The sequence below is a fragment of the Mesorhizobium sp. WSM4828 genome (assembly GCF_055811175.1).
Genome location: NZ_JBVVQK010000005.1, coordinates 57,423 through 103,134, shown reverse-complemented (window position 1 = coordinate 103,134; position 45,712 = coordinate 57,423). Strand labels below are relative to the sequence as shown.

42 protein-coding genes are annotated in these 45,712 nt (G+C 62.4%); 26 read left to right on the top strand and 16 right to left on the bottom strand.

All coding sequences use genetic code 11. The features are described 5' to 3' along the window. The first annotated feature begins 186 nt into the window (after positions 1-186). Together AC0L2X_RS08175 and AC0L2X_RS08170 are read left to right on the top strand one after the other, a co-directional pair. Positions 187-1,014 (top strand): helix-turn-helix domain-containing protein, encoded by an 828-nt coding sequence (locus AC0L2X_RS08175; protein ID WP_473556695.1) that lies wholly within the window; start codon positions 187-189, stop codon positions 1,012-1,014. 72 nt (positions 1,015-1,086) lie between these two features. Continuing rightward, complete coding sequence (locus tag AC0L2X_RS08170) at positions 1,087-1,509, top strand: VOC family protein (RefSeq protein ID WP_473556697.1); 423 nt, start codon at positions 1,087-1,089, stop codon at positions 1,507-1,509. Here the strand turns inward: AC0L2X_RS08170 and AC0L2X_RS08165 are convergent. Together AC0L2X_RS08165 and AC0L2X_RS08160 are read right to left on the bottom strand one after the other, a co-directional pair. Further along, a complete protein-coding gene (locus AC0L2X_RS08165; protein WP_473556699.1) occupies positions 1,506-2,975 on the bottom strand; it encodes a cobyric acid synthase in 1,470 nt (489 codons plus the stop codon). The genes AC0L2X_RS08170 and AC0L2X_RS08165 overlap by 4 nt on opposite strands. Position 2,976: 1 nt before the next feature. Further along, positions 2,977-3,591, bottom strand: a complete 615-nt coding sequence (locus tag AC0L2X_RS08160; RefSeq protein WP_473556701.1) for a dimethylsulfonioproprionate lyase family protein — start codon at positions 3,589-3,591, stop codon at positions 2,977-2,979. A gap of 151 nt (positions 3,592-3,742) precedes the next feature. Between AC0L2X_RS08160 and AC0L2X_RS08155 the strand changes: the two genes are divergently transcribed. From AC0L2X_RS08155 to mmsB, 3 genes are read left to right on the top strand one after another with little or no spacing between them, the layout of a single operon-like run. After that, the gene (locus AC0L2X_RS08155; RefSeq protein WP_473556703.1) at positions 3,743-4,909 is read left to right on the top strand and encodes an isobutyryl-CoA dehydrogenase; all 1,167 of its coding nucleotides are present in this window, start codon (positions 3,743-3,745) and stop codon (positions 4,907-4,909) included. A 23-nt stretch (positions 4,910-4,932) separates the two neighbouring features. Next, positions 4,933-5,301, top strand: coding sequence for a four helix bundle protein (locus AC0L2X_RS08150; protein WP_473556705.1), 369 nt, complete (start codon positions 4,933-4,935; stop codon positions 5,299-5,301). 49 nt (positions 5,302-5,350) lie between these two features. Next, positions 5,351-6,235, top strand: a complete 885-nt coding sequence (gene mmsB / locus AC0L2X_RS08145; RefSeq protein WP_473556707.1) for a 3-hydroxyisobutyrate dehydrogenase — start codon at positions 5,351-5,353, stop codon at positions 6,233-6,235. 359 nt (positions 6,236-6,594) lie between these two features. Here the strand turns inward: mmsB and AC0L2X_RS08140 are convergent, their stop codons facing one another. The 3 genes from AC0L2X_RS08140 to AC0L2X_RS08130 form a co-directional block, all read right to left on the bottom strand. Then, positions 6,595-7,419 (bottom strand): methyltransferase domain-containing protein, encoded by an 825-nt coding sequence (locus AC0L2X_RS08140; protein WP_473556709.1) that lies wholly within the window; start codon positions 7,417-7,419, stop codon positions 6,595-6,597. Positions 7,420-8,003: 584 nt separating this feature from the next. Continuing rightward, complete coding sequence (locus AC0L2X_RS08135; RefSeq protein ID WP_473556711.1) at positions 8,004-9,383, bottom strand: aspartate aminotransferase family protein; 1,380 nt, start codon at positions 9,381-9,383, stop codon at positions 8,004-8,006. Positions 9,384-9,623: 240 nt separating this feature from the next. After that, positions 9,624-11,699 (bottom strand): prolyl oligopeptidase family serine peptidase, encoded by a 2,076-nt coding sequence (locus AC0L2X_RS08130; protein ID WP_473556713.1) that lies wholly within the window; start codon positions 11,697-11,699, stop codon positions 9,624-9,626. Positions 11,700-11,798: 99 nt separating this feature from the next. Between AC0L2X_RS08130 and AC0L2X_RS08125 the strand changes: the two genes are divergently transcribed. Next, positions 11,799-12,371 (top strand): hypothetical protein, encoded by a 573-nt coding sequence (locus AC0L2X_RS08125; protein ID WP_473556714.1) that lies wholly within the window; start codon positions 11,799-11,801, stop codon positions 12,369-12,371. A gap of 24 nt (positions 12,372-12,395) precedes the next feature. Here the strand turns inward: AC0L2X_RS08125 and AC0L2X_RS08120 are convergent, their stop codons facing one another. Further along, positions 12,396-13,556: an MFS transporter gene (locus AC0L2X_RS08120; protein WP_473556717.1), complete on the bottom strand. Its 1,161-nt coding sequence runs from the start codon at positions 13,554-13,556 to the stop codon at positions 12,396-12,398. 210 nt (positions 13,557-13,766) lie between these two features. Here AC0L2X_RS08120 and AC0L2X_RS08115 point away from each other — a divergent pair, with 210 nt between their 5' ends. The 4 genes from AC0L2X_RS08115 (at position 13,767) to AC0L2X_RS08100 (ending at position 21,071) form a co-directional block, all read left to right on the top strand. Beyond that, positions 13,767-15,344, top strand: coding sequence for a trimethylamine methyltransferase family protein (locus tag AC0L2X_RS08115; RefSeq protein ID WP_473556718.1), 1,578 nt, complete (start codon positions 13,767-13,769; stop codon positions 15,342-15,344). Positions 15,345-15,480: 136 nt separating this feature from the next. Continuing rightward, on the top strand, positions 15,481-18,066 hold the full coding sequence (locus AC0L2X_RS08110; protein WP_473556721.1) for a GcvT family protein: 2,586 nt from the start codon (positions 15,481-15,483) through the stop codon (positions 18,064-18,066). An 88-nt stretch (positions 18,067-18,154) separates the two neighbouring features. Beyond that, positions 18,155-19,732 carry a glycosyltransferase family 39 protein gene (locus AC0L2X_RS08105; protein ID WP_473556723.1) on the top strand — a complete coding sequence of 526 codons (1,578 nt, stop codon included), beginning with the start codon at positions 18,155-18,157 and terminating at the stop codon, positions 19,730-19,732. A 25-nt stretch (positions 19,733-19,757) separates the two neighbouring features. Next, complete coding sequence (locus AC0L2X_RS08100; protein WP_473556816.1) at positions 19,758-21,071, top strand: M24 family metallopeptidase; 1,314 nt, start codon at positions 19,758-19,760, stop codon at positions 21,069-21,071. Between the two features lie 107 nt (positions 21,072-21,178). Here the strand turns inward: AC0L2X_RS08100 and AC0L2X_RS08095 are convergent, their stop codons facing one another. Together AC0L2X_RS08095 and AC0L2X_RS08090 are read right to left on the bottom strand one after the other, a co-directional pair. Continuing rightward, on the bottom strand, positions 21,179-21,979 hold the full coding sequence (locus AC0L2X_RS08095) for a phosphate/phosphite/phosphonate ABC transporter substrate-binding protein (RefSeq protein ID WP_473556726.1): 801 nt from the start codon (positions 21,977-21,979) through the stop codon (positions 21,179-21,181). Between the two features lie 83 nt (positions 21,980-22,062). Next, the gene (locus AC0L2X_RS08090; protein ID WP_473556729.1) at positions 22,063-23,073 is read right to left on the bottom strand and encodes a fatty acid desaturase; all 1,011 of its coding nucleotides are present in this window, start codon (positions 23,071-23,073) and stop codon (positions 22,063-22,065) included. Between the two features lie 228 nt (positions 23,074-23,301). Between AC0L2X_RS08090 and AC0L2X_RS08085 the strand changes: the two genes are divergently transcribed. Both AC0L2X_RS08085 and bmt read left to right on the top strand, forming a co-directional pair. Further along, positions 23,302-24,144, top strand: coding sequence for a helix-turn-helix domain-containing protein (locus AC0L2X_RS08085; RefSeq protein ID WP_473556731.1), 843 nt, complete (start codon positions 23,302-23,304; stop codon positions 24,142-24,144). An 89-nt stretch (positions 24,145-24,233) separates the two neighbouring features. Then, the gene (bmt, locus tag AC0L2X_RS08080; protein ID WP_473556733.1) at positions 24,234-25,250 is read left to right on the top strand and encodes a betaine--homocysteine S-methyltransferase; all 1,017 of its coding nucleotides are present in this window, start codon (positions 24,234-24,236) and stop codon (positions 25,248-25,250) included. A gap of 150 nt (positions 25,251-25,400) precedes the next feature. On the opposite strand, the gene AC0L2X_RS08075 is transcribed toward bmt, so the two are convergent. From AC0L2X_RS08075 to AC0L2X_RS08055, 5 genes are all read right to left on the bottom strand, one after another. After that, positions 25,401-27,521 (bottom strand): vWA domain-containing protein, encoded by a 2,121-nt coding sequence (locus AC0L2X_RS08075; RefSeq protein ID WP_473556736.1) that lies wholly within the window; start codon positions 27,519-27,521, stop codon positions 25,401-25,403. Between the two features lie 2 nt (positions 27,522-27,523). Next, complete coding sequence (locus AC0L2X_RS08070) at positions 27,524-28,084, bottom strand: RNA polymerase sigma factor (protein WP_473556738.1); 561 nt, start codon at positions 28,082-28,084, stop codon at positions 27,524-27,526. A gap of 68 nt (positions 28,085-28,152) precedes the next feature. Further along, positions 28,153-28,908 (bottom strand): dienelactone hydrolase family protein, encoded by a 756-nt coding sequence (locus AC0L2X_RS08065; protein WP_473556741.1) that lies wholly within the window; start codon positions 28,906-28,908, stop codon positions 28,153-28,155. Between the two features lie 104 nt (positions 28,909-29,012). Beyond that, entirely contained in the window at positions 29,013-29,702 is a 690-nt protein-coding gene (locus tag AC0L2X_RS08060; protein ID WP_473556743.1) for a hypothetical protein, read from the bottom strand. Positions 29,703-29,791: 89 nt separating this feature from the next. Further along, positions 29,792-31,366, bottom strand: coding sequence for a trimethylamine methyltransferase family protein (locus tag AC0L2X_RS08055; RefSeq protein ID WP_473556745.1), 1,575 nt, complete (start codon positions 31,364-31,366; stop codon positions 29,792-29,794). Between the two features lie 308 nt (positions 31,367-31,674). Here AC0L2X_RS08055 and AC0L2X_RS08050 point away from each other — a divergent pair, with 308 nt between their 5' ends. Further along, entirely contained in the window at positions 31,675-32,373 is a 699-nt protein-coding gene (locus AC0L2X_RS08050) for a corrinoid protein (protein WP_023676506.1), read from the top strand. Positions 32,374-32,454: 81 nt separating this feature from the next. Here the strand turns inward: AC0L2X_RS08050 and AC0L2X_RS08045 are convergent, their stop codons facing one another. Beyond that, positions 32,455-32,595, bottom strand: coding sequence for an EncA/B family entericidin (locus tag AC0L2X_RS08045; protein ID WP_292654758.1), 141 nt, complete (start codon positions 32,593-32,595; stop codon positions 32,455-32,457). Between the two features lie 64 nt (positions 32,596-32,659). Between AC0L2X_RS08045 and AC0L2X_RS08040 the strand changes: the two genes are divergently transcribed. After that, on the top strand, positions 32,660-33,289 hold the full coding sequence (locus AC0L2X_RS08040; RefSeq protein WP_473556748.1) for a DUF1638 domain-containing protein: 630 nt from the start codon (positions 32,660-32,662) through the stop codon (positions 33,287-33,289). Positions 33,290-33,293: 4 nt separating this feature from the next. Here the strand turns inward: AC0L2X_RS08040 and AC0L2X_RS08035 are convergent, their stop codons facing one another. Then, a complete protein-coding gene (locus AC0L2X_RS08035) occupies positions 33,294-34,217 on the bottom strand; it encodes an NAD-dependent epimerase/dehydratase family protein (RefSeq protein ID WP_473556750.1) in 924 nt (307 codons plus the stop codon). 121 nt (positions 34,218-34,338) lie between these two features. On the opposite strand from AC0L2X_RS08035, the gene AC0L2X_RS08030 reads away from it, so the two are divergent. The 10 genes from AC0L2X_RS08030 to AC0L2X_RS07985 all read left to right on the top strand — a co-directional run bounded on the left by AC0L2X_RS08030 (position 34,339) and on the right by AC0L2X_RS07985 (position 43,766). Then, positions 34,339-34,914, top strand: a complete 576-nt coding sequence (locus AC0L2X_RS08030) for a DUF4893 domain-containing protein (protein ID WP_473556752.1) — start codon at positions 34,339-34,341, stop codon at positions 34,912-34,914. 78 nt (positions 34,915-34,992) lie between these two features. Further along, entirely contained in the window at positions 34,993-35,775 is a 783-nt protein-coding gene (locus AC0L2X_RS08025; protein WP_473599560.1) for a formyl transferase, read from the top strand. Positions 35,776-35,818: 43 nt separating this feature from the next. Continuing rightward, positions 35,819-36,730, top strand: coding sequence for a fatty acid desaturase (locus AC0L2X_RS08020; RefSeq protein ID WP_473556756.1), 912 nt, complete (start codon positions 35,819-35,821; stop codon positions 36,728-36,730). A 236-nt stretch (positions 36,731-36,966) separates the two neighbouring features. Further along, a complete protein-coding gene (locus AC0L2X_RS08015) occupies positions 36,967-37,269 on the top strand; it encodes a virulence factor (protein ID WP_352490721.1) in 303 nt (100 codons plus the stop codon). After that, a complete protein-coding gene (locus tag AC0L2X_RS08010; RefSeq protein WP_352490722.1) occupies positions 37,262-37,885 on the top strand; it encodes a methylenetetrahydrofolate reductase C-terminal domain-containing protein in 624 nt (207 codons plus the stop codon). Before AC0L2X_RS08015 ends, AC0L2X_RS08010 begins: the two co-directional genes overlap by 8 nt. Then, positions 37,882-38,973: a methylenetetrahydrofolate reductase gene (locus AC0L2X_RS08005; RefSeq protein WP_352490723.1), complete on the top strand. Its 1,092-nt coding sequence runs from the start codon at positions 37,882-37,884 to the stop codon at positions 38,971-38,973. The genes AC0L2X_RS08010 and AC0L2X_RS08005 overlap by 4 nt, the downstream gene beginning before the upstream one ends. 80 nt (positions 38,974-39,053) lie before the next feature. Further along, positions 39,054-40,028 (top strand): methyltetrahydrofolate cobalamin methyltransferase, encoded by a 975-nt coding sequence (locus AC0L2X_RS08000; RefSeq protein WP_023676516.1) that lies wholly within the window; start codon positions 39,054-39,056, stop codon positions 40,026-40,028. A gap of 112 nt (positions 40,029-40,140) precedes the next feature. Next, positions 40,141-42,210 (top strand): ASKHA domain-containing protein, encoded by a 2,070-nt coding sequence (locus AC0L2X_RS07995; RefSeq protein ID WP_473556760.1) that lies wholly within the window; start codon positions 40,141-40,143, stop codon positions 42,208-42,210. Between the two features lie 186 nt (positions 42,211-42,396). Continuing rightward, positions 42,397-42,561, top strand: a complete 165-nt coding sequence (locus tag AC0L2X_RS07990; RefSeq protein WP_352865282.1) for a hypothetical protein — start codon at positions 42,397-42,399, stop codon at positions 42,559-42,561. A gap of 221 nt (positions 42,562-42,782) precedes the next feature. Beyond that, positions 42,783-43,766, top strand: coding sequence for an alpha/beta hydrolase (locus AC0L2X_RS07985; protein ID WP_473556762.1), 984 nt, complete (start codon positions 42,783-42,785; stop codon positions 43,764-43,766). Positions 43,767-43,772: 6 nt separating this feature from the next. Here AC0L2X_RS07985 and AC0L2X_RS07980 read toward each other — a convergent pair whose 3' ends face one another. Continuing rightward, positions 43,773-44,672 carry a LysR substrate-binding domain-containing protein gene (locus AC0L2X_RS07980; RefSeq protein ID WP_023676521.1) on the bottom strand — a complete coding sequence of 300 codons (900 nt, stop codon included), beginning with the start codon at positions 44,670-44,672 and terminating at the stop codon, positions 43,773-43,775. Positions 44,673-44,902: 230 nt separating this feature from the next. Between AC0L2X_RS07980 and AC0L2X_RS07975 the strand changes: the two genes are divergently transcribed. Next, complete coding sequence (locus tag AC0L2X_RS07975) at positions 44,903-45,088, top strand: hypothetical protein (protein ID WP_352452109.1); 186 nt, start codon at positions 44,903-44,905, stop codon at positions 45,086-45,088. Positions 45,089-45,423: 335 nt separating this feature from the next. Then, the gene (locus tag AC0L2X_RS07970) at positions 45,424-45,558 is read left to right on the top strand and encodes a hypothetical protein (protein ID WP_013894968.1); all 135 of its coding nucleotides are present in this window, start codon (positions 45,424-45,426) and stop codon (positions 45,556-45,558) included. Positions 45,559-45,712 lie beyond the last annotated feature (154 nt).

The following is a 45,712-nucleotide window of genomic DNA, read 5'->3' as shown; positions in this document are numbered from 1 at the left end:
TTTTAAGGCCGGGTGTTTGGCGGACCTCCCCAACTCGGGGCGGCCCGCGGGGGGCTTTCGGCGGGGCTAAAAAAAAACCCGCCCACACATTCAACACCCCCCGCCACCTCGGCGCCCCCGCAAAAACGCGGGCCGCTTTTGATTCTGCAGGATGGTCTGTTAGAATTCCTGGACGAGGGAAAGCACATGCCCGCCAGCGAAGACGGCAGCCGCCACGACGGCCCAGGGCTCGATCGGTTCGAGATGGTGCGGCGCGCGCCCGGTCATAGGCTTCAGGGCGCCGTCACTGACATATGCGGCTTTCGCGAAACCATGCCAGGCCATTTCCGCGCCGTCGAATATGCCTCGCTGACCGTGCCGCTGGTCATCAGCTTTGCCGAACCCTTTGCCATCGGGCTCGGCAAGGACCCGAGCGACAATGACCGCTTCGCCAGTTTTGCCGCCGGCCTTTATGCCGGCCCGGTGGTGATCGAATCCTTCGGCGGCGCCTGCTGTGTGCAGATCAATTTCACCCCGCTCGGCGCCCGTCGCTTCTTCGGCCGGCCGATGAGCGAACTGACCGACCGCATGGTCGGCCTGGATGACGTGCTCGGCGTCGAAGGCATCGCGCTTCGCGAAAGGCTTGGCAATGCGCCGGATTGGAGCTCACGCTTCGCCATCGCCGAGGTCTTCGTCGCCGATCGGTTGGCAACCGCAGGCCGCACTCAAGCCGAAATGGTCTGGGCCTATGAGACGATCGTCTCGACGCGTGGGCGGATCCGCATCTCGACGCTGGCCGAAAAGCTTGGCTGGAGCCGCAAGCATCTTAACGGAAAATTTTCGGACGCGGTCGGAACCGGCCCAAAAACGCTGTCGCGAATTGTCCGCTTCAACCATGCGCTTGGCCTGTCGAGACGGGCCAACAGCGATTGGGCCGACATTGCCGCCGACTGCGGCTATGCCGATCAGGCGCATCTGGTGCGCGAGTTTCGCGACCTCGCAGGCGTCACGCCGACGACTGTCGCCGCGAGGTAACATTTCTTCAAGACGCGCAACCGGCCTTCGCCCAGACTGGGTTGATCGACCAACACAGCGAAGGAGATTGCCATGCCGAACACCACCGAAGCACCGCGGCTTTACCCGGCGCTGCGCTACCGAAATGCCGGCAAGATGATCGACTGGCTGTGCGAGGCTTTCGGCTTCAGCGTCCACGCCCGCTACGGCGAAGGCGACGTGGTGCACCATGCCGAACTCGCATTCGGCTCCTCGATCATCATGCTCGGCACGGCCCGCGACGATGCCTATGGCAAGATGGTCGGCGCGCCCGGCTCGGGCGGCGGCAAGTCGATCTATGTCGCGGTCGCTGACGCCGACGCGGCATACGCGCGGGCAAAAACCGCCGGCGCCGAGATTCTGGAAGAGCTCACCGACCGCGACTATGGCAGCCGCGAATTCATCTGCCGCGATCCGGAAGGCAACGTCTGGTCGTTCGGCACCTACTGGCCGAAGGCTGACGAGCCCGCCAGCTAACGCGCCAGCCCGAAAATCGCGTCGCAGTCGAGGTGGGTTTCCAGCTCGGCTGCGATCTCGTCCAGTGCCCGTTCGACCTCGGCGCGGTAGTCGATGCCGCCGCCCTTGACGCCGAGGCTTTCGAGGAATTTCGCCCGGAAGGCATCGGCGGAAAACAGCCCGTGCATATAGGTGCCCAGCACCTTGCCGTCGGCCGAGATAGCGCCGTCATCGATGCCGTTGATAACGGCGGACGGCCGCAGCGTGTCTGGACCGGTGGTGCGGCCGAGATGGATCTCGTAGCCCTCGAGCGGCAGATCGAATTGCACCGAGCGCGCGCTGACGTTGCGCACCGTCTTTTCCGGGTCCATCACCGTTTCGACGTCGAGCAGCCCGAGGCCTTGCGTCTCGGTAACGCTGCCCTCGATGCCGTCGGGATCGCGCACGACATGGCCGAGCATCTGGAAGCCGCCGCAAATGCCGACGATATGGCCACCGCGCTTCCTGTGCGCGGCAAGGTCGCGGTCCCAGCCGTTCTCGCGGAATTTCAGGAGATCGCCGATCGTCGACTTCGAGCCGGGAATGATCACCAGACCCGCATCTTCGGGCAAGTGCTCACCAGGCGGCACGAACACCACCTCGACCTGCGGTTCGGCCTTGAGCGGGTCGAGATCGTCGAAATTGGCGATGCGCGAGAGCACCGGCACGGCGACCTTCAGCGCGCGCTTCTCGCCTGACGCCAGCCGTTCGAGCACAACGGAATCTTCAGATGGCAGCCGCGCCGCCGCCTTCAGCCACGGCACGACACCAAAACAGCGCCAGCCGGTGAACTTTTCGATCGCCTCGATGCCGTCGTCGAATAGCGAGACATCGCCGCGGAACTTGTTGATGAGATAACCGACGATCATGCGCCGGTCCTCGTCCGGCAGGATCAGATGGGTGCCCGCGACCGAGGCGATGACGCCGCCGCGATCGATATCGCCGACCAGGATCACCGGCACGCCGGCGCGCGTCGCGAAGCCCATATTGGCAATGTCGCGGCTCCTGAGATTGATCTCGGCCGGCGATCCCGCGCCCTCGACGATGACCAGATCGGCGCCCTCGCCGACCTTTGCCCAGGAGTCCAGCACGGCATCCATAAGCCGGCCCTTCAGCGCCTGGTAGTCGCGCGCCCGCGCCTCGCCGAACACCTTGCCCTGCACGACGACTTGAGCGCCGATATCGGTTTGCGGCTTGAGCAGCACCGGGTTCATGTGGATGGTCGGCGGCACGCCGCAGGCGATCGCCTGCAGCCATTGGGCGCGGCCGATCTCACCGCCGCCTGAAACGCCTGGAATATCGGCGACGGCCGCGTTGTTCGACATGTTCTGCGGCTTGAACGGCCGCACTTTCAGCCCACGGTTCCTAGCCGCGCGGCACAGCCCGGCGACGAGCACCGTCTTGCCGACATCCGAACCCGTGCCCTGCAGCATGATCGCCTTGGCCATGTCAGCCCCTGCCCTGCGCAACGGTTGCGGTGATCGTCGACTTGGCTGCCAACGGGCCGCCGCGCCAGAGATAGAGCGCCAGCAGCGGCTCCTTGCCGGTGCGCATGGCGTGGCTGACGTCAGAGGCATGGTGGATCACCTCGCCCGCCGCTCGAAGGCGAAAACCGCCATCGCCCATGCGCCATTCGGTGCCGCCGGTCAGCGGGATGTAGATCTCCTCCGCGACGTGGTGGTGATCGGGGTAGACGATGTCGGGTCCAAGGATCAGCAGACCGCCCGCGACCTCTTCATTGACGAAATGGCCGCGTGTGCCGAACACCTCCAGCCAGCCATAATTCTCCATGAAAATCCTGCCGAAATCCGCCTCGCCATAGGTCTGGCCCCAGTGCAGATCGCCACGACGCTCCGCAACCAGCCGCGCCAACGGCTTGGCGGCAGCGGGAACGAGTTCGACGATGCGGTCGAGCTGGTGCAGGCAAGCGATCGGATGCGGCTCGAGCCGACGCGCCGGCATGGCCCAGCCGATCCGGGCCACGGCATCGCGCACCAGCGCATCGTCGAACGTCTGGAGATAGGCCTGGAAGCGTCCAAGCAGTTCGTCGAAATTTGTCGTCACACTTTGCTCCAAAGCGCATTCGCGCACAGCGGCTGCGCAGATAGTTAGATCGAGACGGTCGGGTTGCGCGGCGGCATCATTGGTCTAGATTGGACGGCGCGCAAAGCCAAAAACGACAGGCCAGCAGGCCGGAAACATCAGGGAGCACGCCATGGATGCCGCTGTCGATGCGGGCACCAGCCAGTTCGAACTCAACGAGGACCAGCGCGCCATCCAGGAGATGGCCGAGGCCTTCGCCGCCGACCGTGTGGCGCCGAACGCACTCGACTGGGATCGCAACAAATATTTCCCCGCCGATGTGATCCGCGAGACAGGCCCGCTCGGCCTTGGCGGCATCTATGTCCGCGACGATGTCGGCGGCTCAGGGCTCGGCCGGCTCGACGCCGTGTTGATATTCGAGGCGCTTTCGCGTGCCGATCCGGCGTTTTCCGCCTTCATCTCGATCCACAACATGGCGGCATCGATGATCGACCGCTTCGGCAGCGACGAGCAGCGCCGCCGCTTCCTGCCGAAGCTGACCTCGATGGAATGGCTGGCCAGCTACTGCCTGACCGAGCCGGGCTCGGGCTCGGATGCGGCGGCGCTGAAGACGCGCGCGGTCAAAAGCGGCAGTGACTATGTGCTAAATGGCGCCAAACAGTTCATCTCGGGTGCTGGCGACAGCGACATCTACATCGTCATGGCGCGCACCGGCGCCGACGGACCGAAGGGCATTTCCACCTTCGTCGTGCCGAAGGACGCGCCCGGCCTGTCCTTCGGCGCCAACGAGCACAAGATGGGCTGGCACATGCAGTCGACCCGCCAGGTCGTCTTCGAGGATTGCAAGGTGCCGGCCGAAAATCTTTTGTCGGCTGAAGGCGCCGGTTTCGGCATCGCCATGGCCGGGCTCGACGGCGGCCGGCTGAACATCGCCGCCTGCTCGCTCGGCGGCGCGCAATCGGCGCTCGACAAGGCGCTCACCTACACCGCCGAGCGCAAGGCTTTCGGCTCGAAGATCAACGAGTTCCAGGCGCTGCAGTTCAAACTCGCCGACATGGAGACCGAACTGCAGGCAGCGCGCATCTTCCTCTACACCGCCGCCTCGAAGCTCGACTGCAAGGCGCCGGATGCCTCGAAATGGTCGGCAATGGCCAAGCGCTTCGTCACCGATACCGGCTTCAACGTCGCCAACGACGCCCTGCAACTGCATGGCGGCTACGGCTATCTGCACGATTACGGCATCGAGAAGCTGGTTCGCGACCTGCGCGTCCACCAAATCCTCGAAGGCACCAACGAAATCATGCGCGTCATCATCGCACGCGCGCTGATCGGACGTTAAGGCAGTAGGCAGTAGGCAGAAAGATGACCGGCAAGATCAATTCGTATAAGGATCTTATCGTATGGCAGCAGGCGATGGATCTGGCCGTCACAACCTACTCCCTGACCAAGGCATGGCCAAAAGAGGAATTGTATGGGTTGACCAGCCAAATCCGCAGCTCGGCAACCTCTATTCCTGCAAACATCGCGGAAGGTTATGGCCGAGACAACAGAGGCTCCTATCAGCAATTTCTCAGGATAGCGCAGGGGTCGCTGAAGGAGTTCGAGACGCACCTCCAGATCGGTGAACGCATTGGCCTTGCTACGCATGATCAAGCTTATCACGTGCTTTTAGCAACCGAGGGCATCGGAAAAATGCTTCGCCAACTTATTAGCAAACTTGCGCCCGAATAGGTCGCCTACTGCCTACTGCCTACTGCCTACTAAACCACGGAGCGCCATTATGACCACCATCGCCTTCATCGGCCTCGGCAATATGGGCAATCCGATGGCCGCCAATCTGGTCAAGGCCGGGTATGCCGTGCACGGCTTCGACCTGGTGCCGGAAAACCTCGTCATCGCCAGAGAACACGGCGTCGTCATCATGGCCAATGCCGTTGCAGCGGTGAAGGATGCCGATGCGGTCATCACCATGCTGCCGGCGGGCAAGCATGTCCTGTCGGTTTACGCAGACATCGCGGCCAAGGCGAAAAAAGGCGCGCTGTTCATCGATTCCTCCACCATCGACGTCGAGTCGGCCCGAAAGGCCCATGCCATCGCCGCCAAGCACGGGTTGCTGACGATCGACGCGCCGGTTTCCGGCGGCACCGGCGGTGCGGCGGCCGGCACGCTGACCTTCATGGCCGGCGGTTCGAAGGACGCCTTCGCCAAGGCCGAACCAATCCTCAAGCCGATGGCCGGCCGCATCGTTCATTGCGGCGACGACGGCGCCGGACAGGCGGCGAAGATCTGCAACAACATGATTTTGGGCATTTCGATGATCGGTGTTGCCGAGGCCTTCGTGCTGGCGGAAAAGCTTGGCCTGTCGCACCAGGCGCTGTTCGACGTCGCCTCGACCTCGTCCGGCCAGTGCTGGTCGCTGACCACCTACTGCCCGGTGCCCGGCCCGGTGCCGACATCGCCCGCCAACAATGGCTATAAGCCTGGGTTCGCAGCGGCGCTGATGCTGAAGGATTTGAAACTGTCGCAGGAGGCCGCACAGAGCGTCGGTGCGGCAACGCCGCTCGGCGCCGAGGCAGCCCAGCTCTATGCGTTGTTCAACGCACAGGGAAATGCCGGCGCCGACTTTTCCGGCATCATCAATTTCCTGCGCGGTGACCCGGCGTAAGCTCCAATTTCGTAGTTTTCGATCTGCCCAAAGCGGAAAGTCGGCAAATTTAGGTTTGCTTAAGCTCTTGCTAACCCTGCAGTAACGATGTGCGTTTAAAACGGATTGCGAGGCGGACATCCGCCCGGCGCTCCGGATCAGGTCTCGCGTACCGGAGCCCGTAAGTTTCGCCGTAAGTTTCGCAAGTGTATTGTTGGCGAAGCGCCATGCGTATCTGGCAAAGCCGCGTTCCGATGGAGCGCGGTTTTTGCGTTTCGCATTCTTCAAGGACAAGGCGATCGCCCTGGCGCGACTCCAGATGATCGTCGGCCTCGTGGCGGCGGTCCTGACCTACGTTGACGACCGACGCGTCAGCTGCGCTACTTGCGTGCGAGTAAGACGTGAGCCTCTTGGGGGAATATCAGCTCCCCTCCAGTTGAATAGATTGCCAGCGAAGAACTGAGATCAGCCGTGATCGCTGCGATGACGGCGTCCCGATGTCCGGCCTCCATTCCGCTGACCAGCCCAGCCTGCGGAGTCGCTGCCAGCTGTAATCGCACATATTGCTTTGACGAGGGGAACCGGATGTTCTGTGTCGTCGTGTGGATGGTCACCTGACGAAATCCCGCCCCGGCCACCAATCGGTAAAGCTCGTCCGCATCGGCGAGTGAATGCTCGGACCGTTTCGTTGCCGAAGCGCCCGGACCGAGGTGTCGATCCAAGGCATCCGCCAACGCCTTTGCCGCGGGAGTGTGCTCGATAGCGCTGAAAACGTTTAAGACCAGTCGGCCGTCAGGCACCAGAACCCGGAACATCTCACGTAGCGCACTCGATCGGTCCGGAAAAAACTGCAGTCCGAGCTGGCAAAGAACCAAATCAAAGGTGGAGTCAGGAAACGGCATTTCGAGCGCGCTTCCCTCGTGCCAGTCGATACGCGGTCCAGCACCTCTCGGGAGCGAGCGAGCAACGGCAAGCATGCCCGTGTTGATGTCGAGGCCGACGACCTGCCCATTTCCCATACGCTCGGCCGCCGAGCGTGCCACCACGCCGGTGCCGCAAGCTACGTCCAGAATCCGCTCACCAGATTGAGGCGCAGCACGATCCAAAAGGTCGGCAGCCCACTGGGCTGTGATTGCCGGGACCAGATAGCGCTCGTAGAGTTCCGCAGCGCTGCCTTCCAGCTGCCACTGCTCTTGCTGGGCCATTGCGCCCTCCCGGACCAGCCGTTCGGGCAACGGGCCGATCGGCGCTTCAAGCAGCCATCTTAAAGCACGTGTCTGTCGACTAGCAACCGGACCGGGAAACATGGATACAGAGCAGATCGCTAGGACGATCCGCCCGCCACCCTAACGAGACCTTTACTGCTGCTCGTTTCCATCGACGAGACGAATGGCAACATTCCGTCCACAGCCGAATCCAAACCGAGGAACCATCGGCCTTTCGGATCACTTGTTGAAGTCGACAGAACACGTCTCTGGTCGATAGCGTGGACAACGCGTTTGAGGAATTCTTGGCCGCCGGCGGTGAGACTGTGCAACCGCCATTCGAGATCGCGGTCGGACGGTGCGCCCGTGTCCGCGATCCTTTCGGCAACATAGTTGTGATCTTGGACCAATCGAAAGGGAGGTTGGTCACTGACGCGAAGGGGCACGTCATCGGTGTCAAGGCGGGCCAGTGATCACGCGTGGTCGTCGATACCGCCAACAGCCTCGCCTGGCGAACTCTTCGCCATAAAGCGGCATTCAAACTCCGGGCGCCCGATTACCGGACGCCCGGCGATCGTTCCATCTTACCGCTTGCGCAAATCTGCTTCGGCCAGGTCGAGCGCCCTCGCGATGCGGTCGCAGGCCATGTCGATCGTCTCGCGCGTCCAGATCAGCGGCGGTGACAGGATCATCGTGTCGCCGGTGGCGCGCAGCATCATCCCTTGCGCAACCGCGTGGTCGCGAACCATCACCGCCGCGCTGCCGGCCGGCAGGAAGCGCTCCTTGGTTGCCTTGTCCTTGACGATCTCGATCGCTCCCATCAGCCCGAACGAGCGCACCTCGCCGACCAGGTCGTGCCCGCCGAGACGTTCCTGCAAAGCCCTGGCGAAGTAAGGCCCGGTGTCGTTCCTGACGCGCTCGACCAGACCCTCGCGCTCGATGATCTCGAGGTTCTTCAGCGCCACCGCGCAGGCCACCGGGTGCCCGGCATAGGTGTAGCCGTGATAGAATTCGCCGCCCTTTTCGACCAGCGTCGCCGCGATGCGGTCGCCGACCAGCAGCGCCGACAGTGGCTGATAGCCGGAGGTCAGCGCCTTGGCCGTGGTGATGGTGTCGGGCTCGACATCGAAGGCTTGTGCCGCGAACCACTCGCCGGTGCGGCCATAGCCGGTGATGACCTCGTCCAGCATCAGCAGGACATCGTATTTGCGGCAGATGCGCTGCACCTCCGGCCAATAGCTCATCGGCGGGATCTTCACCCCGCCCGCCCCCATCACCGGCTCGCCGATAAAGGCGGCCACTTTGTCGGCGCCGGCTTCGAGTATGGCGTCCTCGACGGCCTTTGCCGCGCGCAGGCCGAAATCATGGTCGCTTTCGCCGGGCAGTGCCAGCTCATAGGCATAGGGCATCATTACATGGACGATGTTGGGCACGGCGCCGCCGAGCTGCTTGTGCATCAAATCCATGCCGCCGAGCGAGGCGCCGGCGATGGTCGAGCCGTGGTAGCCCATCTTGCGCGAGATGATGCGGTTCTTCTCGGGCCTGCCTTCCAGCACCCAATAGTGACGGACCAGACGCAGCGCCGTGTCGTTGGCCTCCGAACCGGACGAGCCGTAGAACACCTGGTTGATGTGCCTTGGCGCGATCTCCGCCAGCTTTTTCGACAGCAGAACCGGCGTCGGCGTCGAGCATTTGAAGAAGGAGTTGTAGTAGGGCAATTCCTTCATCTGGGCGTAGGCGGCGTCGGCCAGCTCGTCGCGGCCATAGCCGACATTGACGCACCACAGCCCGGCCATGCCGTCGAGGATTTCCGTCCCTTCGGCATCGTAGATGAACGGCCCGTTGGCGTGGGTGATGATCCGCGAGCCGGTCTCGCGCATCTCTTTGTGGTCGGTGAACGGATGAAGGTGATGCGCGGCATCGATCTGCTGAAGCTGCTTCAGCGAATAATTCTGGTAGGTCATATCTGGTCTTTCCTCTTGAACCAATCCGGCTGCTTTCGCGCCGGGGCGGATTCGTCAGAGGACAGCGGGCGGCGAATAGCCGATGCGGGCGCACAGCCGCAACAGCTCGGCGCGAAGCGTGCGCGACGACGGCGTCACCGCGACCCCAAATGCGCAACCCGATTTCGCCAGCCGAGCCATGCATGCACCTTAGGCTGCCTCGAGCCCTCAGTTCAAGCCGTGCCGGTCAAGCGACGCCGGTCAATTGGTGCCAGTCAGGGCCCGTTGCAGGAAGACGTACTTCATCGCCGCCTGTGTGGCCTGCGGCCGCCGATCGCCGCGTCCACCATGGCCGCCCTCGGTCTCCTCGAAGAACAGCGTCTTGCCGTGGCCGGCCGCCTGCAGCCGTGCCGCCATCTTGCGGGCATGCCCGGGATGGACACGATCGTCGGCGGTCGAGGTCGTCAGCAACACCGGCGGATAGGCTGCATCCGTGTCTACATGCTGGTAGGGCGAATAGGCGGCGAGCCAGGAAGCCTCTTCCGGTTTCGCCGGATCGCCATACTCGGCCATCCATGACGCGCCGGGCGGCAGTTCGGTGTAGCGCAGCATATCGAGCAGCGGCACGTCGATGATCACCGCGCCGAACAATTCCGGGTGCTGGGTCAGCGAGACGCCGGTCAGCAAGCCACCATTCGATCCGCCCTGGATGCCCAGCGTGGCCGGTGTGGCGATGCCGCGTTTGACCAGATCTTGCGCCACGGCGGCGAAATCGTCGAAGGCATTCTGGCGATTGGCCTTGAGCGCCGCCTGATGCCAGTTCGGGCCGAACTCGCCACCGCCGCGGATGTTGGCCTGCACATAGGCATTGCCCTTCTCCAGCCACAGCCTGCCGCGCACGCCGGCATAGCCGGGCAGCAGCGGCACTTCGAAGCCGCCGTAGCCGTAAAGCAATGTCGGCACGGGTCCATGCAAGTCGCGCCGCCTGACGACGAAATAAGGGATCATCGTGCCATCCTTCGAGCGTGCCTCGAACTGTTCGGAGACCAGGGACGACGCATCGAAGCGCGCCGGCTGCGATTTCACCGCTGCCAGCGTCGCCGCATTGTCGTCCGACCAGATGATCGAGCTCGGCGTCAGGAAATCGGTGAAGGAAAAGGAGACGCTGGAACCGAAATGCTCGGCATGGCTGATGCCGACATTGCCGTTTTCGGGCAACGCCACGGGCTTGAACTCCCAGCCGCTGTCGCTGCGCGCGCCGGCAACGACCTTGCCGCGCACATTGTCCATCAAATTGATGAACAGCCGGTCCTGCGTGCGGGCAATACCGGCGATCGAGACACGGTGCGCCGGCTCGAGCACGGTATCGAGGGATCCGAATAGCCCGGTTTCGATCCAGCGCTCGAAATCGAGTGAATAGAGCCCGTCGGGCTTGCACAGCGTGCCGTCCGGCGCCGTCCATGGGGTACGCACGCCGAAGACGAACTGGCCCTTGAACAGCGCTGTATCGGTGGCGTCGTCCGGCAACGGGATCCGCCTGTTTTCGCCGGAAGGCAGCCGCAGGAAACTGTGCGAGGCGAAGAAGTCGATGGTCCGGACGAGGAAGACATGACGCTTGTCGCCGTCGAATTCGACGGACCCGCCGGCGGCAAGATCCTGCTTCAGCGCCTCGAAGATCGGCATCGCCGCTTCCAGTGGCGCGCCGCGCCGCCAAAGCTTGACCACGCGCGGATAACCGGACTGGGTCTTGTCGTCCTCCTCGAAGGCGGCGGAAACGATGACTGTATCCTCGTCCAGCCAGCTAAAGCTCGATTTCGAGGCAGGAGCGCGAAAGCCGCCATCGACGAACGATCTGCTTTCGATATCGAATTCGCGCATCTCGCTGGCATCGCCGCCATCCGGCGACAGGCTGAGCAGGCAGCGGCTGAAGTCGGGGTAAAGTCGGCTGGCGCCGCTGAACACCCATTTCACCCCCTCTTTCGCCGCCAGACTGTCGAAGTCGATGATCGTCTGCCATTCCGGCTTGTCGGTCTTGTAGGAGGCGACCGTGGTGCGCCGCCAGAGGCCGAGTACGTTCGTCCGGTCCTGCCAGAAATTATAGACATAGCCGTTGATAGCGGCCCCGACGGCGATGTTATCCTCGGCCGTCATCAGGTCGAGCGCCGTCTCGAACGACGTCCGATAGGACGGATCACCCTGCAGCTCCCCGACCGTGATCGCATTTTGGCGATGCACCCAGTCGAGGGCCTGCTTGCCTCGTCTGTCCTCCAGCCAGAGAAAGGGGTCTTTTGTCTCGCCGGCTGAACCTGGCTGCTTTTGAGTGATCGGCTTGGTCATGCGGTCTCCAAAAATTCGTCAGGCTCGGTGCCACAAACATCGGCATGGCGCTACCGACATTCAACCGGAACACGTAAATACGAATGGTCGGAGATTGCCATGACAAGGCTCTCTGCATGGACTGCGAGGAACCTCATGCAACGTCTGTACATTGCGACTGAGAAGTTTGATCCATCCCATGGCACGGGATGGGACAAATACATGGAGTGGTCGGGCCTCACCCAATTGACAGAGGTCGTCTCTCTCGACGGCATGCTGTGCCCGACCGCACTTGGGGAGATAAAGGATAGCTACTGGCCCTACATCGTGAACGAAGATTTCATGCTGGATTTCTTCGTGGATCTGGAGTTTTTGCGTTCGCAATTGACCGATACGAGCAACCTTAACATCCTTGGCGTAATCCGAAGTCCTTCGGCGGATCTGCGCTCATTCGCTTGGGACGAGTTCACCTTCATCGGCTATGATCTGCTCGACAAGAACGTCGACATCAGCGCATTGACCAATTGCGGTGGTTTCCCCGACGTCTTCGCCAACGAAGAGCTATCCTGCGTTGGGCTGATAGACGACTTTGATCGCGCCGTTGAGATTCAGGAATTGCTGCACAAGACGCATCCCGAAGAACGCCACGCCGACTGTGACCTCTGGGCGGTCTTCAGGCGGCAAGACAATTGAGGATCTCAGCATCCGGTCGGAATCTCACACCATCCGCCGCCGCATGACGGTTGTAGTCGCCAGCGCCAGGCAAATGGCACCGAGCGTCATTGGCAGGCCGCCGGCGCCAACAACATCCATGGCGCTGCCCGCCAGCGGCGGCACGGCGATGCCGCCGACGCCCCACATCAGCGAGAAGGCGGCGTTGCCGGCGACCAGTGCCGAGCCGGTGAACCGCTCGCCGAGTTCGATGATCGACATCGTGTAAATGCCGTAGGAAACCGCGCCCCAGATGAAGACGCACGGCCATATCAGCGGCGTCTCGATGAGAACCGGCAGCAGCACGCATCCGAGCACCGTCACCGAAACACAGATGAACCGCACCAGCCGCGCCGTCAGCCGCTCCGCCAGCAAGCCGAGCGGCACCTGCATAGCGATATTGCCGGCGATCATCACTGAAAGCAGCGCCGACATGCGCGCTTCGGCGATGCCGTAATGCGTTCCATAGACCGGCAGCAAGGCGAGCACCGCCTGTTCAAAACCGGCGGCCACGATCACCGCCGATAACAACAGCCAAGCCTGCGGCACGAACCCCAGCACCGAAACCCGGTGTCCGCTCTCGTCGACCCTCGGCAGCCGTGCCAGCACAGAGGCCAGGCAGGCGCCGCAAAACAGGAATGCGCCGATGCCGACCAGAAACGGCGGCCATCCCTCGGTGCCGACGGCAAGCAGGCACAGCGGCCCCGCCGCAAAGCCCGCCGAAATGATCGTCGAATAGATGCCCATGACGCGGCCGCGGCGTGCCGGCGGCGCCAGTGCGATCACCCAGACTTCGCTCAGCACGTAGAGCGGGTTGGTGACGGCGCCGATCAAAAAGCGCAGCGGAAACCACAGATAGACATTTTGCGTCCAGCCGATCAGCGCCAGCACCAGCGCGGAAAGTGCCGCGCAAGTAAGCGCGGTGCGCCCTGCCCCGAAACGCCGCGCCAGCGCCGGAACCAGCGGCGAAGAGACGATGAAGCCGATCGGCGTCATTGCCGCCGACAGGCCGATCATCGCCGGCGAGACGCCCTGGCGCTGCAGGATGAAGCTCAACAGCGGATAGCTCAGCCCTTGCGCGATGGCGAACACCGAGACGGTGGCGATCACGCCGGTGATCGCCGCCCATTGCCCTATTTCGCCGCTGCTTTGTTCCGCCCGGTCCATGATGGAGGATTAGCGTTTCGGTTCCGTCGCGGTAAGCACCGGCAACGAAAACCGCTTGCGCCAGCCGGAACGCGATCAAGAGGCTGGCGATCCCGCCGGCTGCCCCCAGGGCATGTCGCTTCCCTCGTCCTAGTGGTCGCCGCCTCCGCAATGGCCGGACGGCCGACAGTCCATTATGCCGCCGCATTGCCGCAGCGTACGAGGACTATCATGACCGCCGCCCTTCAGCCCGCCGAACCGGCACTGGCAAACGACCGCGTCCGTCGCGGCGGCCGCGCGGGGAAGCGTGCCGGCGGATCGGCGGCGTTCGAGCAGCCGCCGTTTCGGCAGTTGAAGAACCCGCTGGCACCGACCCGGCTGGTTTCCGACGACGAGCTGGAATCCATCCATCTCGCCTCTCTGCGCGTGCTCAGGGAAATCGGCGTCGACGTGCTGCATGACGAAGCCCGGCGCATCATGAAGGCGCATGGCGCCGATGTCCGCGAAGGCAGCGAGCGGGTGCGCTTCGACAGCGACATGATCCTGGAACTGGTTGCCCATTGCCCGCCGGAATTCACCATCCACGCCCGCAATCCGGCGCACAATGTACGCTTCGGCGGCGATAATCTGATCATCTCGATGATGGCGTCGGCACCCAATTGCTCAGACGTCGACCGCGGCCGCCGGCCAGGCAACCAGCAGGACTACCGCAACTTCCTCAAGCTTGCGCAGATGCACAACATATTGAACTGCACGGGCGGCTATCCGGTCGAGCCGATCGACATCCATCCGTCCGTACGCCACCTCGAATGCATCCGTGACCTCGCCACGCTGACCGACAAGATGTTCCACATCTATTCGCTCGGCAAGGAACGCAACGTCGACGGCATCGAGATCACCAGGATCGCGCGCGGCATCAGCCATGAGCAGTTGCTCGCAGAGCCGTCGGTATTCACCATCATCAACACCAATTCACCGCTCAAGCTCGACCTGCCGATGATGGAAGGCATTATCCAGATGTCGAGCAAGGGTCAGGTGGTCATCGTGACGCCGTTCACCCTGTCCGGCGCCATGGCGCCGGTGACGATTGCCGGCGCGCTGGTGCAACAAAATGCCGAGGCGCTGTCCGGCATCGCCTTTGCGCAGATGGTGCGCAAGGGCGCGCCTGTCGGCTACGGCGGCTTCACCTCGAATGTCGACATGAAGTCCGGCGCGCCGGCCTTCGGCACGCCGGAATATATGAAGGCGCAGCTGGTCGGCGGCCAGCTCGCCCGCCGCTACAACATCCCCTACCGCACCTCAAACACCTGCGCCGCTAACACGGTCGATGCGCAAGCCGCCTATGAAAGCGTGTTTTCGCTGTGGGGCGCCATCCAGGGTGGCGGCAATCTGATGATGCATGCGGCCGGCTGGCTCGAAGGCGGCCTGCGCTGCTCCTACGAAAAGACCATCCTCGATATAGACCTGTTGCAGATGGTCGCCGAGTTCCTGACGCCGCTCGATCTTTCCGAGGAAGCGCTCGGTTTCGACGCCATCCAGTCGGTCGGCCCCGGCGGCCATTTCTTCGGCACCCAGCACACGCAGGACCGCTACAAAACCGCGTTTTACGCGCCAATCATTTCCGACTGGCGCAATTTCGAGAGTTGGGCGGAGGCCGGATCGCCGACCGCGCTCGAAAAGGCCAATCGCATCTGGAAGGAACGGCTGGCGTCCTATGAAGAGCCTTACATGGATCAGGCAATCCGCGAGGAGCTCAACGCCTTCGTCGACAAGCGCCGGGCTGAAGGCGGCGCGCCGACCGATTTTTGATCATTGGTTTGATGAACAGTCGACCCCCACTTCGTCTTGATGGCAGGCTGGCCGGAAACATCGCCGTATCCGATCTTCGCTTTGTTTTCGCGCCCCGCTCACTCGATTCAATCTCTTCAAAAACGGAACTATCTTCATGAAATCTCATGCAAAAGCGGTTGTCATCGGCGGCGGGGTCGTTGGCTGCTCGGTGCTCTATCATCTTGCCAAGGCTGGCTGGACCGACATCATGCTGATCGAGCGTTCGGAGCTCACCTCCGGCTCGTCCTGGCATGCAGCGGGCGGCTTCCATACGCTGAACGGAGATCCCAACGTCGCCAAGCTGCAGGCCTATACGGTGCAGCTTTACAAGGAGATCGAGGAGATTTCCGGCCAATCCTGCTCGCTGCACCTGACCGGCGGCGTGATGATGGCCGACACGCCCGAGCGCATGGACTTCCTGCGGCTCGCCCACGCCAAGGGCCGCTATCTCGGAATGGACACCGAACTGATCACGCCGTCCGAAGCCAAGGCGATGTTCCCGCTGATGGACGAGACGAATTTCGTCGGCGCCATGTGGGATCCAGTCGAGGGCCATCTCGATCCTTCCGGCACCACACACGCCTATGCCAAGGCGGCCAGGAGGCTGGGCGCCGAGATCGTGCTGCGCAACCGCGTCGTCGAACTGACGCAGGAGGTCGATGGCACCTGGAACGTCGTCACCGAGCAAGGCACGGTCAAAGCCGAGCATGTCGTCAACTGCGGCGGCCTGTGGGCGCGCGAGATCGGCCGCATGGTCGGCGTCGAATTGCCGGTGCTGGCCATGGAGCACATGTATCTCCTGACCGAGCCGATGCCGGAGGTCGAGGAATTCAACAAGTCGACTGGCCGCGAAATGATCGGCGTGCTGGACTTCAAGGGCGAGATCTATACCCGCCAGGAGCGCAACGGCATCCTGCTCGGCACCTATGAAAAAGCCTGCAAGCCGTGGTCGCCGGTCAACACGCCGTGGGATTTCGGCCACGAACTGCTGCAGCCCGACATCGACCGCATCGCGCCGTCGCTCGAGATCGGCTTCAAGCATTTCCCCGGCATCGAAAAGGCCGGCATCAAGCAGATCATCAACGGCCCCTTCACCTTCGCGCTCGACGGGAACCCGCTGGTTGGCCCGGTGCAGGGCCTGACCAATTTCTGGTGCGCCTGCGCCGTCATGGCCGGCTTCAGCCAGGGCGGCGGCGTCGGCCTGGCGCTGTCGAACTGGATGGTCCATGGCGACCCCGGCTTCGACGTCTGGGGCATGGACGTTGCGCGCTTCGGCGAATGGGCAACGCTGCGCTATACGAACGCAAAGGTGCGCGAAAATTATTCACGCCGGTTCTCGATCCGCTTTCCCAACGAGGAATTGCCGGCGGCAAGACCAGCGCAGACGACCCCGCTTTACGACACGATGATCGCCAACAATGCCGTCATGGGCGATAGCTGGGGTCTCGAAACCCCGCTCTGGTTCGCGCCGAAAGGTTCGGAGCCGAAGGACGTCGTGTCCTTCCACCGTTCCAACGATTTTGGCCCGATCGGTGAGGAAGTGCGGGCCACCCGGGAGAGTGTCGGCGTCACAGAGATCGCAAACTTCGCCAAATACGAAGTCTCCGGACCAGGGGCTGAGGACTTTCTCAACCGGCTGATGACCAATCGCATGCCGAAGACCGGCCGCATCGTGCTGACGCCGATGCTGAACGAGTTCGGCAGACTGATCGGCGACTTCACCATCGCCAAGGCGGACCCAAGGGCTGGGGAAGAACGCTTCATGATCTGGGGTTCTTCGGCAGCGCAAAAATACCACATGCGCTGGTTCGAGAAGCATCTGCCAAAGGATGGAAGCATCCGCATCCACCGCTTCGACCAGACGCTGGTCGGTCTCTCGATCGCCGGGCCGAAATCGCGCGACCTGCTGCAGAAACTGGTCGATGTCGACATCTCGACCAAGGCCTTCCGTTTCATGGATTTCCGCGAGATGGCGGTCGGCGGCGCGCCTTGCATGGTCAACCGGATCACCTACACCGGCGACCTCGGCTATGAGATCTGGATGGCGCCTGCCTACCAGCGTCTGGTCTACAAGGCGATCAAGGAGGCTGGCGAAGAGTTTGGCCTGATCGATTTCGGCATGCGGGCTTTGCTCTCTATGCGCCTTGAGAAGAACTTCCCGACCTGGTTCCGCGAGCTACGTCCGATCTACGGACCGTTCGAGGGCTCGATGGACCGCTTTATCAAGCTGGAGAAGAACGATTTCATCGGCCGTGAGGCAGCAGCCAGGGAACAGGCGGCGGGGCCGAAGCTGCGCCGCGTTTCCTTTGTCGTCGATGCAGCGGATGCGGACGTCATGGGCGACGAGCCGATCTGGGCCAAGGTCGGCGGCAAGGATTACGGCACCGTGGAAAAGCCGCATGGCTATGGCGCGCCACGCTTCGACGCGGGCGGTAACGAAGTGCGCGGCTCGAACGCCGCCGAAGGCGCGTCTGCCGTGCGCGGCATTGTCGACGGCGACTGGCGCGTGGTCGGCTGGGTCACCTCCGGCGGCTATGCGCATTATGTCGAGAAGTCGATGGCGCAAGGCTATGTACCGGCAGCGCTTGCCGAGAACGAGAGCGCCGGGCTGTTCGAAGTCGAAATTCTTGGACACCGGCGGCCGGCACGCATCAATGTCGAGCCGCCCTTCGACCCGAGCGGCGAAAAGATGAGGACGTAGGCGCAGCCAGCCGGTCGCATTGTGCGAAGCATACTCTTCATGCTAGCGCAGCCGGCAACACTCTGCTGGCAAGGGCGATGAGATTTCATTGAAGTACAATCTGAGATGGGCCGAGTGGCTGGCCGAGGGACGGATCGGCCCGTTCCCGGCGGCGATCGTCATGGTCGCGGCATACTTCGCCTTGCAGACCATCATACTGTCCCTGCTGAGCTCCTGGGCGGGAACCGGCGTCGGCATCGATGATGCGGAGCAGCTGATCTACGTTCCGTATCTCTGGGCTGGATATGGCGGCTCTCAACCACCCCTCTACACCTGGATCAATTGGCTGGCCGCGCATGTTTTCGGCACCAGTATCTTCACGCTGAAGCTCGTCAAATACTCCGTGCTGTTCCTCGCCGCCTGCAGCGTGTTCGCCGCCATGCGGCGGTTCGGCTACACCAAAGCGACGGCGGCGGCGGCCATGTTCGCCCTGTTTACGATCCCGCAGATCGTCTGGGAATCGCAGCGCGCCTTGTCGCATTCCGTCGCCGTCGTCGGCTTCTGCTCGCTGCTCCTGCTCGCCATGGCCTATCTTCTCGAGCGCCGAAGCATGATCGCCTATGCGGCGTTTGGCCTAGCCACGGCGGCGGCAATTCTTGCCAAGTATAATGATGTCTTCCTGGTGGTCGCCCTTGTTGCGGCGGTGCTGTCGCTGCGCGAATGGCGCAGCGCGATCCTTGATCCGAAGTTCGCCATCAGCATAGCGGTCGCGATATTGGTGCTGGCACCAACCACCTATTGGAGCCTCATGCATCCCGCGGATTTATTGTCGAGAGGCGAGAAGTTCGGAATAGATGCACAACAGGGGCGCATGGCGGCGGCCTTTGTCGGCGCCGGCAAATTTGTCATGGGCACCTTCAATTTCGCGGTCTTGCCGGTGCTCGTTTCCGCGCTGGCTTTCGGGCTGGCGAAATTCCGTTTCTCCGAGCGGCATCCGAAAGGTCCGGCCCGGGAAATTCTGTTGTGGCGTACCTTGGCGCTCGGCTTGGCCATGCTGGCAATACTTGTGCTGGCCACCGGCGTGACGGTGGTCAAGGACCGCTGGCTGCTGCCCGTCCTGTTCCTGTTGCCGCCGGCCATCGTCGCCACTATGGAACGGCTGGCGCCGCGGGGCAGGAATGCGCAGCTCCTGGTGATCGCGGCTGGAGCGATCATCGCAGTGCTGCTCGCGCCCGCCACCTGGTACGTCCAGATAAACGGGACCAGTGGCCTGTCGCGGATGATCCGCGTGGATTACCCCGCCCTCTATCGCCAATTGACTGCGGACGGACCGGTCAAAACCGCAATATCTGATGGTGCATGGGTCGGAAACCTGCGGTTGGTCGACGAAAAACTGGTCGCACTTGACCAGGAAGTGCCTAATTTCGAAATGCTGATGCAGGAGCCGGCCGTACTCGTCTGGCTTGACCGCGACGATCCGCGGCCGGTCATTTTGGAGCAGCTCAAAGCGGCCGGCTACGAACCGGACGGCCAGCCGCGGCAAATGATGGTTCCGCTGTTGCGTGGCACCGACAAGTCCGTCCGGCCCGGCGCCTATGTAAGATTGAAGAGAATGGCGGTCGGAGGAGCCACGGCGCCCAAGGAAGGCGTTAGCGGAGGAGCCGAGGGTGGACAGGAACCCGACTGACCGGCCCCGTCATCATCGCAAGATCATGCCGTTCGAGCCGGACGGCTCGAACGATGTGCTGCGCAAAAAATCGCGGCTGAAGGCCGCTGAACTCAACCAGCATGCGCTGGGCTATGGAGCGCTGGCGGAAGCCGAATGGCAGGCGGCGGGCATTGCTGCTCCTAACCTGCCCGCTATGCGCCGATACCGGCTCGAGCGCATCCGCGCCGAGCTGAAGCGCCGCGATTATGCGGGAGCCTTGCTCTACGATCCGGTCAACATCCGCTACGCCACCGATGCGACCAACATGCAGCTCTGGGTCTCACACAATCGGACCAGGCATTGTTTCGTCGCCACCGATGGCCCGGTGGTGCTGTTCGACTATTTCTCCTGCGAGCACCTTTCCGACCATTCCGGCGTCGTCGACGAGGTGCGGCCGGCGGTGTCGTGGGCTTACCTCTATAGCGGTGAGCTGACCGGTCAAAAAGTCCGCCGCTGGGCAGCTGGCATCGCCGAGCTGGTGTTGGAACACGGCGGCGGCAATCGCCGCATCGCAGTCGACCACATCAATCGCGAGGGCATCGAAGAGCTCGCCCGTCTCGGCATCTCGACCGGCAATGGCGAGGCGGTGATGGAGAATGCGCGGCTGATAAAATCACCCGACGAGATCCTTGCCATGCGCCGGGCGATCGTCGCTTGCGAGGCGGCGATGGGCGAGATGGAGCAGGCGCTGAGGCCTGGCCTCTCCGAGAACGAATTGTGGGCCGAACTCCATCGCGGCAACATCGCGCGCGGCGGCGAATGGATCGAAACCCGGCTCCTGTCGTCAGGTCCGCGCACCAATCCATGGTTCCAGGAGTGCTCGTCGCGGATGATCGAGGCCGGCGAGCTCGTCGCTTTCGATACCGACCTGATCGGTCCTTACGGCTTCTGCGCCGACCTTTCGCGCACCTGGCTTTGCGGTGACGCGCCGCCGTCGCAGGAGCAGCGCGACCTGTTCCGCATCGCCGCCGACCAGATCGCCTACAACACGGAGCTGATGCGGCCGGGCGTATCGTTTCGCGGCCTCGTCGAGCGCTCGTCAGTGCCGCCGGGAGATTGCTTCCCGGCCCGTTACGGGGTGCTCTATCACGGCGTCGGCCTTGCCGACGAATACCCGACTTTGCCGCATGCTAGCGACTGGACCGACGACACACCCGACGGCGTGCTCGAACCTGGCATGGTGCTGTGCGTCGAGAGCTATATCGGTCGGCTTGGCGGCTACGAAGGCGTCAAGATCGAGGAACAGATCCTGATCACCGAGACCGGCAATGAGAAGCTTTCGACCTACCCGCTCGACAATCGGCTGCTTGGCGGCTGAGCGACCTAATGCATGTCACGCAAAGGTGTGCAGCGGTTTTGTGATAATGACATGCAAAAAACAGGAATTTAAAGCGCTCGCATGAGGCGGACCGAACGCGACGCGCATTATGTGAGCGCCGCGATCGCCTCGCGCATCGTGGCGACGATCGTTTCCGGCGTCGTCCTGGCCGTGATGAACGGCAAGCCTTTAAGCCGCCTTGTCCAGCCGACGACCGTCACCTTCTGCGCCGCAGGCTCGAAACGCTGCGCCAGCGCCCAGCTCTCGCAGTCGATCGCCGCCACATCCGCCCTGCCCTCGGCAACGGCGACGATCGAAGCACGGTGCCCACAGCTTTCGCTCAGCCCGGAAAAGATATCCAAACTCTCGCCCAATGCTTGCAAGTCGCGGGCTGGCGCGACGATGCCCGACATGGAATCGAGGCTGTTGAAGGTGAAACGTTTGCCGCGTAGCAGATCAAGCGGAATGACGGCGCCGCCGTCGGCCGGCGACCTTACCGGCGGTGCCTCGCCCGCCCTCATGACGATAGCGCTCGAATAGAGTTCGCCCTCTCCACCCTCGAAGGCGTCGTAGCGCGGCTGGCCGACGAGCTGGACACGCTGCGACAGGCCGAGTTCCATCGGTCCCCAGCAGGTTTGCGCAAAGAGCAGCGCCGGGTGCAGCCAGAGCCGGTGAAAATCCAGCTCGTCCGGCGGCAATGTCACCGGATCTGGCGCAATGAGTTTCCCCTGATCGTCGCGGATACCGCCAGGCACTGGAGGCAAATCGCCATTGCGGCGGATGATCGTCTCCGGCGCATCGATGCCTTTTTGTCTGAAAAGATCGCGCAGCCGCGCCCATTGCGCGTCGACCTCGTCCCGCGCTTCCGGCCAGTCGTACATCGGCAAAGCCGCAATGAATTCGCTCATGCCGGGGATTTGACCGTTATGCGGGAAATTGACAAGTTCAGGAAAGCGTCGTCCGCGCGGAACCGCCTGCAACAACGCAAAATTCACTCTTTCGGCGGCTCTGCGGGTACCGGCGCGCTGCCAAGTCCATTGAGGCTGCGTGCCCTGACGCGCGGCTTGAATGCACGGCCCGGTTCCGGCATGCGCCGCAGTACGGGATGGACGACCGGCTCCTTCGCCTTGAAGGCATAGGCCCTGAGCAGCGCGAAATAGTTCGGATAGGCGTAGCCATTGTTCATCCGCAGCCACTCGTCGCGGCGGTCGCGAAACAGTTTCGGCAGCCTGTACCAGGCCACCGTCGGGGTCTTGTGATGGACGAAATGCAGATTGTTGTTGAGGAACAGGAAGGACAGCGGCGAGCGCTCGACGATGATCGTGCGGCCTTCCGGATGTTCCGACCATTGGTGCTCGGCGTAGGTGCGGATCGAAATCAGCGACTGCCCAAGCCACACCGGCACCAGAACGTAGAGCCATAACGGCATGCCGAAGCCGAACTGCACGATAGGTAGCACGATGGCGAGGCCGATCGCGTGCAGCAGCCAGGCCTTGCGGACGACCTTGTCGCCCGCGGCAACCTGCCTGGCGTCGTCAATGAAAAAGCCGATGCAGGAAAGCCACGGACCGAGCACCAATCGCCCGATCATCGTGTTGTTGACCTTCAGCAGGAATTTCATCGCCGACGGCAGCTCCTCGTGCTGCCAGAGCGCCTGGTAATAGCTTTCGGGATCGTCGAGCGGATCGGTCAGGCGCTCGTCTGCGTGGTGGCGCAGGTGAATGGTCTTGAACCGGCGAAACGGCCAGACAAGGCCAATCGGCAGGAACACAAAGGCTTCGTTGAGCCGCGCGTTCCGGGTTGGGTGGCCGTGCAAGGCCTCGTGCATCAGCGAGGATTGCAGTGCCGCAATCAGGGTCAGAAAGACGAGTGCCAGCAGCGGGTAGGACGGCCAGAGCAGAAAGCCGGCAGCAAGCCAACCGCCGTAGCATAGAAGTGCGAGAAATACGGTCGGCCATTCGATGGCCGCTGCGCCATGTCGCCTGTTGCCCATGCTCGTCATGCTATCGACCACTGCCTTCCAGTCGCCGGAACCCGTTTGATTCCTGACAGCATTGTGTCAGGAGCGTTGCACCGCTGCAACGCGATAAAGCGCACAAACTGTTGCGATTGCGCATTTTCAGCTGCAGATGTTATCTATTGTAAACAAGCTCGTAGATTCATTTGCGCTCGAAACGCCAGGTAGACCGCTTCGGCGCAAAATTTTGCTCACGTCAGGGAGAGTAGAGGTTTGGACAAGCGCGACCTGTCGACGATCTTTCGCGAGCGCCTGAAAATGCTCTTGACAAGGTCCGATTTGAACCAATCAGCCTTCGCCACCGCGGTTGGCATCGACCGTTCGGCGCTGTCACAGCTGCTCTCCGGCGCCTCGACCCGCCTTCCCCGCGCCGAAACGCTGCTCAACATCGCCGCCGAATTCAAAGTCTCGCTCGACTGGCTGCTCGGCCTCAGCCACGACGAGGGCGTCACCGGTGAAATCCGCGAGAGCCTTGAGATCGAGGAGGCGCCGGACGGCTTCGACCGTACGCTGCTGGCTCGCTGGCATGCCGAGGCGGCGGGAACGAAAATCCGCTACGTGCCGGCCGGCATTCCCGATCTTCTGCGCACCGAGGCGCTTGTCGACTACGAAGCCGTCATCGCCAACAAGAGCCGCGAGGCACAGGCCGGCGAAACGCAGTACCGCATCGACTACAACCGACGGCCCGAAACCGACATGGAAGTCTGTATGCCGCGCCACACGCTGGAGATCTTCGCGCGCGGGCTGGGCGTTTGGGACCGCTTTCCGGAGGCCGACCGCCACCAGCAACTCCTGCATATGGCGACGCTGCTCGACGACCTCTATCCAACCTTCCGCCTGTTTCTCTATGACGGGCGGATGCGCTATTCGATCCCCTACACCATCTTCGGGCCCTATCGCGCCGCCATTTACGTCGGCGACATGTATCTGGTGCTGAACGCCACCCAGCCGATCCGCATCCTAACCAGCCATTTCGACAATCTGATCCGTGCCGCGGACGTCAACGCGCATGAGGCGGCCAGCTTCACACGAAAGCTGGCGGAGATGCGATTTTGACCGGTTGCTCTCCGCGCCGACATTGACGGCACATAAAGAATTCTTTATATCCTTATCTCACTTATTCTTCCGGGAAGGCGTATTCCACCATGACCAATCCGATCGACGCTCTGCTTGCCGAAAAGGGCGTCCTGCTCGCCGACGGCGCCACCGGCACCAATCTGTTCGCCATGGGCCTTGAGGCCGGCGAGGCTCCCGAGCTCTTGAACGAGACCGCGCCCGACACCATCACCAGCCTGCACCAGAACTTTGTCGATGCCGGCGCCGACATCATCCTGACCAACTCTTTTGGCGGCACTCGTCACCGGTTGAAGCTGCACCATGCGCAGGACCGGGTTTACGCGCTGAACAAGCGCGCCGCCGAGATCGCAAGCGCCGTTGCAAAAAAGGCTGGCCGCAAGGTGATCGTGGCCGGCTCCGTCGGCCCGACCGGCGAGCTGCTGGTGCCGCTCGGCGCCATGACTTATGACGAGGCGGTCGAGGCCTTTGCCGAGCAGATCGAGGGGCTGAAGGCCGGTGGCGCCGAAGTCGCTTGGATCGAAACCATGTCGGCGCCTGACGAAATCCGCGCCGCCGCCGAAGCTGCCATCCGCGTTGGCTTGCCGTATACCTATACCGGCTCCTTCGACACCGCCGGCCGCACCATGATGGGACTGCTGCCGAAGGACATCCACGGCGTCGTCGATGGCCTGTCGCAGACACCGCTCGGGGTCGGCGCCAATTGCGGTGTCGGCGCCTCCGACATTCTCGCCTCGCTGCTCGACATGACCGAGGCGAAGCCGGAAGCAACGGTGATCGTCAAGGGCAATTGCGGCATTCCCGAATTTCGCGGCGCCGAGATCTATTATTCCGGCACACCCGAGCTGATGGCCGACTATGTGCGCCTCGCCGTGGATGCCGGCGCCAAAATCGTCGGCGGCTGCTGCGGCACCTCGTTCCAGCACCTTGCCGCCATGCGCAAGGCGCTCGATGCGCACACCAAGTCGGATCGCCCGACCATCGAGCAGATCGTCGAACGCATCGGCCCGATGCGTAATAAGCAGGCGACGGTCAACGTCGCCGAGACCAGCGAAGCCCGCCGCGAGCGGCGCCGCGGACGCGCCTGACGCTTTCGTCTGTGACGCGCTCCGCGCGAAGCTGTGCGGCCGCGAAAAAAAGGCCGGCAAGGTTTCCCTCGCCGGCCTGCCTCACCCGCCCGTAGGCCGGCTCCCCCTATCAGAACGATCCCATCTGAAAGAAACCGGCCGTCATTGCCACTACCGGTTACCGCCGAGCGCCGAGGCAAGGCGCACAAGCGAGAGGAACTCGGACCGGTATCCAAACGGGTCGGCTCCTCTGGCGGCGGTGGCAATCTCCATGATCTTGTCGTAGCCGAACTTCGCGGTCGCATCCTCGTCGCGCAGCTTCTGGCCGAAGGCAGCGACCGCAACGGAGAAACGCTGGTCGGTGCTGGCCTGGTCGAACGACGCCACCTCGTTGGCTGACGTCACCGGCGTGGTGATCAGCTTCGAAGTGTCCTCGTTCGGCAGCTTGTAGCGGATCTTGACGAAGGCATATTCGTCGGCATTGGCGACACCGCCATTGTTGACCGAGGCCTGGCCATAGCGCAGCTGGTCGATCTGTTCGCCGCCGCTGCCCTTAGGCGTGATCTCGTAGATCGCGGTAACCGAATGACCTGAGCCGATCTCGCCGGCATCGACCCGGTCATTGTTGAAATCCTCGCGGTTCAAGGCGCGGGTTTCGTAGCCGATCAGCCGGTACTCCGAGACCTTGTTCGGATTGAACTCGACCTGGATCTTCACGTCCTTGGCGATGGTGAACAGTGTCGAGGAGGCATCCTCGACCAGCACCTTCTCGGCCTCAGCCAACGTATCGATATAGGCAGCAGTGCCATTGCCGTTCTGGGCGACGGTCTGCATCATCTGGTCGTTCAGATTGTCGCGGCCGAAGCCGAACACCGACAGGAATACGCCTGTCTTGCGCTCCTTTTCGATCAGCCGCTTCAGGTCGTCGTCGTCGGTCTGGCCGACATTGAAGTCGCCATCGGTGGCGAGCATCACCCGATTGATGCCGTCCTTGACGAAAGATTTCTGCGCCAGCCTGTAGGCTTCCTTGATGCCGGCCTCGCCTGCCGTCGAGCCGCCGGATGTCAGATTGTCGATGGCAGCGAGGATCTTGTCCTTTTCCGAAGCTTTGGTGGGCTCAAGCACGGTACCGGCATCGCCCGCATAAGTGACGATCGAGACGGTGTCGTCAGGTCTCAGCTTGTTGACCAGCAGCCGGAAGGCCGACTGCAGGAGCGGCAGCTTGTCCTGCTCGTTCATCGAGCCCGACACATCGATCAGGAAGACCAGATTGGCCTTGGGCTGCTCGGCCGGCTTCACGTCGAAACCCTTGATGGCGACGTGCATCAGCTTGGTATGCTCGTTCCACGGCGTCGGCATGACGCTGACAGTCGAGTTGAACGGCGTCGAGGCGGAGTCCGGGCCTTTCCAGTCATAGGGGAAGTAGTTGACCATCTCCTCGACGCGCACCGTATCGGCCTGCGGGATAAAACCTTCCTTCAACGAGCGCCGGACGAAGGAATAGGAAGCGGTGTCGACGTCGATAGAGAACGTCGAGACCGGATCTTCGAGTGCGGCGTGCACCGGATTGGTCTTGAAATCCTCGACGCGGTCGCGGTTTTCCTCTTGCGGCAGCATCTGGTCGGCCGGCGCAGCGGCGGGCTGCTGTCCCATCAGCTTGGACTCGGCGACCGTGCCAGGCATGCGTCCGACCCGCGCACCGCCATCGACGGCCGGAGCCGCGGAGCTTGCGCCGCCATTCAACGCAAGCTCGCCACTCTGCGCCGGTTCGGGTGCGTTGTGGCTGAGCACGTCTTGCTGCGTCAACCCGCCGACTGCGGTCGATTCCGCTTTCGGCGGCGATGTCGGTGCCACAAGCGCCTCGCCGGTGTCGCGGCTTTCACTGTCGGCGTCCGCCTTCTTCTGCTTGTCCGCGTCGGCCACGACCGGCGGTTTGACGGTCGCCGGCTTGTCAGCCAGCGTTTCGGTGATCTTATCGTCCCCGCCGAATTTGGGCCCGCCGAATTTGGATTCCCCCAACATGTAGATGGTGGCATAGCCGGCGATCGGCAGGGCAACGAGCCCGGCAATAGCCGGCGTGGCGAAGAGTTTCTTTTGCATGATTTCGCTCCAGAGCCTTTGTGCTCCCTCTGTGAGACGAAGCCCGCTCACCGATCCTTGGGCGGCCGGCAAAGTTTTTTCTTCCATGTCATAGGCGCGCAGCGCGGCCTGGAGGGCACGCGCCTTTGCATCCGCGCCGGGCGCCGGTGCTGCGATGTCGCGCAGCCTGTTCAGTTGATTGTCGTCGACCATGGTCACACTTCCCCGGCTGAACGCATTAGCGTCTTCAACCGTTTCTTCGCTTCATGGATGTGCCAGGAAACCGTTGCCTCCGAGATTGCCATCGCCTCGGCGGCGGCGGCGTGGCTCAGCCCCTCGCCATAAACCAGCAGCACCGCATCGCGCTGCTTGTCCGGCAGCTTGCGCACCGCTGACCAGAGCGCCTCGGCTGGGTCCTCCGGCTCTACCGAGATTTCCCCCGAAATCAGCGCATAGGCACCATAGGCCTCGGTCTTGGCAGTGTCGCGGGCGGTCTTGCGCATCATGTCGCGCGCCGCATTCAGCGTCATGGTGTAGAGCCACGTCGTGAAGGCACCGCTGCCGTGATAGTCGCGGATCGCGCGGCCGAGCCGGACGCAGACTTCCTGGGCGATATCTTCGGCGTCGGCCTTTTTCCCGCACCAACGATAGGCGGCGCGATAGATGAAACCATAGTGCCTTTCGAGCAACTTGCCGAAAGCACCCCGGTCTCCGCCCTTCGCCCGCCCGATCAGTTCGGCGTCGGAGGCTTCGCTTTCGTCCAGCATCATCGCCATCATTTGCCTGTTGGACGAAGGCTAATGGCGGTTCCTTGGGGCGATGGAAAGAATTTTTTGGCGGGCAGTCACGTCGTAATGGTTGGCGCGCCTTGGCCGAGCGTCTCCGCAAACAGCATCGTCAGCCGCCTCCCGTGGCGTTCGGCGCCGGCTGCATCGAAGGCACTATGGTCCGGCATGCACCAGCCATGCGCCATGCCGGCATAGTTCTCTATGACATGATCGACCTCGGCGGCGCGCAGTGTTTCGGCCAGCCGCGCCGATTGCTCCGGCGGAAAGCTGCGGTCCACACCGGCAGTGCCGATATAGACCCTTGCCTTGAGCGAGGCGGCCTTCCGGTGCGGACTGTCGGCTGCGTCACCAGCCAGATTGCCGCCGTGAAAACTGGCCGCGGCGGCGATGCGGTCGGGATAGCTGGCCGCCGCGTTCAGTGCCCGCGCTCCGCCCATGCAGTAGCCGACAATGCCTACCGGCCCGGCCAGGCCTTGCGCAGCAAGTGCATCGAGGAACGCGCCGCTGTCGCGGATCGTCATCTCCTGGGTCGTGCCGCCCAGGAGACCTGTGATGGCGGCCTTGCTCCTCTCGTCGCCGAACGCAGTCTTGGGGTCGAACGGACCGTAGGGCGCATTGCGGTAAAAGAGGTCCGGCACAAGCACCGCATAGCCCTCGCCAGTAAGCCGCTCCGCCATCTGATCAAGCGCCGGTCGCGGACCGAAAACGTCCATGTAGAGGATGATCGCCGCTTTGGCCGGGGCCGCCGAACGGAACAGCCGAGCCTTGGCAATGCCGTCGCTTGTCTTGATCTGCATCGCTTGCGTGGTCATCATCCGCTCCGTCGATCTGACGTGCGATAGATACCCGCGGCGACCGTCGCGGCAAGCTGTAATGAGGCGATCTGCTTCAAGATTTCGTGCGGCATTCGGCGATCCTACAGACGCGCGAATGCTGCCATGTGAAAGGCCTGAACCTCGGCCCGATAGCGATAATCGGCACCGTAAGGACAGGCGTTGCGATCGAGGCAGCCGCCGGTCCGGCAAGGCGCGCCGTTCTGCCCGCGCACATGGGCGAGACAGGTTTCATGTGCAAACCCATCCGCAGAATAAGCCTCGACCGGACAGGATTTCAGGCAAGGTTTTTCCAAACATGTATCGCAAAGGTGAATCACGTCGCGGGGTTCTTGGAGCGCGATTTCGTCTTCGAACAGCAGCGCGCCGCGATAGGCATGCCAGAGCCCATATTGCGGATGCATGAGAATGCCGAGCGGCGACGGCTTCAGCCCCTCTGCACGCATCGCCCATTGCTGGAACGGCAGATAAGGCCTGTCGGACGGCGACGCCGCGCGTGCCCCGAATCTTTCGGCCACGGCGCCGATCACTTCGCGCGACCATCTGTCGAGCGGATCGGCGATCGGCTGTGACTGTTTCTCCAGCCAGCGCAGGAAGTGCGGCCAAGGTGCGGCACCCGCCTGCCCCACCAGAAGCACGGATCTGGCGGCAGCGCCGGAGAGACCGGAAGGTGCTTGCTCCCCGTCCGTAAAATTGAAGCCGCCGCGAAGGATCAGGCCGTCACGCGCCAGCGCTGCCGCGATGCTTTCGATCAGGCCGCGCTCGAGAATCATCCCTTCTTGTCCGGGTCGGAGAAGGCACTCCGCCAGACTTCCTTGTGGATGATGTTGGCGACTTTAGCCCCGCCTGACTCGGGCTCCTTTCAGGTGAAGGCGTCGGCCATCGACGCCTTCTTCTTTGCGATGAACTCCTTCAGCCCGTCGTCGATGCCCTGATCGAGATGCGGCGCCTCGTAGCTTTCCAGCCAGCGGCGGGCGAGCTCGTTGGCGCGCTGCGGCGCGGTTTTTTCGCCTTCGGCCACCCACTGCTCGTAGGAATTGTTGTCGGCGATATTGGAGCGGTAGAACGCTGTCTGGAAATTGGCCTGGGTGTGATCGCAGCCGAGATAGTGGCTGCCCGGGCCGACCTGGCGGATGGCGTCCATCGCCTGGCCGTTTTCCGACAGGTCGACACCCTCGGAGAACTTCTGCGTCATGCCGAGCTGGTCGATATCCATCATGAACTTTTCGTAGCAGGAGGCGAGACCGCCCTCGAGCCAGCCGGCCGAATGCAGCACGAAATTGGTGCCGGCGAGGATCGTCGAGTTCAACGTATTGGCGCTCTCGTAGGCCGCCTGCGCGTCGGGGATTTTTGAAGCACAGAGCGAACCGCCGGTGCGGAACGGCAGTCCGAGCCTGCGGGCAAGCTGTGCGGCGCCATACGAGACCAGCGACGGCTCCGGCGTTCCGAAGGTCGGCGCGCCCGACTGCATCGAGATCGACGAGGCGAAGGTGCCGAACAGCACCGGCGCACCCGGTCGGATCAGCTGTGTGAACGACGCCCCGGCCAGAACCTCGGCCAAAACCTGGGTCAGCGTGCCGGCGACCGTCACCGGGCTCATCGCACCGGCAAGGATGAACGGCGTGACGATGCAGGCCTGGTTATGGCGCGAATAAACCTTCAGCGCCCCCAGCATGGTCTCGTCGAAGACCATCGGCGAGTTGGCGTTGATCAGGCTGGTCAGCACCGTGTTGTTCTCGACGAAATCGTCACCAAACACGATCTTGGCCATCGCCACCGTATCTTCGGCGCGCTCGGGCGCGGTCACCGAGCCCATGAACGGCTTGTCCGAATATTTGATATGGCTATAGACCATGTCGAGATGGCGCTTGTTGACCGGCACGTCGACCGGCTCGCAAACCGTGCCGCCGGAATGGTGGATCGACGGCGCCATATAGGCGAGTTTCACGAAATTCCGGAAATCCTCGATCGTCGCATAGCGCCTGACGCCGTCGAGATCGCGCACGAAGGGCGGTCCATAGACCGGCGCGAACACTGTCGCGTTGCCGCCGATCTGCACCGAGCGCTCGCCATTGCGGGCGTGTTGGGTATAGACGGACGGAGCGGTCTTCAACAGCGAGCGGCAGAGGCCCTTGGGGAAATGCACGCGCTCGCCCTTGACGTCGGCGCCCGCATCTTTCCACAGCTGCAGCGCCTCGGCGTCGTCGCGGAAGATGATGCCGATCTCTTCGAGCACCGTGTCGGTGTTCTTTTCGATCAGCGCCAGCCCTTCCTCGTCCAGCACTTCATAGACGTTGATCTTGCGCTTGATATAGGTGAGCTGTGTGCCGGGGCCGCCGCCCGAACGCGCAGCCCGTCGGGCTGCGGCGCCACCGCTGGCAGCGCGCCCGCGCCGTGCGTTTGACGCTTCCTGGTCGACCGGCGCGTTCTCACTCATAATCGTTCTTCCCTGGCTTTCGTTCTGGCCTGATTTACTCCGGCCGGGCTCTTGTACCGGCCTGAAATCCGTTTGCGGCCGCATATTGCGGTCTCTGGCCGGATCGTAGCCATGCACCCTATTCGAAACGGCCCGCCAGCGCCAACGCCTGTCGCAAAATCGACAAGAATTCCAAGAGATTTACGGTCGCTTTCGTTTTGCGGGAAGTCGCAAATCAGCTATGGACAACCGGCCCGTGCGGGTTAGGTATTGACGCGATATTTTTAAGCTGCCGCGATAGTTGTAGCCGGCAAGGAGCCTGAGAAAAAATGGCCGACGACGAGATCATCCTTTCGGAACTCTCCGACGACGAATTGGTGCAGCAGATGCACGACGATCTTTATGACGGGTTGAAGGAAGAAATCGAGGAAGGCACCAATATCCTTCTCGAGCGCGGCTGGGCGCCTTACAAGGTGCTGACGGAGGCTCTGGTCGAAGGCATGCGCATCGTCGGCGAGGATTTCCGCGACGGCATCCTGTTCGTTCCCGAAGTGCTGCTGTCGGCCAACGCGATGAAGGCCGGCATGTTCATCCTGCGTCCGCTGCTTGTCGCGACCGGCGCGCCGAAGCAGGGCAAGATGGTGATCGGCACCGTCAAGGGCGACATCCATGACATCGGCAAGAACCTGGTCGGCATGATGATGGAAGGCGCCGGCTTCGATGTGATCGACCTCGGCATCAACAATGCGGTCGAAAAATATCTCGATGCCATCGAAAAGCACCAGCCCGACATCATCGGCATGTCGGCGCTGCTGACGACGACCATGCCTTACATGAAAGTCGTCATCGATACGATGAAGGAAAAGGGCATTCGCGACGACTATGTCGTGCTGGTCGGCGGCGCACCGCTCAACGAGGAATTCGGCAAAGCCGTCGGCGCCGACGCCTATTGCCGCGACGCCGCGGTGGCGGTCGAGACCGCCAAGGACTTCATGAAGCGCAAGCACAACGTCCGCGCTTCGGCTTGAGCCAACAAATTCGGCACCGACGAGAAAAGCCGCGCCTTGTAGTGCGGCTTTTTTATTCCCAAATGTTTGAAATCGTGCAGATCAAGGTTTCTTGACTGTATCGTCAACCGCCTTCGCAGTGGATTTGAGATCCTTGCCGACGCCGCGCACCGTGTTGGCGCAGGCCGAAACAGCCAAGGCGCAGGCGAGAATAGCAATTGGCGCGACGCGGAACAATTTCATGAATGGTGTCTCCCTCAGCATATAAATTCGCTGGACAGCAACGAAGATCGATTAGACTGGTTCCATGACTACCGCGCGAAAACAACGATCAGATCAAGGCGACAGGCTGCTCGTCATCGCCTGCGGGATGATTGCGCGTGAAATTCTGGCGGTCAAGGAACAGCTCGGGCTCGACCATCTCGACCTGACCTGCCTGCCGGCGGAGTTCCATTTCTATCCGGACCGCATCGCGCCGGCCATGGACAAGGCAATCGCCAAGGCCAGGGCGGACGGCTACACACACATCTTCGTCGGCTATGCCGATTGCGGCACGGGTGGCTTGCTCGATCGGGTCTGCGAGAAGCATGGCGTCGAGCGCATGGCCGGGCCGCATTGCTTTGCCTTCTACCAGGGCATGGATGCCTATGCGAAGGTCGCCGATGACGACATGATGTCGTTCTACATGACCGACTTCCTCTGCCGGCAATTCGATGCCTTCTTCATGAAGCCGCTCGGCCTCGACAAGCACCCGGAGCTGATCAAGGACTATTTCGGAAACTACGAGAAGCTGATCTATATCGCTCAGACCAACGACCCGGAACTCGACAAGGTCGCCGAAAAGGCGGCGAAAATGCTCGGCCTCGCCTATGAGCGCCGCTCGACCGGCTACGGCGACCTGACGAAGGAACTGGCTGGGGCCTCAGCCCTGGCCTGACACTTTAGGCACCGTTTTCTTCAGCTTCGAGCCCAGCGAGCACATCGGCAAAGCTCGTCTTGCAGACGAAATCCAGCCGGTCCCTCGCCCGCGACGCATCATAGACGCGGTCGATCGACGAAAACATCGTCCAGCCTTTCTTCAAGTAGAGTGCCGGATAATCCGGAAAATAGCGCGCGACGACCGACGTTGCGTCGGCGATCAATGCCCGGCAATCATCGGGCTGAAACGGCGTCGGTGCTGAGATGATGAAGGTGTCGAAGCCCAATTGCGGCGCTTTCTCCAGAGCGGCGATGTGGGCGTCGGCCGCATCCTCTACCGTCAGCCGGCGAAATAAAAGCTCGTTGGCCTTGGTGTTGGCATCCGACTGTTCGATCACATGAGCCATGTCGTCCGCCTCGGGAAAGAACCGGGCGGTGCGCAACACGATCACCGGCAGGCCGAACAGCAAATGATAGAGCCGGCAGAGGTGTTCGGCTGAAAGCTTGGTGACGCCGTAGATGTTGCGCGGTTCAGGCGACATGTCTTCCGTCAGCCATGCCGCCTTGCGTACCCCGCCGGTGAAGCCGGTGCGGATGGTTTGGGAAATCATCAGCGATGTCGTCGACGTGAAGATGAAGCGCTGAACGCCAAAAGTTGCTGCCGCATCGAGCAGGTTGAGCGTGCCGCGCACATTCGTCTCGACGAAATCCTCGTTGCGATGACGTTCGATGTCAGGCTTGTGCAGCGCGCCGCTATGGATGATGGCCTCGATGCGGTTCTCCTCGACCGTCCGCATGACCAGGTCGCGATCGGCGACTGAGCCGAGGATTGGCGTTTCCGAAGACGGAACGAGATCGAGGCCGGTGACGTGATGGTCGAGGGCCCGCAGACGCGGTGCCAAGGCGCTGCCCAGCCAACCCGACGATCCCGTCAGCAAGATCCGCATTCTTTCCACCTCGTTTCTGCTGTCGATGCTCAGGCACGGATGACAGAGCGCGGCGAAACATTAAGGTATGCGCCAGACAAGAAAACAGGCTGCTCCAGCCGTCAAAAGGGAAACGCCACCGATGATCGTTCGCCTCATCACTGCCGCAGCAGTTGTCTTCTGCTTTGCCCTGCCCGCGCTCGCCGATGGCGAGGTGCAGAAGCTGATAACCGCTGCCGACGAGGCGCGGCTCGACAAATATGGCGAGACGCGCAAGGCAGCGCTTGACGAGGCGAAGGCCGGCGATCCCGCCGAAGTCAAGCAGCTCGACGCCTTGCTGGCAAAGCCGCTGGTTTCCTTCTCCGACCAGGACCTGACCGGCAATTGGCAATGCCGCACCATCAAGGCCGGCGGATTGAGCCCGCTCGTCATCTATAGCTGGTTCAAATGCAAGGTGAGCGATGACGGTTCCGGCTGGAGACTGGAAAAGATCACCGGCTCGCAGCGCACCAAGGGCCGCTTCTTCGACGATGGCGAGAAACGCGCGATCTATCTCGGTTCCTTCTACGTCAACGACGATCCGGCAAAACCCTACGGCAGCGGCCGGGAAAGCGATCAGGTTGGCTATGCCTTCCGCAACAGCGCCGGCGAATGGCGCATCGAGTTCCCGGCGCCCTATTACGAATCGAAGCTCGATATCCTCGAATTCAAGCGCTGAGCCCTCCGATCACCAAGGGTTAACCCGGTCAGCCTAGCATTCGCGCGCAAAGAACAGGTCTTTGTGGGGTCGCGAAGTATGGCACGGTCGAAACCAAACCAACGGCCGATCGTCGTCGTCACCGAAGGCGGCCCGCATATCTGGGCGATCGTCAACGCCGTCGCCGATCAACTCGGCCCGGTCAGCGTCATCCTCGAAGCTCCTGAATCCAAAAAGCAATTGCTTCTCGGGCGGGCGCGGCGGCAAGGCTGGGCCTCGGCCATCGGTCAATTCGCCACGATGGTGCTGACGCGCCTCGGCAAGCGCTTCTTCGCCGGCCACGCAGCACGGCTCGCCGCCGGGCAGAAGCTACAAACCGAACCGAAGCCTGGGCAAAAGATCATCCATGTCCCGTCGGCCAACGCGCCGGAATGCCTGCAGGCGATCGCGGAAATCCAGCCGGGTGTGGTGCTGCTCGCCGGCTGCCGCTTGCTGTCGCGGCAGACGCTGGCGAAAATCCCTTGCCCGGTCCTCAACTACCATGCCGGCATCACCCCGAAATATCGTGGCATGAACGGCGGTTACTGGGCGCTGGCTTCAGGCGATGCGGAAAACTTCGGCACCACCGTGCATCTCGTCGACGACGGCGTCGACACTGGCAGCGTGCTGCGGCAGGCGCGTGGCAAGCCACAGCCGGGCGACACGATTTCAAGCTACGCGTTGCGGCAGGCGGCGTTCTCGCGCGACATCTGCGTCGAAGCGGTCCGGGATGCGCTGGCCGGCAAGCTCGGCACGGTGGATCCCGGCCTGCCTTCGAAACAATGGTATCATCCGACGGTCTGGTTCTATCTCTGGACCGGGATAAGAAACGGCGTCTGGTGACGCGCCGATTTACCGGACAGCCACCCGCCGCTAACATCGAACAATGAGCGACATAGATCACCGCACCATCATCGCCGGCCTTTCGGTCGAGGACCGTCGCGACCTCACCGCCCGGCTCAACGGGCCAGGCATTGTCCGGCTGGCCGTCCATGGCGGGATGGTTATCCTGCTGGGCGCGCTGATCGCCGCCCGCATCCCGTTCTGGCCGCTTCTCGTCTTGCCGCAGGGAATCCTGATCGTCTTCTTCTTCACGCCGTTGCACGAGACCATCCATGAAACGGCGTTCAGGACGGCGTGGCTCAATCGCGCTGTTGCCGCCGTGGCCGGCTTCCTGATCCTGCTGCCGCCGGCATGGTTCCGCTATTTCCATTTCGCCCATCACCGCCATACGCACGACCCGGAAAACGACCCCGAACTGATGGCGCCGAAGCCGGAGACCGTCAGCCAATATCTGCGCTATCTGTCCGGCGGCCCCTATTGGATCGCCATGGGCCGCGTGGTCGCAACCAATGCGGCTGGCCGCAACCGCGACGGCTTTGTGCCGGAAAAAGGTCGCGGCAAGGTGGTTGCGGAAGCGCGGCTGTTCCTGATCGGCTATGCGGTGTTGCTGGCGGCATCGCTCGCCGCGCAGTCGGCGCTGCTGTTGTGTGTCTGGATCGTGCCGGTGCTGGTCGGACAGCCGTTCTTACGGGCCTATCTGCTTGCCGAGCACGCGTTGTGTCCGCATGTCGCCAACATGCTCGAGAACACCCGCACCACCTTCACCACAAGGCTGGTGCGCTTCGTCGCTTGGAACATGCCGTACCATTCGGAGCACCATTCCTATCCGGCCGTTCCCTTCCACCGCCTGCCGCGCTTCCATGAGATCGTCGCGGGGCATCTACGCACGACCGAACGAGGTTACTTGCGCTTCCACGGGAAGCTGGTCGGCAGCTTCGATGGCCGCGCCGGCTAACCAGTGCTGGAAGAAACTCCGCTTTCAGCCGCGGCCGTCGATTGCGTCGCTTTTGAAGGCCCCCGCGTCGTCCCATAACAAGCAGCCCAACAGCGCTTCCGGCAATGCTCGAAACCACTGCATCGGCCCAAAACATCGGAATCGATCTTCGGAGGGCACGATGCAGCTGAGTTAGGTGGTAGAGCATCGTTTATGCGTTCGATTGGACGCGCGGCGTTCTACAGGAGCAGGAATTCATGGCCGATCTTATCGTCGTCTACTGGCGCGACATCCCCGCCCAGGTCATCGTCAAGAAGGGCCGGCAGAACGCCAAGCGCGAACTGCCATTGCGCTTCACCGAGGCGATCGACATGTGCGCCATGCGCACCGGCGCCGGCGGCACCGACGACTATCTTGCCGAATGGCGCAAGGCAGAGCCCATCCCGGTCGGTGACGATCTTGAAGCCGAGGCCGAGAAAGCCCTTCAGGAACTTGATGCGAAATACGACCGTGAGCGGCTGGTCGCTCTGGTCAAGGCGGGCGGCAAAGAAAATGTCTGATCCCCAATCAATGCCGGTGACGACGGCTCAAGCCGGCGTGACCCAGGCGACCATCGTCAAGAACGCGGCGCCGAAATCCGACTACAAGCCGGCCGACGTGTCGCCGCAGCGGCGCGTGCAGCGCTCGTTTGCGGTGCGGCTTTGGTCGGTGCGGCATTCGCGGCTGCTCGAATGGTTCTACGCCAGGTTTGCCGACATGTTCCTGACTCTCCACCCGCTATGGAAGGGCATCGGCTACAGCCGTGTCGAAGGGCCGGTGAAATTCGTCGAGAAGCGCGTCAAGGGATTCATGTTCGACTGCCGCATGTGCGGCCAGTGCATCCTATCCTCGACCGGCATGTCGTGCCCGATGAACTGCCCCAAGCAATTGCGCAACGGCCCTTGCGGCGGTGTCCGCGCCAACGGCAATTGCGAGGTCGAGCCAGACATGCCTTGCGTCTGGGTCAAGGCCTGGGAAGGCTCGCGGAACATGGTGCATGGCGACAAGATTTTGGACGTGCAGAAGCCGGTGGATCAGTCCTTGCGCGAAACTTCCGCCTGGCTGCGGGTGACCGCGCAGGCCGCGGCCGCCCGCAATGCGGCCCAGAACACTACCAACACCGGAGCGTCGGCATGATCGGCCGCCAGCCAGACGAGAATCCGGCCGGCATCCATTTGCCGCTCGATCCCCTGCCCGGCCACACCTCCCGCGGCCGGCTTGAGCGGGTTCTGCGACGCGGCGAGTTCGCAGTGACGACCGAGCTCAATCCGCCCGACAGCGCCGATCCGGAAGACGTCTACAACCGCGCCAGGATTTTCGACGGCTGGGTCGACGCCATCAATGCCGTCGACGCTTCCGGCGCCAACTGCCACATGTCGTCGGTCGGCATCTGCGCGCTGCTGACCCGCATGGGCTATGCCCCGATCATGCAGATCGCCTGCCGCGACCGGAACCGCATCGCCATCCAGGGCGACGTGCTTGGGGGTGCTGCGATGGGTGTCGCCAACATGCTGTGCCTGACCGGCGACGGCGTGCAGGCCGGCGACCAGCCCGGCGCCAAACCGGTGTTCGATCTCGACTGCATGTCGCTGCTCGAAACCTGCCGCATCATGCGCGACAACGGCAAATTCCTGTCCGGCCGCAAACTCACGACGCCGCCGCAGCTTTTCCTTGGCGCGGCCATCAACCCGTTCGCGCCGCCGATCGATTTCCGGCCCTATCGGCTGGGCAAGAAGATCGCCGCCGGCGCGCAGTTCGTGCAGAGCCAGTACTGCTTCGACGTACCGATGTTCCGCACCTACATGCAGAAGGTCCGCGATCTCGGCTATACCGAAAAATGTTTCATCCTGTGCGGCGTCGGGCCGCTGGCCTCGGCCAAGACGGCCAAATGGATCCGCTCCAACGTGCCGGGCATTCACATTCCCGATCAGATCGTCAAGCGCCTGGAAGGCGCTCTGGATCAGAAGAAGGAAGGCAAGCAGCTCTGCATCGACATCATCAATGAGGTGAAGGAAATTCCCGGTGTGTCCGGTGTCCATGTGATGGCCTACCGCCAGGAAGAGTATGTCGCCGAGATCGTCGACGAATCCGGCGTGCTGAAGGGCCGCCGGCCGTGGAAGCGCGAAATCCGCCGCGACGACCAGCTCGTTGCCGACCGGCTCGACCACATACTGCATGACGACCTCACCGAAACCCAGGTCGACATGGTCAAGACCGCGCATTGACGGCGCGAATCGTCAGCATTCGCTTGATCAGAAACAGATAACGATATAAAGAACTCTTTATATCACGGTGGAGAGATTTCATGACCCGGACCATCGTCGCCTCGGCGACACGAGAAATCATCATCGGCTTCGATCAGCCCTTCTGCGTGATCGGTGAGCGCATCAACCCGACCGGCCGTAAGAAACTGGCCGCCGAAATGATCGCCGGCAATTTTGAGACCGTCATCAAGGATGCGCTGGAGCAGGCCGCCTGTGGGGCGACCATGCTCGACGTCAATGCCGGCGTCACCGCAGTCGATCCCAACGCCACCGAGCCGGCGCTGCTGGTGCAGACGCTGGAGATCGTGCAAGGCCTGGTCGACCTGCCGTTGTCGATCGACTCCTCGGTGACTGCGGCAATCGAAGCGGCGCTGAAGGTTGCCAAGGGCCGGCCACTGGTCAATTCTGTCACCGGCGAGGAGGAAAAGCTCGAAGCTATCCTGCCGCTGATCAAGAAATACAACGTTCCGGTCGTCGCCATTTCCAACGACGAGACCGGTATTTCGATGGACCCCGATGTGCGCTTTGCCGTCGCCAAGAAGATCGTTCAGCGCTGCGCCGATTTCGGTATTCCGGCGCATGACGTGGTCGTCGACCCGCTGGTCATGCCGATCGGCGCGCTGGGCGATGCCGGCCGCCAGGTATTTGCCCTGCTACGCCGGCTGCGCGAGGAACTCAAGGTCAACACCACCTGCGGCCTCTCCAACATCTCGTTCGGCCTGCCGCACCGTCACGGCATCAACGCCGCCTTCATCCCGATGGTGATCGGCGCCGGCATGACCTCGGCGATCATGAACCCGGTGCGGCCGCAGGAAATGGAAGCGGTGCGCGGCGCCAACGTGCTGAACGGCACCGACGAGAACTGCACCAACTGGATCAGGACCTACAAGGACTACAAGCCTGCTGAAGGCGGCCAGGCCGTTGCCGCCCGGACGCAGGTCAACGCGCCGGGCGATGGCAATGGCAATGGCGGACGCAGGCGCGGCGGCCGCGAAGCGCGGATGGCCCGGGGTTGAGACATGGCTTGGCCGACACGATATGGGCCTAGGGCTGGGGAGGAACCGAAACACAGCGGCATCGCTGCCGTGGCCAAGACCCGAGCAGCGTAGAAAGTAAAGTCTGGAACGTATGAACTCTCCCGTCAACATCACCGATCCGCTCGTGCTGTTCATGCCGTCGGGCAAGCGCGGGCGGTTTCCGGTCGGCACACCGGTGCTGGATGCCGCGCGCCAGCTCGGTGTCTATGTCGAGAGCGTGTGCGGCGGGCGTGCCACTTGCGGGCGTTGCCAGATCGAGGTGCAGGAAGGCAATTTCGCCAAGCACAAGATTGTCTCTTCCAACGACCACATCTCGCCCAAGGGCGCCAAGGAAGAGCGCTACGAGCGCGTGCGTGGGCTGCCCGAACGGCGCCGCCTGTCCTGCTCGGCGCAGATCCTCGGCGATCTCGTCGTCGACGTCCCGCAGGACACCGTCATCAACGCGCAGACCATCCGCAAGGATGCCGACACCAGGGTCATCGCCCGCGATGCAGCAATCCGCATGTGCTATGTCGAGATCGAAGAACCCGACATGCACAAGCCGCTCGGCGACCTCGACCGCCTGAAGATCGCGCTGATGAAGGACTGGGGCCTCAAGAGCCTGGATTTCGATTTCCATCTGTTGCCGCAGGTGCAAGGCATTTTGCGCAAAGGCAACTGGACCGCGACCGCCGCCATCCACAAGGACACCGACAGCGAGACCGCGCGGGTCATCGCTTTGTGGCCCGGCCTCAAGAACGAGGCGTACGGGCTTGCCTGCGATATCGGCTCGACCACCATCGCCATGCATCTGGTGTCGTTGCTGTCGGGCCGCGTCGCCGCCTCGTCGGGCACATCCAATCCACAGATCCGCTTCGGCGAGGATCTGATGAGCCGTGTCTCATACGTAATGATGAACCCGGACGGCCGCGAAGGCATGACGGTCGCCGTGCGCGAGGCCATTTCGGGGCTTGTGGACAAGGTCTGCACCGAAGGCAACGTCCAGCGCAACGACATCCTGGATTCCGTCTTCGTCGGCAATCCTATCATGCACCATCTGTTCCTCGGCATCGATCCGACCGAGCTCGGCGGCGCTCCCTTCGCGCTAGCCGTCTCGGGCGCCGTGCACATCAAGGCATCGGATATCGGCTTGAAGCTCAACCAGGGCGCCAGGCTTTACATGCTGCCTTGCATTGCCGGCCATGTTGGCGCCGATGCGGCCGCGGTGACGCTGTCGGAAGGCCCGCACCGCCAGGACGAGATGATGCTGATCGTCGATGTCGGCACCAATGCCGAGATCGTGCTCGGCAATCGCCAGCGGGTCGTGGCGGCCTCCTCGCCAACCGGCCCAGCCTTCGAGGGTGCGGAAATCTCCGGTGGCCAGCGTGCCGCACCGGGTGCCATCGAGCGCGTCCGCATCGATCCCGAAACGCTGGAGCCGAAATACCGCGTGATCGGCTCGGAACTCTGGTCCGACGAGCCGGGCTTCCTCGACAGCGTGCAGGCGACCGGCGTCACCGGCATTTGCGGCTCCGGCATCATCGAGGTGGTCGCCGAGATGTACCTCGCCGGCATCATCTCCGAGGACGGCGTCGTCGACGGGTCGCTGAGCGCCCGCTCACCGCGCGTTATAGCCAACGGCCGAACCTTCTCCTATGTGCTGAAGGAAGGCGGGCCCAAAATCACCATCACCCAGACCGACGTGCGCGCTATCCAGCTTGCCAAGGCGGCCCTTTATGCCGGCACCAAGCTTTTGATGGAAAAGCAGCACACCGATCATGTCGACCGCATCCACTTCGCCGGCGCCTTCGGCTCGTTCATCGATCCGAAATACGCAATGGTGCTGGGCCTGATCCCGGATTGCGACCTCGACAAGGTCTCGGCCGTTGGCAATGCGGCCGGCGCCGGCGCCCGCATGGCGCTCTTGAACCGTGGCTATCGCCGCGAGATCGAGGAAACCGTTAGCAAGATCGAGAAGATCGAGACGGCGCTGGAGCCGAAATTCCAGGAACATTTCGTTTATGCCATGGCGCTCCCGAACAAGATCGACCCGTTCCCCAAGCTATCGGCGGCGGTGAAACTGCCGCCGCGCAAGACGGTGAGCGAAGACGGCGTTGCCGGCGATGCTGCCCCGCGGCGGCGTTCGCGCGAAGGCCACGCCGCGCGGCGCGGCCGGGGATGACTCGCCTCCGCTAGACCGTCAGACCTTACATTTTCATTTGTATGCAAATGTTTCCAAATCGCGCCGATCTGGAAACGAAAATGCGTTTTCGTGAAATCCGCCAGATACATAGGCGGAGCATCTAACCGGCATCGAACGGCAGGCAGAAACAGTTTTCGGCCACCGCAACGCTCCAAGGAGATCAAGATGTCGATGTTCGAAAGCCTCGGCCGCTATGGTGCGGCCTTCAAGAAAACACGCGAAGCCCGCAAGTCGCTGCGCATCCTGAACAGCTTGCCGCCTGAGATCCAGAAGGACATTGGCTGGCCGGTGTCGCCGCTTTCGGTCGGATGGGGCATGCAGCGCGGATGATTCATCGACAAATGCAAGCTGCTCGGTATTCGCCGGGGCCGCAATGCGGCTCCGGCTGCACCCAGCAATTGGCTCAGCGCCGCGCTGCTGCCGCGGCGCTGAGCTGCCCAGGTCGGCGAAAATCAAACGATTGCATAAATCTTGACTTTTTTGGTGGCGACACAATCTTCGAAATAGTCGGGGGTTCTCTTAGTCGGCTCAGCCGAAGTCCGTGTATCTGCATGCCCAGTCTCAAAAGCCACGTCGTGTCGTTCGTCCTCAGGTACAGTCGCAAGAAGGCGTTTTCCAGCCCGGAGAACCTGCAGCGCTGGATCGCCTATGCGCGCAAGACGGAAAACCATCAGCCGCCTGCGTCGCTGCGGTCACGCCTGGAAATCACAACCCGCACGATCAACGGCTTTCCCGTCTACGAGATCGCGCCCCAGGCTGGTGAGCGGAGGCGGATTCTCTACCTGCACGGCGGCGCTTACGTCTTTGAAATCACACCCTATCATTGGCGGCTGATCGCCGACATGGCCGACCGGCTCGGGTTCGGTATCACCGTGCCTATCTATCCCATTGCTCCCGAACACGATTTTCACGCCATGTTCGGCATGGTCGGCGCCGTCTACCGCCAGATGTTCGGCGAAACCAGGGCGAATGACATCATCTTCATGGGCGATTCCGCCGGCGGAAACATGGCCGTCGTGCTGACCATGATGGCTGCGCAAGACGGCCTGCCCTTGCCATCACGCCACGTGCTGATTTCGCCCGGCCTCGACGTGTCACTTGCAAATCCAGAAATGTATGAGGCTGAACGCAACGATCCGTGGCTGGGCATTGCCGGCGGCCGCGAGGCGATCCGGCTTTACAGCGCCGGCATAGATCCCACCGACTGGCGCATCAGCCCGGTTTACGGCGACTTGTCGGTGCTGCCCAAAACGCTGCTGCTGACTGGTTCACGCGATCTGCTCACCCCCGACAATCTGATCTTCGCGGAAAAGGCGCGCGCGGCCGGCGTCGAAATTGAGGTCGTCCACGAACAAGGCATGTTCCATGTCTGGCCGTTGATCGATATGCCGGAGGCGCGGCGCGCGCGGGACAGCATCGTGGCGTTCTTGACCAACGAAACCGACAGCTATCATGCCAAGGCAGGCGAGCTCGCGCTGCAAAAGAAAGATCGGGACGGAACCCCTCGCGATCTGGTTGCGCCGCTCAGGTCGTAGTTTGGGTCAGAACTTCCCGGTTTCCCTGAACATCTCAAACGTCGCGCGGATGTGGTCGGCGACTGCCTTCACCGGAGCGCTGGCGTCCGGCGTCACCACCATGGCGAGATTGTAGGTGCCGATGTCAGGCATGCCGTCCTTCGGGCAGAGCTCGACCATGTCGCTGCCGAGGAACGATTTCGGCAGCGGCGCGACCGCAAGATCCGCCATGATCGCGGCGCGCTGGCCGGCCGTGTGTGCGCTCATATAGGCGATACGGTAGTTGCGGCCCTCGCGGCCAAGCGCCTCCAATGCCCCTGCCCGCCAGGCACAGCCCTCTTCCCACAATGAGACCGGCAGCGGCTCACGCAGATGCGCGCAACCGCCCTTGGCACCGGCCCAGACGATCGGCTCTGTGAGCAGCACTTCGGCGCCAATCGCGCTGGTCTTGTAGGAGTTGGTTAGCAGCGTGATGTCGAGCGCCCGGTCGTCCATGCGCCGGCGCAAATTGACGCTCTGGTCGATGGTGACGTCGACCGCGATTGATGGATGCGATTGTGCGAACCGCTTCAGCACATGCGGCAGCACACGTTCGCCGTAATCGTCCGGCGAGCCGAGCCGCACCACCCCGACAATGTCTGGAATGATGAACTTCGACACCACCTCGCGATTGATCGACAGCAGCCGGCGCGCATAGCCAAGCAGCATCTCGCCATCGGTGGTCAGCGTCACCGAACGGGCGTCGCGCGCGAACACCGAGCGGCCGAGAATGTCCTCCAGCTTCTTGATCTGCATGGAGACGGCCGACGGCGTGCGGAAGACCGCATTGGCCGCGGTGGTGAAACTGCCGGTCTCGGCGATTGCAACGAAAGTGCGCAGAACGTCGAGATCGAGCAGCGGGAGCGGATGATTGAGTGGGGCGTTCATGGGAAGCAACCTTCAATTTTTCTGATGCAAACCATCATTCCATTTCGTTTGATTGAACATCAGTTTGGGAGGATAGTCAACTCCATCGAAGGCAGGACGCATTGGAAGTGGTCCCGAAACAATCATGACACGGACCTGCAATCGACACGAAATGAAGCTGAAACAAACCCGGTGTACCGCCTGACGCTGCAAGCGCCGGGACAACCCGGCCCAACGCGAAGGAGAATGAGATGTCTATCCTGTCATCCATCGGTCGGATCGCGACCGAGTTCAGCGAGGCCCGTGCCCGCTACCAGACGGAACGCGCCATCCGCGCGCTGCCGATTGAACTGCAGAAGGATATCGGCTGGCCCGAAGCTGCCGATGCCAAGGCCGGCACTCGCCATGGTGTGGGATCCTGGGCTGGAGCAAAGTAAACCGTGTGTATCAACAGCTGAAGGCCTGCCGCGCAGATCAGCCCGGCAGGCCTTTTTGTTTGTATTCAAATGATTTTTCCGAGCCATGTCGCCGTCGCATGCCGCATATGAGCCAAGCGCATAGCAGCCCGCACAGGCAATCAACACATTGTAAATAATCGAAAATCCTGAGCAGAATGCCCAAATTTGTCGCATTCCGTGTCGCTTTTCATATCAAGTGCTTCGCTTTTGCGATTTAGTTTCCCCTCACCTAAGCCTATATCATCATCAACAAACGAGCTGCCCCACTCCATCAAGCGAAGGCGACCCGTCTGAGCAATCGAATGGAGATGATCATGAAGCTTTTTGCCCGCCTTTTTGCCCGCCGCGAAATGAACCTGACGACCGCGCTCGAGCGCCAGCGCCTGGCCAACACCATGCCTGGCCAGACCGGTGCCATGGCTGCCGCGCGCCTCGGCTTTGTCGCCTGAGACAGCGATCCTGACGGAAGCAGCCTAGCACTGCTTCGAAGTCGATCCAGCGCCGCCTCGGTTTTGCCGAGGCGGCGTTTTCGTGTGCGCAGACTGCGTCGGCTCGTTTGGTCAATCCGGCGGCACATCGTGTCCTTCGCCGCATAGCGATTGC

Coding starts and splice junctions, on each gene's coding strand:
- AC0L2X_RS08120 (WP_473556717.1), bottom strand. CDS start 13,556: ATGGACCGGGCGGAACAAAGCAGCGGCGAAATAGGGCAATGGGCGGCG.
- AC0L2X_RS08035 (WP_473556750.1), bottom strand. CDS start 34,217: ATGCGGATCTTGCTGACGGGATCGTCGGGTTGGCTGGGCAGCGCCTTG.
- AC0L2X_RS07985 (WP_473556762.1), top strand. CDS start 42,783: ATGCCCAGTCTCAAAAGCCACGTCGTGTCGTTCGTCCTCAGGTACAGT.
- AC0L2X_RS08100 (WP_473556816.1), top strand. CDS start 19,758: ATGCCGTTCGAGCCGGACGGCTCGAACGATGTGCTGCGCAAAAAATCG.
- AC0L2X_RS08070 (WP_473556738.1), bottom strand. CDS start 28,084: ATGGCGATGATGCTGGACGAAAGCGAAGCCTCCGACGCCGAACTGATC.
- AC0L2X_RS07970 (WP_013894968.1), top strand. CDS start 45,424: ATGAAGCTTTTTGCCCGCCTTTTTGCCCGCCGCGAAATGAACCTGACG.
- AC0L2X_RS08140 (WP_473556709.1), bottom strand. CDS start 7,419: ATGGCCCAGCAAGAGCAGTGGCAGCTGGAAGGCAGCGCTGCGGAACTC.
- AC0L2X_RS08000 (WP_023676516.1), top strand. CDS start 39,054: ATGACCCGGACCATCGTCGCCTCGGCGACACGAGAAATCATCATCGGC.
- AC0L2X_RS08165 (WP_473556699.1), bottom strand. CDS start 2,975: ATGGCCAAGGCGATCATGCTGCAGGGCACGGGTTCGGATGTCGGCAAG.
- AC0L2X_RS07980 (WP_023676521.1), bottom strand. CDS start 44,672: ATGAACGCCCCACTCAATCATCCGCTCCCGCTGCTCGATCTCGACGTT.
- AC0L2X_RS07995 (WP_473556760.1), top strand. CDS start 40,141: ATGAACTCTCCCGTCAACATCACCGATCCGCTCGTGCTGTTCATGCCG.
- AC0L2X_RS08020 (WP_473556756.1), top strand. CDS start 35,819: ATGAGCGACATAGATCACCGCACCATCATCGCCGGCCTTTCGGTCGAG.
- mmsB (WP_473556707.1), top strand. CDS start 5,351: ATGACCACCATCGCCTTCATCGGCCTCGGCAATATGGGCAATCCGATG.
- AC0L2X_RS08010 (WP_352490722.1), top strand. CDS start 37,262: ATGTCTGATCCCCAATCAATGCCGGTGACGACGGCTCAAGCCGGCGTG.
- AC0L2X_RS08170 (WP_473556697.1), top strand. CDS start 1,087: ATGCCGAACACCACCGAAGCACCGCGGCTTTACCCGGCGCTGCGCTAC.
- AC0L2X_RS08045 (WP_292654758.1), bottom strand. CDS start 32,595: ATGAAATTGTTCCGCGTCGCGCCAATTGCTATTCTCGCCTGCGCCTTG.
- AC0L2X_RS08125 (WP_473556714.1), top strand. CDS start 11,799: ATGACAAGGCTCTCTGCATGGACTGCGAGGAACCTCATGCAACGTCTG.
- AC0L2X_RS08025 (WP_473599560.1), top strand. CDS start 34,993: ATGGCACGGTCGAAACCAAACCAACGGCCGATCGTCGTCGTCACCGAA.
- AC0L2X_RS08030 (WP_473556752.1), top strand. CDS start 34,339: ATGATCGTTCGCCTCATCACTGCCGCAGCAGTTGTCTTCTGCTTTGCC.
- AC0L2X_RS08005 (WP_352490723.1), top strand. CDS start 37,882: ATGATCGGCCGCCAGCCAGACGAGAATCCGGCCGGCATCCATTTGCCG.
- AC0L2X_RS08110 (WP_473556721.1), top strand. CDS start 15,481: ATGAAATCTCATGCAAAAGCGGTTGTCATCGGCGGCGGGGTCGTTGGC.
- AC0L2X_RS08115 (WP_473556718.1), top strand. CDS start 13,767: ATGACCGCCGCCCTTCAGCCCGCCGAACCGGCACTGGCAAACGACCGC.
- bmt (WP_473556733.1), top strand. CDS start 24,234: ATGACCAATCCGATCGACGCTCTGCTTGCCGAAAAGGGCGTCCTGCTC.
- AC0L2X_RS08015 (WP_352490721.1), top strand. CDS start 36,967: ATGGCCGATCTTATCGTCGTCTACTGGCGCGACATCCCCGCCCAGGTC.
- AC0L2X_RS07975 (WP_352452109.1), top strand. CDS start 44,903: ATGTCTATCCTGTCATCCATCGGTCGGATCGCGACCGAGTTCAGCGAG.
- AC0L2X_RS08135 (WP_473556711.1), bottom strand. CDS start 9,383: ATGACCTACCAGAATTATTCGCTGAAGCAGCTTCAGCAGATCGATGCC.
- AC0L2X_RS08050 (WP_023676506.1), top strand. CDS start 31,675: ATGGCCGACGACGAGATCATCCTTTCGGAACTCTCCGACGACGAATTG.
- AC0L2X_RS08060 (WP_473556743.1), bottom strand. CDS start 29,702: ATGATTCTCGAGCGCGGCCTGATCGAAAGCATCGCGGCAGCGCTGGCG.
- AC0L2X_RS08065 (WP_473556741.1), bottom strand. CDS start 28,908: ATGACCACGCAAGCGATGCAGATCAAGACAAGCGACGGCATTGCCAAG.
- AC0L2X_RS07990 (WP_352865282.1), top strand. CDS start 42,397: ATGTCGATGTTCGAAAGCCTCGGCCGCTATGGTGCGGCCTTCAAGAAA.
- AC0L2X_RS08095 (WP_473556726.1), bottom strand. CDS start 21,979: ATGAGCGAATTCATTGCGGCTTTGCCGATGTACGACTGGCCGGAAGCG.
- AC0L2X_RS08175 (WP_473556695.1), top strand. CDS start 187: ATGCCCGCCAGCGAAGACGGCAGCCGCCACGACGGCCCAGGGCTCGAT.
- AC0L2X_RS08150 (WP_473556705.1), top strand. CDS start 4,933: ATGACCGGCAAGATCAATTCGTATAAGGATCTTATCGTATGGCAGCAG.
- AC0L2X_RS08130 (WP_473556713.1), bottom strand. CDS start 11,699: ATGACCAAGCCGATCACTCAAAAGCAGCCAGGTTCAGCCGGCGAGACA.
- AC0L2X_RS08090 (WP_473556729.1), bottom strand. CDS start 23,073: ATGACGAGCATGGGCAACAGGCGACATGGCGCAGCGGCCATCGAATGG.
- AC0L2X_RS08055 (WP_473556745.1), bottom strand. CDS start 31,366: ATGAGTGAGAACGCGCCGGTCGACCAGGAAGCGTCAAACGCACGGCGC.
- AC0L2X_RS08075 (WP_473556736.1), bottom strand. CDS start 27,521: ATGGTCGACGACAATCAACTGAACAGGCTGCGCGACATCGCAGCACCG.
- AC0L2X_RS08155 (WP_473556703.1), top strand. CDS start 3,743: ATGGATGCCGCTGTCGATGCGGGCACCAGCCAGTTCGAACTCAACGAG.
- AC0L2X_RS08040 (WP_473556748.1), top strand. CDS start 32,660: ATGACTACCGCGCGAAAACAACGATCAGATCAAGGCGACAGGCTGCTC.